The following is a 57671-nucleotide window of genomic DNA, read 5'->3' on the forward strand; positions in this document are numbered from 1 at the left end:
TCCCCGGTGCGCAGCCAGCCGTCCTCTGTGAAAACTTCGGCGGTCAACTCCGGCTCCTGGTAATACCCTTGCATGACATTGGGACCGCGGACCTGGATTTCTCCGACAACCTCGCCATCGGCCCGTCCTCGGGGCGGCGAATCGCTCTCCTGCTGCACGGCGATGCGGATCTCGACGCCGTTCAGAGCGCGACCCGAGGAACGCCGACGGACGCTCGCCGCGCCGGTCCCGGCCACCAGGGGCGATGCCTCGGTCAACCCGTAACCCATGGCATAGGGAAAACCGGCTTCGCGTAAAAAGGTCTCCGCTTCCACGGACAGGGGGGCTCCCCCGATACAGTAGCCGCGCAGGCTGCCGCCAAATGACTGGTACATCTTTTTCCCGGCGAGCTTGTGCAGCAGACCTCGGCTCAGGTTGAAGCGATACAGGGTCCGGCCCACGGCGCTGCCGGTGAGTTTGGGCTGAATGCGGCGCTTGAAGATCTTTTCAATCACCAGCGGGACGCTGAGCATGAACGTGGGGCGGATCTTGGCCATGGCGTCCATCAGCATTTGCGGCGAGGGGACCCCGCCGAGGTACCGGACCTGGGTCCCGTGCATCATGGGCAGCAGCAGACCCAGGGTGAACTCCATGGTGTGGGCCAGGGGCAGGATGGAGAGCATCCGGTCCCGCGGCCCCAGGTCCACCAACTCCCGGGTCATCCAGGCGTCGGAAACCACGTTGCGGTGGGTGAGCATCACCCCTTTGGCCCGCCCCGTGGTCCCGGAGGTGTAGACGATGGAGGCCAGGTCGTCCTCCTTGGGGGTCGCCGGAGTGCCGTGGCCGGTCACGTGCCGGGCCAGGGATTGCAGGCGTTCCCGGTCCTTGAGGCTGGAGCGGATCACGTCCTTGACCCGACCGGCCCAGGATTCCGGAGGCAAAATCCGGAAGTCGTCCAGGACGATCACGGTCAGGTGCTGCTGGTTCAGGTCTTCCAGTTTCGCCAGGCAGCGTTGCGAGGCCATCAGCACCTTGGCCCCGCTGTGTCGGAGAATGTGCAGGACCGAGGACGGGTGAAAGTCCGGGAGAATCGGGACCAGCACGGCTCCCAGGGAGCTGGCGGCGAAATAGACCATGGGCCATTCCGGCCGGTTTTCACTGAAAATGGCTACCCTGTCCCCATGGCCCACTCCAAGGTGGGTCAGGGTTTCGGCATGTTCCCTGATCTTGGTTCGGAATTCGGCATAGGTGATGGGGTCTCCCTCCACCAGGCCGAGGAGCGGGCGGTCGCCGAACAACGAGACTCCGCGGTCCAGGGTTTCGGGTACGGTGCGGGGAGGGGCTTGGGGAGTGAAGCCGTCGTTTGTTTGCGTCGTGGTCATGGCGGCCCTCGAAATAAGTTGAGATGATGAATTGAAATGGAGCGGCGGAGTCGGACCGCGGAGCTCAAGCCAGGTAGGGATCTTCGGCCATCAGGTAGGTGCGCACGTAGTCGGCCACTCCGTCTTCCAGGGAGCTGAAAGCGGCGGGACAGCCCAGGGAGCGCAGCCGCTCCATCCCGGCCTTGGTGTAGTATTGATATTTCTCCCGGATGGCCTCCGGCATGTCGATGTATTCGATGTCCACGGGCCGATCCATGGCCGCGAAGACCGCCCGGGCCAGCTCGTTCCAGGACTTGGCCTCTCCGCGTCCCAGGTTGAAGATTCCGTTCACGGCTCGGTTTTCCAGCAGCCACCAGACCACGTCGACGCAGTCCTTGATGTAGACGAAGTCCCGGCGCTGCTCGCCGTCGGCGTAATCCGGACGGTGAGATCTGAACAGGCGCAGCAGCCCGGACTCTCCGATCTGGTGAAAGGCCTTGCAGACCACGCTCATCATGTCGGCTTTGTGGTACTCGTTGGGTCCGAAAACATTGAAGAACTTCAGGCCGACCATCCGGTCGGCAACGCCCGTGCGCAGCGCCCAGAGATCAAAAAGCTGCTTGGAATAGCCGTACATGTTCAGAGGCTTCAGCCCTTCCATGGCCGCGGGATCGTCGTCGAAGCCCCGGGAACCGTCCCCGTAGGTCGCGGCGCTGCTGGCATAGATGAAGCGGATGTCGTGTCGCAGGCAAAACCGGGCCAGGATTTGCGTGTACCGGTAATTGTTCTCCATCAGGTACTCGGCGTCCGTCTCCGTGGTGGACGAGCAGGCGCCCATGTGCAGGATCGCCTTGACCTCCGGTCCGAGCTTGCCTTGTTCCAGGAGCTGGAGAAACGCGGCCTTGTGCAGATAGTCGGCGTACCGCAGGTTGACCAGGTTTTTCCATTTTTCGCCCCGGCCCAGATCGTCCACGATCAGCACGTCCGTGACGCCCTGTTGATTCAGTTTCCAAACCAGGGCGCTGCCGATGAATCCCGCGCCTCCCGTAACCACGTACATGCTCTCCTCCTCAGTGCGCTGTCATAAAAGTTTCCCGCGCTCCGGCCACGCGCTCTTGTCGGCTGTACCTCGGAGTCTTGTTCGCTGGCAAGCATCGCGGGGAGATCGCGAGGAGAAAATGCTTTCATCGCTTCCCGTCGAACTGCCCGCTGTTTTGGGAGTCATCCAATGTCCTTCGGAAGCGAAGCGAGATCCGGCACGATGATGGCGTATTCCCATATCATCCATGCCGTGGGATGTGTTCTCACTAAAAAAACAGCCCTGCTGGAGTTGATTGAAGTGACCATGTTCCGTGGAGTTCTCATTTGATTGAAATGAAGAAGCGGGTCGGAGAATTGGAGATGAAAAGCGTGGTTTATTGGAAAACACAATTGTCAGGAAGGTTGTCGAGATGTTTTTTATGGATGTCGTCAATGCAATATGAATCTCAATGCTTGACTTAAGCGGCCTTTTTGTTATGAGTGCATTTGTTCGTTCGTCATTCATATTTTTTGAAAGGAGATTCACAATGGATGAATTCATCAAGCAAGCGTTGGAGATCGTAAAGGCTCAGGCTGGAGTTCGGCCCATGACCGAAGAAGAAATGATGTCCATGGTCACCAAAATCGCGACCAGTCTGCGAGCTGTTGCGGAAGGCGGAGTCGTGGGAGACGCGGGAGCGGAAGCCGCCCCTGAATTGAATATTGATCCGAAAAAGGCGATCAAGGAAAAGTCCGTCACCTGTCTGGAGTGCGGCAAGACCTTCAAGGTTTTGACGAAAAAGCACCTTGCTTCTCATGGCCTGACCACCGAGGAATATCGTGCAAAATACGGCTATAAGAAGGGCACCCCGTTGATCGCGAAAGCTCTTTCCAAGGCTCGACGCAAGAAAATGCAGGAAATGCAGCTTTGGACCAAGAAAGGGGTCAAGCCCGGTAAGGACTAAAGCCATTCTTGCGGCGTCATTAGAATCGGCCGAAAAAAGCCCTCCTTGCCTGGAGGGCTTTTTTTATGGCGATTTCTGGTGTTCTGTTGGAAACGTTCCAGCCCGGCGGGAACCACTGCATGAGGAAGCTTTTCGGTGTTGCGATCAGAGCCGGAAACATCTAAAAGGGCGACAAAAACGTCCCGGTTTTTTTGGGGTGCCGGGAACATCCCGGTGGAACGCTTTCGTGCATGACCGGGCGAAATATCAGCCGACCGGCAATGGAGCGGAGTCCAATGAGCACGTCAACGAATTCTCACGAACACACCGAGGCCGAACAGGCGGCCTTGCGTCTTCTTCAGGCCGACATCCCGGACACGGAGCGGCCCTACCTGGAAATCGCCGAACGGACCGGCCTGACCGAGGAGGCGGTTTTGGATCTGCTGCGCCGTCTGAAAGACCGGGGCGTGGTGCGTCGCTTCGGAGCGACCCTGCGCCACCAGCAGGCCGGATACGGGGCCAACGCCATGGTCGCCTGGTTCGTGGAACAGGAGCGGGACCTGAACGAGGTCGGAGCGATCATGGCCAATCGTCCGGAAATCTCCCACTGCTATCAGCGAGTGAACTGCTACGCCTGGCCTTACAACCTCTACACCATGGTCCATGCCCGCAGCCGCGAGGACTGCCTGGACGTGGTGGAGCAGTTGGCCCGGATCGCCCAGGTGCCCCAGTACGACATTCTTTTCAGCCGCAAGGAATTGAAAAAGACGTCCATGGCTTATTTCTAGCCGCCGCTCGGGGTGTGTTCTGAGTCGAAATCGAAATCGGTATCGAAATCGAAAAAATGCAAGTTCGCCATTGAATGACGGCGATTTCGATTTCGATACCGATTTCGATTCTGATCCAAGGCCAAGCCAATCCGACGGCATTTTCATGAAACAATGTCATTGCCGTCTTTTCCATTTAAATACGAACCTATAGCGTATCGCGAGGAGAATCATGTCTGATTCGAAAACCTTGTTCGCCAAGGCCCAGGAGCTGATTCCGGGCGGGGTGAACAGTCCGGTGCGGGCCTGTCTGAGCGTTCAGAGCGACCCTCTGTTCATCGCCAAGGCCCAAGGCTCGAAGATGTGGACCGTGGAAGGCCGCGAACTCATCGACTACGTCATGTCCTGGGGCCCGATGCTTCTCGGGCATTCCCATCCCGCCGTGGTGGAGGCCGTGCACAAGGCCGTGGATCAGGGCGCCAGCTTCGGCGCGCCCTGCCCGGCGGAGGTGGAACTGGCCGAGCTGCTCACGGCTGCCTTGCCCGGAGTGGACATGGTCCGGATGGTCAATTCCGGAACCGAGGCGACCATGAGCGCCCTGCGTCTGGCTCGCGGCTTCACCGGGCGCAACAAGGTGGTCAAGTTCGTGGGGTGCTATCACGGCCACAGCGACGCCTTCCTGGCCAGCGCCGGCTCCGGGGTGGCCACCCTGTCCATCCCCGGCACGCCCGGCGTTCCCGAGGCCGTGGTCGCGGACACCCTGCTGGCCCCATATAATGACCTGGACGCCGTGGAAGCGCTGTTCCGGGAACACGGGGACGAAATCGCCGCGGTGATCGTCGAACCCGTGGCCGGGAACATGGGCATGGTTTTGCCCCAGCCCGGATTCTTACCCACCTTGCGCGTGCTGACCGACCGGCACGGGGCGCTGCTGATTTTCGACGAGGTGATCACCGGCTTTCGTTTGGCCTACGGCGGGGCTCAGAACGTCTTCGGCGTGATTCCGGACCTGACCTGCCTGGGCAAGATCATCGGTGGCGGGTTTCCGGTGGGCGCGTACGGCGGACGGCGGGAGATCATGTCCCGCATCGCGCCGTGCGGTGACGTGTACCAGGCCGGGACCCTGTCCGGAAACCCGGTGGCCATGGCCGCCGGGGTGGCGACCCTCAAGGAATTGGCCAAGGCCGACTACATGGACTTGACCATCCGAACCAAGGCCCTGGCCTCGGAACTGAAAAGCGTCCTGGAAGAGCGCGGCGTAACCGTGCAGCTCAACTGCATGGCCTCGATGTTCACCTTGTTCTTCGCTACGGACCCGGTCACGGATTTTGCCACGGCGTCCAAGTCCGACTCCGCGACCTATGCCTCCTTTTTCCGCCAGATGCGCGACGCCGGAGTGGCCCTGGCGCCCTCGGGCTTCGAGTGCGCCTTCACCTCCTTCGCGCATACCGACGAGGACTTTGAGCGGACCCTGGATGCCTGCCGAACCGTCCATTTCTAACGGTTCCCTTTTCGCGGATGCCCAGGGCGTTGTTGATTCGTCTTCCACCGCGGTCTGGGCCCTGACCTCTCGCGGTTGCGACCTGGCCCGGCGGATCGCCGTCGGGCTGGACGCGATTCTGTTCGTTCCCGAAAAATACGCCACCGATTCCGGCGAACGGACGTTCCACCGCTTTACATCGGCCTTTTCCGAACACTTCTTCCGCTTTCGCCGCCACGTCTGCGTCGCGGCCTCCGGCATCGTGGTCCGGTGCGTCGGCCCGCTGTTACGGAACAAGACATCGGACCCGGGAGTGGTGGTCCTGGATCAGGACGGACGCCACGCCGTCAGCCTGGTGGGCGGACACCTGGGCGGGGCTAACGACTTGGCCCGGGAAGTGGCCCGAATCTCCGGGGGCCAAGCCGTGATCACCACGGCCACGGACACGGCCGGGCTGCCGGCTTTGGATATCCTGGCCCGGGAACTGGGGCTTGTCGCGGACCGTCCGGAGCGCTTCGCCGCTCTCGCCGCGGCCTTGCTGGACGGGGAGATCGTCCAGGTGCTGGATACGGAAGACTGCCTTTGGACGCGATTATGTGAGATGGGCCACGGGGCGCTGTTCGAGCGGGTCCCGGACGTCGAGGCGTGGCGGGACGACCGGCCCGGGATCTGGGTGTCCTGGAAGCGCCCGCCCGCTCGACATTTTGGTGAATCGATCGGCGAACCGCTTGGTGAACCGGCGGTTCTCGGTCTGCACCCGCGCTGCCTGATGGCCGGGCTGGGCTGCCACCGGGGCGTGAGTGAGGCGTCGATTACCGCCTTTGTCCGCGAGGTGTTCGACAAAAACGAACTGGCCCTGCCCAGCCTGGCCGCGCTGGGCACGGTCCAGGCCAGATCCGTGGAACCGGGGCTGCGTTCGGCCGCCGCGGCCCTGGGCGCGGACGTGACGTTTTTTTTCCCGGAACAACTCCAAGCCGTCCGGACGCCGAATCCATCCGAGACCGCGGCCCGGCTGGTCGGCACCAGGAGCGTCTGCGAGGCCGCGGCCTTGCTCCTGGCTCGCGCCGACACGCTGCTGGTGGCCAAGACCAAGGGCGTTGCGTTGACATTGGCCGTGGCCCTGCGCCGCGCCCCGACCGGTTTATGCGATTGAGCGCAAACGAACAGACCAACCGAGCACGATCATGACTCATTTGCCCAATGCCAACCATTCACCCTCCGCGCCGGTTCTCTCCCCTGGTCGTCTTTCCGTTGTCGGTCTGGGGCCGGGGAGTCCGGAGCTGCTGACGCCCCAGGCTCGGGACATTCTGGAGCGGTCTCAAGCCATCCTGGGCTACGGCGTGTATATTGATCTGATCCCCAGGGAACTCCTGGCCGGAAAACAGGTTCTGGCCTCGGGCATGCGCCGGGAGGTGGAGCGCTGTAACCAGGCCGTGGATATGGCGATGGAAGGGGTGGATACGGCTCTGGTCAGCAGCGGAGACGCCGGGATCTACGGCATGGCCGGGCCGTGCCTGGAAATCCTGGAGCAGCGCGGGGCATTGGATCATGTGGATTTCGAGATCGTCCCCGGCATTCCGGCCCTGGCCGCTGCCGCGGCTCTGCTGGGCGCGCCCCTGATGCACGATTTCGCGGTGATCAGCTTAAGCGACCTGCTCACCCCCTGGGAGCGCATTTTACGACGCATCGATCACGCCAGTCAGGCCGATTTCGTGTTGGTTCTGTACAATCCCCGCTCCAGGGGCCGGGACTGGCAACTGGCCAAGGCTCTGGAGGTCGCGGCTGAACATCTGGTCCCCGAAACCCCTGTTGGCTTGGTCCGCAACGCCTTCCGTCCGGGTCAGGAGGTTTCGGTGTGGACCCTGGCCACGCTCCCCGTGGACCGGGTGGACATGTTGAGCATCCTCTTCATCGGCAACAGCCAGACCCGCGCCCTGGGCGCGAGGCTGCTCACGCCCAGAGGGTATCCTCTGGACTGAACATCGCGGGAGCCGACCGAAGACAAAAAAACGTAACTACTCAGTACATTTTGTGTCCGATCTTGCACCGGCAATTGGTGTCGGGGTCGGCGCTACGCTATCGGAGTCGGAATCGAAACAGGAAGAATTTAGAACGCATCCCGGCGTTTTCGATCCCGATTTCGATTCCGATTCCGACCCCGGCAACAGAATTACTTTTGTGCTGAGTAGTTACAAAAAAAACCGCCCAGGCAGGGATACGGCCTGGGCGGTTTTTTTGATTGAAGAAAAAGGTCGGGTTCTACCAGTCGCGCTGCCTGCCGCCCCCACCACCGGAGCGTCGGCCTTTGCCGCCGCCACCACCGTCAAACCGGGGACGATCTTCCCGAGGGCGAGCCACGTTCACCGTCAGGGGGCGTCCTTGATAATCAGTGCCATGAAACAGATCAATGGCCTTCTGGGCGTCCTCGTCGGAACTCATTTCCACAAAGCCGAAGCCTTTGGAGCGTCCAGAGTCGCGGTCCTTGATGACGGCGACGGATTGTACCGAGCCTGCATCCGAGAACAGAGCGTGCAGATCGTCTTCGGTGGTCGAATAGGAAAGGTTGCCGACGTACAGTTTGTTGTCCATGCGAGAATCTCCAGTTTACGTTAGACCGCGTGCAAGCAAGCAAGACCGGTCGCCCGACAGCGGGCCGCTTTTCAATGTTGTCCTCTCCGCCAAGCCTCAAACCTCAGGAGCAGCCGTTTATTCGGCCCGGGTCCGGCTATTGATCGGAAACCTCGGACCGGGAAGATCAGGCGTGGCTCCCGATCTTCGCACTCCTGATCTCCGGCTACTTGAAAACAAGCAAAGGCACAAGGGGCAAAACCGCTCGGAGAGCGAAAAAATATGTTTCGGGGAATGAAAAGAGCGGATGAGGAGGCGCGCCAACAAAAAAGGCCGGGAGAAAACTCCCGGCCTTTAGCGCAAGCCCGTTCGGGCTTTGAATTCTGGCGGGGCCGACGGGACTTGAACCCGCGCCCTCCGACGTGACAGGCCGGCGTTATAACCAGCTTAACTACGGCCCCGCATATTGTGTGGTGGGCGGAACAGGGATCGAACCTGTGACCCTCGGCTTGTAAGGCCGATGCTCTCCCAGCTGAGCTATCCGCCCATCCCGCCCTGAAGGAAACGGTGTTTATGCAAGAAGCAAGAAAATGTCAATGGGCTTTGTGGATCTGGTTTGAAAAAATGAAGCCGCTCAACTTCGCGGGAGTGTGAAGAAAAAGATCGAGCCAAGGCCTGGAGCGCTTTTCGCCCAAATTCGACCGCCATGTCGCTCCACGAATTCCTTGCACAGGATCAGTCCCAGGCCGCTGCCGGTTTCTCCCTCCGTTCCCGGGCTGCTCGTTTTTCGGGCTAAAGCGAAGATGTTGTTCAAGGTTTCCTGATCCATGCCCACACCGGAATCTTGAACAACGACGGTGGACTCTTGATTCATTTCCTCCGCGACGACGTCCACCTTTCCCCCGCGCACCGTGAACTTGAGGGCGTTGGAGAGCAGGTTGCGGATCACCGTGTTGAGCATGGCCCGGTCCGCGAAAACGACCAATTCCGAGGCCACCATGTTATTCATGGCGACCTGCTTTTGGATGGCCGCCGGACGAAGAAGCCCCATGTTGTTGGCGATCACTTCGCGCACTACGCACGGGACCGGCTCGAATGCCGTCAACCCGCGCTGCATCCGCGACCAGTCCAGTAAATTCTCCAACAACGCGAAAAGATCGCCCACGGTCTTACCCATGATTTTCGCGATCTTCCACAGCTCTTTCGGGGACAGACCACCATCTTCCTCGACCACCATCCTGGCCAATCCCAAGAGCCCGGACATGGGGGAACGCAGGTCATGGGCGATGATGGAGAGAAATTTGTCCTTATCCGCCAGGAGCGTTTTCAATTCCTCACGGTTTTCTTCCAGAGCCTGCTCGGTCTGCTTGCGCTGGGTGACGTCCTCCCGGATCAACACGCCTCCCGCCACCTTGCCTTCCGTGATGATGGGCTCTCCGCGAATACTTGCCCAACCGGAATGTCCTCCCATGAATTCCGGAAAAAGAACTTCTTTGAGTTCGATGCTTTCTCCCCTGAGGATTCTGGCCACTTCTTCGCCGACTCCAGCCTTCACCAATCCCGGCAATTCATGGATGAGTTTCCCTATATAAAAGCTTTTCCCCAGTTTTTCCTGGGCAAACACCTTCATGTGCCAATCATTGACAAAGGTTATGCGGCCCTGGTGATCAAAACGGATGATGGAGATAGGGCATTTTTCAGCAAGCGTCTTGAATTCTTTGTGGCCTTCCCGCAAGACCTGCTCGGCCAGCTTGCGCTGGGTGACGTCGGTCATGGTTATGATGGAACAGCCGTCAGCGAGGCGATTTACTCGAAATTCGACATGTTTGGCTACGCCGTTCGCGCAGGTCACCGGATAGTCCCGGATTGTCTTGGCGGCTTCCAGTGGCGACTGTTTCCAGTATTCCAGGGCCTCTTTTCGCCGTTTTTCGTCCGGATAGGCCAGGTGAAACCAGTCCTCAAGCGTGCGAATGCTGCCGGGTGGGTACCCTGTCATTTCGTGAAATCCGTTGTTGCTCTTCAGGAGGTTGCCCGCCCGATCCCAGACGACGATTCCCAGGGGAATGTTCTCAAACAACCCCTCCAGCAGAGAATACTGACTGGCGATGGTCGCTTCAGATGCGTTGCGCATGATCGCCGCGCCGATGGCCGTGGCAATGATGCGCAGAGCGTTTTCTTCCGCGGGGACCCAGGTCCGGGGGCGGCGCACGGCGTCGAAGCCGAGAAATCCCCAGAAAAAGCCGTCAACGCGAATTGGGACCGCAAGCAGACTTTGGATTTCCTGGGACTCGAGAAGAGCTCGCTCCATTTCCGGGAAACTTCGGACCAACCCCTTGATACACCTTCCGGTTTTCATTTCCCTGAGCCAACGAGGAAAAACTTCGTCATATGAGGCGTTTTGGAGTTCCGGGTTGTCGATCTGAGGGGATATGCCGGGCTTGATCCATTCGAAGATCTGCTTGGTCCTCATCCGGCCGGTCCCTGCTTCTTCCTGGTTTCTGAAGATGTAGACCCGGTCCGAATCGGTGATCCGCCCCAGCCTTGCCAGAATGTCGGAGATCACCTGTTCCTGATCCGCCTCCCGCAGCAGGCTCACCGTGGCTTCGGCCCCCAGTTCCAAGAGTTCGTCACGTTTTTGAAGCGACTCGTTTGCGAGCTTCAATTCCGTAACGTCCATCATCATGATCAGGGTCCCGTTGAACTTCGTCTTGGAGTCGATGAGTGGAGAGGCGGAATGGAAGGTCCAAATTGCGCGTCCATTTTTATGGATCAAGCGGATGAGGTAACGAACAGCATTCCCGGCGCGGTTTTTGGTGGATTGGGCATGCGCAATATCCAAATCTTCCGGATGCACATATGCAAGTGCGAAGGTATCCAGCACCTCCTCGGAGGTGTAACCAAACAATGTCTCAATATTCTTGTTGGCGAAGGTGATCCGCTGCTCCGCGTCCACCATGACGATGCCTTCGTTGGCCGTTTCCAAGACCTGACGATGCAGACGCTCGCGCTGTTCGAGACGTTCATGGATCTCCATGAAAGAGCTCAGGTCGTGGATCGTGACCACCACGCCGGCGACGTCTCCGTTCCTCCGGCAAGGGGTGTAAATAACGTGAACGTATTTGCGGCTGCCGTCCCGGTAGGTTCGCCACTCGTGAAAGGAGCACTGCTCTTCACCGGTAAGCGCTTTTTCGACTCTGGGCCGCATAACCCTCTCAAAGTCCTCCCGGCCCCAATAGTCGATCAGGAACTCAGTCCATTGCCTGCCCTCGACTTCATCGGCCGACACCCCCATCAGGGCTTCATATTGCCTGTTGACCGCGACGATCACGCCGTCGGCGTCGACAAACGCCTGGGCGTCGTGGGAGCTGTCCACCATTTGCTCGAAGATGCGCAGGCCTTTTTCGGCTTGTTTGCGTTGCTCGGCTTCCAGCTTAAACTTGTGCGCTACTTCGGAGATATCTTTATTTTTTTTAGCTACATATGTTTCCAACTCGTCCTGGCGAAGCGTGAGTGCATGATTCAAGGCCATGCAATACGTGACGTCCTGAATGATCAGTTGCGTTGTCGAAGGGGCTTCCGGACTGGTCCGGAATATGTCCGGATTGAGCATCAACTTGTTCTCCCGGTCATGCTTGGTCACGATGTCGACCAAGATGCCGGAATCCGCTTCCCCTTGGAGCGCCTTTTCCAGAAAGCGGGCCGCGGCGTCTTGCTGGGAGGGACGGACATGCTTCAGGAATCGCTTGGCCGTTGGTCTGATGGAAAAAGGCGCGTCTCCAAGCAAGACGTACAAGGAGTCAGACCAGAACGGCTTCAGGTTCGGCCCGCCCAAAAACCAGGTCGCCAAACGGATAGGAGCACACATCCGGTTGCCGGACGGCATGCGGGGTTCATCTTTCGGTGAAAGGCCCGAAGATTCCTGATGTGTCGGAACGTGCTCGAAGTGCAGGAAGAAGTTTAGTGGCGGAGTGTCCAGGGCTAGGGCAAAATCCTGAATCAACGAAAAGGAAGGGGAAGCCTTACCCCGTTCGATCCGACCGACATGCTTCACGCTCAACCCGGCCCGGACCGCCAATTCGGCCTGGGTCATGCCTTTGAGCGTGCGCAAGTATTTGAGCCGGTCGCCAAACGACCGCGAATGCGTTTCGGCTTTGTTCATAATGTTTTTGGGTGCTGGTAATCCTTTTCAGAGTCTGGACGGTTTGTAACAAAAAGAGAACGTGCATGAAACAACCTGGGATGTCCTTTTTGGGATGATTTTGGCCGAAATCTCGCACCCGGCGTCAACATACCCCGCCGGATGGACCGAGGCGGGCGACAAAAAAAACGCCGGAAGATCGAAAAAACGATCTCCCGGCGCTGGATGCGGGTTGTTTTCTGTTGTTCAGCGAAAAGAACTCAACCAACACCCTCGAACAACACGGTGGACAGGTAGCGCTTCTCCGGCTTATCATCATCGGCTTCCTCTGCATCCAGTTTGGTTCGCCGTGTGTGACAGGCGACCGGATCAACTTTGAAAGTCATGGAAGAACCGCCCCTTTGCCCGTCGTCTATTTGAGGTCGTTGATGTCAATCTGCCTGCCGCAATTAGGACAGCGCATCAGCTTTATCATTTTGGCCCTGGGTTGATACAGGTGCCGGACGCCCTTGTTTGTGATCACATATGCCACGGTTATCGGATGACCGCATTCGCAATACCGCTGTTGCATGGTGCTTCTCCTGTATTTACTAATGTTAATGGTCAGGATAAAAAAAATATCAGGCGTAGTTCCGGCTGCTCCACAGCACCCGGCCAATGATCCGCAACGTCTCGATTTCGTCACCCTGGAGCGTCACAGGTTGGTAGCGTTGGTTGGCGCTGTACAGGGTGATCAGGCCGGGGCGGGCCTGGACTCTTTTGATTTGCAAAACATCCAGGTGGCCCAGAACGTAGAGGTTGTTGCTCAGAATCTCCGTCTGGCTCTGGTCGATCAGCACGCTGTCGCCGGGCTCCAACTCGGGAGACATGCTGTCGCCCACCACGTCCATGACCACCATGCTTTCGGGGCGACCTTTCTGTCTGATCCAGGAGCGGGCAAAGGGTATTTCGCCGACAATGTTGTCCTGGACTTCCAGAGATCCGGACCCGGCGCAGGCTTTGGCGGAAACCTTGGGGATGAGAGTGGTTTTGGCCCTGTCGGATTGATACACCGGCCCGGTTCCGGTTTTCAGCCATTCCAGATTCACGTTGAACATGTTGGCCAGGGTCAAGGCCCAGCTTTTGGGCACGCCTCGGGTTTTGGCCAGGGTGATGGCCGGAGGCTCGATGCCCAGCAGGTTGGCCAGGTCTTTCTGGCTGCCGATCTCGGCGACCTGGGATGCGCGCTTAAAGAAGTCGTCGAATTTCATGGGGTGACTATTAACCAAGGTTAATCAGTTGTCAAGCATGTTGAAATCATTCATGTTCACGCATTCAACATCTCAGATTTTCAGAAGACTCCCGCCATGTCCTCCCTGCTCGCCCAGATAGAACGTATCACCTACGCCAACGAAGAGACCGGCTATGCCGTGGCCAAGGTGCATGCCAAAGGGGCAGGGGCCTGGAAATTTGTGAACTCGTATTCACCATGATCCAGCGCAACCTGATCTACACGGGGTAGACACCTTGTAATTCTTGTGGGTACGAAGAAGGCCTTGGCCAGGGCCGTCAGGAACAACAAGACCGGGAAGCGGTATTCCAGTCTGGATGGGAGGTTGCGAGGGATGGGGGGAGCAAAGGATAATCTCTCACAGACAGATGAACATGAAAATTCAAATGCTCAATGACATCATCTAAAAATGCTACCTTTGGCCAACCATGATTCAGGTCATCACAGCGTTGACGCCTATTTTCCTGCTCATATTCCTGGGATGGGTATTCAAGAAACTGGACTTCCCCGGAGTATCCTTCTGGCCAGCGGCGGAGAAGATCACGTACTACGTCTTTTTTCCGGCATTGCTCTTCATCAACACCTATCGCGCACCCTTCGCCGATCTTGAAGTCCTGCCCATAGCCCTCATCATTGCACTGTGCATGGGCATTGTGACTGCGCTCATGCTTGTTTTACGGCCCTGGCTGCCCCTGTCGGGGCCTGCTTTTTCCTCTCTGTTCCAGGGCTCCCTGCGCCCGAACACCTACGTGGGCATTTCCGCCGCGTTTGTACTCCTCGGAGACCAAGGCCTCATCCTGTCAGCAATGGTTATTGCCGTGATGATCCCTTTGAGCAACCTGTTCAGTGTCTGCATCGTTTCCAGATACGGGTCAAACGGGTCCAGGGGGTGGTCCGGCCTGTCCAGCGCCCTGCTTCGCAACCCTCTGATACTGGCATGTCTGCTGGGCATTGCGGCCAATCTGCTCAATCTTCGCCTGGAATTTGGCCTGATGGAATTTATTGTCATCCTGAGCCAGGCCTCGCTTTGTCTCGGTCTTCTGTCCGTGGGAGCGGGCTTGGTTTTTCAAGGAATGCGGAGCAGTGTATGGACAGTCGGACTGGCCAGCACTGTCAAACTGGCTCTTCTTCCTCTCCTGGCAGCACTGGGCGGCTGGATGATGGGATTGGATGCGACAAGCAGGTATGTGATCGTGATTTTTGCCTCCCTTCCGTGCGGACCTGCGGCCTATGTCCTGGCCCGACAATTGGGCGGGGACCACGAATTTATGGCCGAAATCATCACTATCCAGACCATGGCAGCCTTCCTGACCATGCCCGTATTGTTGCGTTTAGTGCATCTTCAGAACGGATTGACTGACAAAAACAGGGAAAAAATGGGCGTTCGCCTGCAAGACCCTCAAGAGCACCAGCGCACCAGGATCTTGGCATTTATCGATAATCCGCGCCAGATTTTCCACAGTTACCGCTCGGGTGATGTCGCGGACGGCGGTTTTTTCTCCAGAGCCTTCCGTACTGCGGATTCCAGTTCCTTCAATTGGTACGGTTTACCGATAAGGCCCATGGCCCCTGATTTCAGTGTTTCTCTAGACTGGTCCTGGGGAGAATAGCCGCTTGCGACGACAACCTTGACCAGGGGATTGAGTTGTAAAAGTTTCTGAAGACATTTGTATCCGCCCATGCCGGGCATGATCAGGTCCAGCAGGACCAGATCGATGGCCTTGCCTCCAGCCTTGAATATCTCCAGGGCTTCCTCGCCGGTAGCGGCGCTGAGCACGGAGTACCCGAAGCCTTCCAGAGCTTCCTGAGTCAGCTCCCGGATTGCTTGGTCGTCGTCCACTACGAGTATGATGGCGTTCCCGATCCGGCACGAGGTTTCCGTCCGCGGTTCCACCATCGGGGTGTCTTCCATTTCCTTGGCAGGCAGGTATATCCTGAAGGTCGCGCCCTGATCCGGCTTACTGGCGCAGTGGATATATCCTCCGTGTGCCATGACGATGCCGTAGGCGGTGGCCAACCCCAGGCCGGTACCCTTGCCCACCTCCTTCGTGGTAAAGAAGGGCTCGAAGATGTGTTCGCATGTTTTTTCATCCATGCCGCACCCCGTGTCCGTGACGCTCAGGAGTACGTGACGTCCGGAGGTCGAACCGGGATGAGCCCTGACAAAGTCGTCATCCAACAGTACATTCCGGGTTTCAATTGTCAGCCTGCCGCCTTCCGGCATGGCGTCCGCGGCGTTTTTTGCCAGGTTGAGCAAGACCTGTTCAATCTGTACAGGGTCTGCAAAAAGAGGCCAAACCAAAGGATAAAGGCGCAGGTCAAGGACAATGTTTTGGGAAATGGTTTGCTCCAACATCCGAACAAGACATTCCACTTCCTGGTTCAAGTCCACGCGCATCCTGCGGGATTCAGCCTTGCGACTGAAAAGCAGAAGTTGCCGGACCAGTTGGCCGGCCCTGTCCAGGGACTTGCTCATGGCCCGGAGTCGGTGCGCATCAGGATGGTCCGCGGGCTTGTCCCGTAAAAGCAATTCCATGTTCCCGCTTATTGCATGGAGCAGGTTGTTGAACTCGTGAGCCACGCCCCCGGCCAGGATGCCCACGGACTCCATCCTGTGCGCCTGGAGCAACTGGGCTTGCAGTTCCTCACGCTCCTTTTCAGCCGCCTTACGTTCAGAAATATCACGCACCACGGCGATGACTCGGTCCTGATCGCCAATGGGTGAGTAGCGCGGGGCGACTTCCAGGGGAAACACGTTCCCGGCGCGCTGCTTTTTTTGTTTTGCCACCGGCTTATTCTTTGACGGCATTCTTGTCGCCCATGGTTCGCTCATTATCCGTCTCATTGCCGTGGGGGGAGAAGAACGTAATGACAAATCCGTCACGGATTGTTTACTTGATGGATGTCAATGTCTCGTGACGAGTGCCCTGCGCATGCCGACACGCTCAGGGCGCGGCTGTTGGACTGTTGTCCATGCGCTCCGCATGGACAACAAAAATGGGGCGAGGATTTTTTCCCCCGCCCCGCCAAGATATGCATCGCCTTCCCTCCCCCTCCCGCGCGGGGTCGTTTCGGCTCGCATGAGGTGGTTCCAAAGAGTTGGCGATGATGATCAGTTCAATGTTTTAAAATCTAACTCCCGGCGCGCTTTTCGCCAACAATCATCCGCAGATCCACGACTTTGATGTCGTTTGTTTCCGCCATGCTCAGGTAGACATGGTCGTCGCGAATACAGACGCCCAAAGCGATGCCGCCCAGGTCCATCCTGCCAAGTTCCTCGATCTGGGTCAGATTGCTGATGTCCTTGACCACCAAGCCGTTCTGGATGTCGGCAACCACCACCCTGTCACCGGAAAGCACGGCCACTGGTGAATTTCCGATCTCGACGGCGGCGGTCATACGCGGCGCGACGGGTTCGGAAATATCGAAGATGTTCATTTTCCGTTCCGAGGTGGTGATGTACACTTGGTTGTCGGCAACGCCCATGGTCCGCGGACGTCCGGGAACATCGACGAACGCGATCTGTCGGGGATCGGCCGGGTCTTGCAGGTCGAGCACGTGCAGACCGCCGTTCAGGTTGGAGAGATAGGCGTGCTCGCCCACGATGCGCAGCCCGTGGATTTGCGAGGGTTGATCCAGGGACGCGACTTCCTTGATGTCCGTCGGCGTGGAAATGTCGAAAATCTTCAACCCCTGATCCGTCACCGTGGCCAGGGCGTAGTGCCCGTGGACGGTGAAGGATCGAATCTCGCCTCCGTACTTTTGATAATTGCCCAGGGACACGCATCGCTCCGGATTGCGGACGTCGAGGATCAACAAGCCTTCCTGGTCGTCCACGATGTAGGCGTAGCCTTCGTGGAAATCCATGTCCAGAATACAGCCGCTCGTCGTCACGCAGCCGATTTCTTGAGGATTCGCGGGGTCTTCCACATTGTAGATCGCCACTCCCTGGACCGTATTGCCCAGGAAGGCGTTGGATCCCGCCATCCGAATGCACGATCTGCCCGTCACGCCGGCGCATTCGGCCAAGCCGACTCTGGGCACGGCCCAATCCGTCAGACACAGTCCCATGACCGCGGCAACCAAGACCATGAGTTTCCATTTCCGCATCATTTCCAACCCTCCTTGCGTTGAGGTGATAAGAAATCGTCGCCTTCCGAGGTCGCGTCGATTCCGGAAGGACGGCTGACGACGTTAACGGACGCGGATGCATAGGTGTAAGCGTTCCGTCACTCTTCCGTCAGGTTATGGAACTGTATCATGGAAAAGGTTTCTGAGAGGTAACAACACGGTTCAGCGCGACTTGATCGTTCGCCGTTCTCTTTCTCATGCTCCCCCGGCTTGTCGGGCCAAAGACGACAAGGCCGGGCCGGGTTGGACGCCGAAATCCTGTTCAAGGTGGAATCGGGCGTTTTCAAAAACTCGCAGGGCGTCGGCCGGATACCCCAGGTGCAGGTAAGCTTCCATGATCAGGGCGAAGATTTGTTCGCTGGCCGAGGAAACCTGTTCCACGCGCAACAGGTGCTCCAGGGCCGTCTCGGCCCGGTCCCTGCGCAGGCATTGCCGAGCCAGGCGGACAACCCCCCGCAGATATTCGTCCCGCAGGCGGCGGCGAAAACCTTCGATCCAGGGAGGGCCCGCCTTGTGCGGCAAAAAGTCTCCGCTATACATTTCGAGTATTTTAGCTAGGTCGTCGTCCGGGGCGTCCTTCTGGTCCGCGAGCCTGGAGCGCAGCGCGTCCGAAAAACGAAGAGCGTCGACGAAGCAGAGGGCCTTGACCACTGAGAGATGGCCTTCGGCGACCACCAACCATTGCAGCCGCTCTCCGGAAATGCCGTCCACGATCTTGCGCAAACGGGACGTGGTCATCTTCAGGTTGGAAGAGGCTTGATCTCCCTCGGCTTCCGGCCAGAGCAGGTCCAGCAGATACTCCTTGGAAACCCTGGTCCCGCCGTGGACGATCAGGGCCTTGAGCATCATTTTCGCTTTGGAATGAGGCCAGGTTCGATCGTATATACGCTTTCCATGGACATACAGGGCAAAGTCTCCCAGCGTAACGACGCGCAACGGAGCGCTCGCGGGGTTCCGCCAGAGGTCAAGCTCCTGAACGGAGGGAAAAAGTCGGCGGCGAAGATCGGCGACGAATCCGGCCGGCCTGCCGGCCAGCGCGAAGCTGTTTCCGTTCGCGCCCAGCTCCTTCCCCAGATCATAATAGTACAAAGCTCGATCTCGACGCCCGTCGTCGAAATGCAGACCGGCCAGTTCCAGTGCTCCGCATCCGGCCAAATAGTTCAAGTCGGAGACCTTCCAGACCAAGACCATTGCCTCCAATACACGCTTGGCCTCCCTCGCTCGTCCCAGATCGATCAGGCATTGAGCCTTGGGCAGAGAGGCAACAACCTCTGCCAAGGGAGTCTGGCACAACTCGCCGCGGGCCAGAGCAGCCTCGGCGTGCGCCAGCCCTTTGGCGGATCGGCCCAAGCGCGAACAGTATGCGCTGATAAAAGCGTGGAGAAAAAAACAAGCGTGCGGATTTCCCTTACCCCCTGTGGGTTGGGACGGATCATCCGAGCCGGGTGAGGATTCCTTGATTTGCGCCTCTTCCCAGGACGAGGGAAATCCCATGTTTCGACAACAGTCTCGTAATGTTACGGCCAGTGGACTCCTGGTCAATTCGTCAGCGGAAAGCGTGTCCTTGGCCGTCAACCCGCGAAGCCCTCGCAGAAGGTCCAGGTAACCACGAAGAAACGTATCGTCGCACTCGTCGTTGTTGATCGTTTTGGATTGCTTCAAAAGAGCGTCCAGTTCCTGGAACCGGCCCCGTAGGTAGAGAACCAAACCGCGTACCACGGAGTTTTGCAACACAACGGTATTCTGCTGGACGTCGGAGGAGGCCAGGGCGAAGTCGCTATCCATGGTCAAGGCCAAGGCTCCGTCGCAGTCGGCGCTGATCAACAGGGCCGTGAGGGCTCGGCAGGTGTACAGATAAGCGGCGTAGACCGGAAAAAGTGACGATTCCAGGGACAGCAACCGGGCTCGGTCGTCCCAGACCTGCATCCGTCGCAGCTTGTTTCCCGAGCGCCAGATGACGATTATGGCGCGACTGGCCACGGCCGCCATTGCCGCATGATCTTTTTCGCGGCTGAACAGTTGATAGGCTTGCTCCAACCTGTCCACGGACTCGCCGTGCTCCACTACCTGTCGGAGAAACGTAAGTCGCGTGGGTCTGGAGATGAGCGGCGGCAACACCAAGAGCGGCTGAATGTGCAGGGCCGCGTGAGACAAACGGCCTTGCGCGAACCAAAGGATTCCGTCCTTCTGGAGGGCGCGGGCGTACATGTCCCATCGCCCGTGTTGATAGTAGGCCCGATACGGAACGGACAGTTTGTTCAGGGGGATGCGGCGCATGTTTAATGGGGGGAGCGGGCGGCGACGGGCGGGACGTCTGTCAGCAAAGCCCCAACGACCTCGCCAGGGTGGACAGTTCGAAAGACGGCGAAACGTTGAACTCCGCTCGCAGGCGTTCCTGGCAGAGCCGCCAGAAAAGGCGTGCTTCGTCGGGACAGCCCGCGCCCGAAGCGCAGCGCATCAACCGCAAGTACACGTCCTCATTCAGGTCGTCCGCGTCCAGGACCCGGAGATAAAAGGTCCGGGCTTCTTTCCAGGCGCCTCTGTTTTCCAGGGCGTCGCCATGCTCGACCACCAGAGCGTGAAACATTCGTCGCAGTCGCTCTCGGGCCGGGATAGTCCAGGAGTAGGCCATGTCCTCGGGAAGCAAGTGGCCTTTATAGATTTCCAGGGCCAGATTGGCCGCTTCCGACGGGTCGGGATCGGATGAGATGGAGGCGCTTGCCGCGTCCGATATCTCCTCCGCCTTGCGGCTTTCGAGACAAAGGCGGGAAAACGCCCGAGTGTCCACCCAGCACAACGCCGGATTCAACATGAATTTGCCGTTGCTGTTTACGATGCTCTCCTTGCTGTCCAACATCTTGCGTAGCCGGGACAGGGTCGTCGCCAGGGCACCGCGGGCCTGCTCCAAGTCGGATTCCGGCCACAACAGGCCACAAAGCTCCTCCTCGCCCATGCCCTGATCGCCCAACACGGCCAGCATCTTCAGCAGGGCCAGGGGGCGATATTGAACCTTGCCTTCCAAGAGAACCGGGCGACCATCGCGGATCAGTTCGAAGCGCCCAAGGGTATGAATGCGGAGAAACCAGGGCCAGTGCACGATTTCCAGAGGCCCTGGTTCGGGAAGCAGGTTATGCCGACGAATCAGAAACGAGGCGTACTCCTTGGCCACGGAGTGCTTCAGAGCCGCCGAACAGAGCACCGACATCATCTTGGGCCGCCAGAGCCAAAAGACGTTCACGTAGCCTTCCCTCCGCCCCAGGGTGAAGGCTTTGGCCAGAAAGCTCAGCCCCGGCTCGCGCCGTTCGCGGACCAGATTGAAATAGGCCGAGCAAAGCAACCACATGAATTGGTGCATGGAACTTCGGGATTTGGCGATGAATGCTTCCAGCTCAGCCATGATCCGCTCGCACTCCGCATCCTCGCCGACCTCGAAACAGGCCAGAGCCAGGGCCAGGGCGAAAAACGGCCATGCGCACTTGGCACCGCTTTCCTCGGCAATGGCCAAGGCTCTACGTGCATGGTGCTCCGCCGGCGCGAACTCTTCGTGATACAGGCAGACCGCCGCGGCGGCGAAGTGATAATATCCCCTGGCGAACCGCCTGCCCCTGGGGACGTTTCTTTCCAGTCTGCTCAGATACCGTTTGGCCTCGGCCCCGTCTCCTTGAGTCAGGGCTCCCAGAACGCCTTGGGCGAGAAGCCTGTCGCGCCAGAACTTCTCGCCGTACGTTCTTCCCTGTTCCAACCCTTCCCGAACCAGATCCAAGGCCGAGTCCCCTCGGCCATTACACACGCTTTGGACAAAAGCCGCGAGACTTTTGGCCTTCAACTGGTGGGCCAACGGCGCATCGGATTGATGCAGTATTCGCTGAATGCTCTCCGAAATCACCCGCAACCGGCAGAGATCTCCCTCCCACATGGCATGGTAGGCGGCGTGAAACCCGGCATGGACGTGCACCTGTCGCGCTCCCAGGGTGGAGACATGGAAGAAGGCCCGGTCCAGCCACGCGGTGATCTGGTCCGATTGCTCCGGCCGTCGATAAACCAGTGCGCCGATCATGCTGGAAGCCGTCCGGATACCCAGAACGGTTGCCGGAAGCGCCAGACCGTCGGCGACCACCTCCTCGAGATCCTCGATCCAGGCATCCAGTCCATGGAACTCGCTCCAGTCGTACAGGAAGGTGTCCACGGCTCCGCACCACGCTCGGAGCATGCCCGTCACGTCCTGATTCCGCCGGAAAGCGTCGAAGGAACAGCGAAACAACGCCCGGCCTTGGGCCTGATCCTTGAGGTACAGACAGTTCCCCAGCCAGTACCGTATCCATGGATCTTCCTCTACAACGGGCTGGGGCAAAAGCGCGATCCATTGTTCCAGAACGGACAATCGACCGTCAGCGGCCAGACGGTCGGCATGGCGGAGGATCAGTTCTTTGAGCCGGGGAAAGTCGCCCGCTTCGGCCAACAGCCTCGCGGCCTCTTCTCTTTTGCCGATGCCGTCCAACTGCTCGGCGCTGCGAACGCGCAACAGCTTCAAATCGTCCACGGAATGCCGCTTCCGGGCCGCCGAACGCAAGAACAAGGCCCACAAGGGGTGCATGCGATATTCAGGACCAGCCGTCGGAGAACGGATGACCAGACAGTTGTCGGCGCGCAGCCGTTCCAGCAAGTCTTCGGCGTTTTCCGTCCCGCTGACGGCCGCGGCCATGGCCGGGGTCATTCGCGACAAAAAAGCGATCCGCAATAAAAAATTGCGGAGGTCGGCGGGGAGCTTTCGGAACAGCTCCACGTCCAGATAATTGAAGACATCCTCCAGCAGCTCCCAAGATGGAGCGCGAGAAAGTGCATCCGAAAGATTGCCCGAACGACGCTCCGAATGATTATTGGACATGCCGGTTTCGCGCCGTAAACCGTCGGCCAGCAAAATCAACCCGGCTACCCAGCCGTCGGCCTTACGGATCAACGCATCCAAGGCCTCATCTGATACGGGGACCCTGCTGAGCAGATCCCTGCTTTCTTGGTCCGTAAAACGCAGATCCTCCCAAGTCAGCAAGGACATGGCCCGATCAACGGCCAACCGTGTAAAATCCTTCGGCGGTGCGCTCCGGCTGGTCACGAACGTCCGAACATCTCCCGGTAGGAAGGCGAATCGTGAAAGGACTGGAAACAGGGCGTTCTCGGTTGCTCGGTCAACCTGGACGCCGTCCAGGACGATCAAGGCGTCTCGCGGCAATTGTGATAAAAGTTTCTGAAAAAGCGGTCTGAGCGGGTCGGGCAGTTCGTCATCCGGCATGGAAGACGGGATGGAGGAGGCTTTTGAAGGGCGGTTCAAAAAGGGAGCGGCGGCTTGCAGAAATCGCGCGGCGAACGTCGCCGGGTCGTGGTCTGAATCGGTTGCATGATACCAGATCAACGGCCTGCCGAGGTCCTGGACGTGCTCGGCGATCAGCGAGGTCTTGCCGGCGCCCGGCGGTCCGGTGACCCAGGTTATGCTTCGGGACGAGGACGCCAGCAAATCATGCAGCCGGCGGCGGGGGATCAAACCGTTGACGTCCGGTGGAGCAAGGCGTGGGTGGGGCATATAAATATTCTCAATGGTTTGCCGTGGACTGAAGAGAGGCGACCTATACGAACAGATAAACGAAATACTCCCCCTTGTGTCAATTACTGAATATATACCGGGATAAAATACTGATCGAGTCAGTATTTATTGTATAGCATCCTGAATTCAATCGGCAAAATTTCAATAACGGCCTGCATTCCTTCCCACCAGTCAACTGAGCAGCGTTTTCTGAAGATACGTTTTCAGCCGAACCTCCCGAGCCAGGTTCAGCTTTCTGCGGATGCTGTAGCAATGGGATTGAACACATCGCAATGTGATGCGCAAAAGGCGGGCGACCTCCTTGGAGGTGCGGCCGTCGGCGATGAGCAAGGCGACTTCGTGTTCCCGCTCGGACAGGCAGGAACAGATCGAGTTCGAGGCTTGATGACAACCGCTGGAATGCAGCAATAACTGGCTGATGGTCGTATCCACCAGGATTCTTTGCTCATCGTTGGATGAGAGCATCCGCAGCCGCTCCAGCAGGGGCATGATCTCTCCACGCCAATGATTGATGACATTTTGCGCGAGGACCTTGCGGTCGCGTTCATGTTTCTGGACCAGTACGTCCAGGGCGGTGTTGGCTTGCTCCAATTTTCGGGCATGCTCCATTAAACTGGCATGCTTCTGCTCCAGTTCCTTGGTGCGTTTGCGCACCTCCTGTTCCAGCTTTTTCTTGGCCCTTGCCAGCCGTTGCCCCATTTTTCGCAACCTGACGTTTTGGCTTTGGATTTTAGCCATGGCCTCTTCCAGCTCATGCTGGGCGGTGTTGTACAGACAGATTCTTGTTTCGGCCAAACGCTCCTGCTTGGCCAATTGCTGATTGAGCATCACGAAGCGTCGTTCAAGATATACGACCTTCGTGTCCTGATCCCAGGTCGGATATGCCGGGTCAACATCATCCCGCAGCTCGTCGATAAAGGACGGTGGGTTTTTCATGTTCGCTCTCCAAGCAGTAAAAGGGCATATGACGCGTCATGAAAAAGAATCTCCTTGCCCGCCTTGAGCGGCCCGATCTCTCCATAGGCGTACATTCCAAAGATGCGCATTTCCGGGTTTTCGGTTCTGAACCGGAGCAGTTCCGCGTGTTCCTCTTTGGCTTGGGTGCCTAAAAGATGCCGTCTGGAGGTGCACGGACAAAGCAACGCCAAGTCCGGACATTTCTCTTGGTAACGGAGCAAGACCTCCGACGTCGTTCGAGCGGCCGCGGCGATCAATCCGGAGTTGGTGAAATCGGTTAACCGAATGCGCGGCTTCCTGGGAAAGGTGCCGCAAAAGGCCAAGCTTTTTTCTTCGTGATTAACGAACAGCAGGTCTCGGAGGATAAAGTCGTCCGTGTCGTCGTCCACCAGGACGGCCAATGGAATCTGATGATACTCCTGGGTGTTTCTGCCCAGATATTTTTCAAAAAAATCAAGGGCCGGCAGGCCTTCCACCTCGTAGAGGATGTTGCCCTTGCAACCGGTGACGGAAAAAGTGCGGCCCAACATCGTGTGTCCGAAGCCGAAGCCGCAGGAGAAGCTGACCGGCCCTGAAACCAGAGCCACCACCAGAGCGTCGGACGTCGCCTTGTCTCCGCAAAACTGAAAGGTTTTGAGCAGGCGAAAATTATCTCCAGCCGTGCCGCCAAACAAAGGGAAGTCGAGATCAACGACGTTGTTCAACAGTTCCTGGAAATCAACTCCGGTGCTTCCTAAGCCGTCGCTGAAGACGATCCCGAGCCCAGGTTTTCCGTTGGTTCCCTGGGCTGCCTGGTCCAACGCCTGGCGAACGGCACGCTCGGGTTCGCTGGAAACGCCTTCGCCCAGTCCGATGGAAAACCGAAGATGCTCAGAGTGGATCACCAACAAATTCAAAGAATCCACCGTGCAGGGCAAACAGTCGGAAATCTCGCCGTCCGTGGTGCAGCCGACGAGCTGCATGTCGGGCCATTCGTCCAGAATGCGGGATAAGGCCGAGGGAAAGTTCATCTCCATCCGGGAGGTGAAAAATATCCCGAATGACGGCGTGCATCCGCCAAGCTCCAGGCGACACTGGGCAATGATTTCTTCCAGGGCCTGGGGAGCGTGGGGATTTTCGCTATGGCCTATCGCGGTTTGCATGGTCGATCTCCGTTACGTTGAAAACATTCCTCCGGTACACAATCAAACTGAATCTGCTGGTGAACAGGCTTGGGGAAATGGGAAGAATTACACAAAACGTCCGGCAACGATCACTCCCTGACTAGATTACCTTGGAGAGGTTGCACCTAATAGCCGTGCCGATGGCCGTGGCAATGATGCGCAAAGCGCTCTCTTCCGCGGAGGTCCAGGTCCTGGGCTGGCGCACGGCGTCGAAGCCGAGAAAGCCCCAAAAAAAGCCGTCAACGCGAATTGGGACCGCAAGCAGACTTTGGATTTCCTGGGACTCGAGAAAAGCTCGCTCCGCTTGCGGAAAATCCCGGACGAACCCCTTGATGCACCTTCCGGTTTTCATTTCCCTGAACCAATGCGGAAAAACTTCGTCAATCGGGGCGTTCTGGAGTTTCGGGTTGTCGATCTGAGGGGAAATGCCGGGCATGACCCATTCGAAGATCTGCTTGGTCGTTATCCGTCCGGTACCTGCTTCTTCCTGGTTTCTGAAGATGTAGACCCGATCCGAATCGGTAATCCGCCCCAACCTCGTCAGAATGTCCGAGATCACCTGTTCCTGATCCCTCTCCCGCAGCAGGCTTACTGTGGCTTCGGCCATCAGTTCCACAAGTTCATCGCGTTTCTGAAGCGACTCGTTTAAGAGCTTCAACTCGGTGACGTCCATCATCATGATCAGGGTGCCGTTGAACTTCTTCTGGGAGTCGATGAGTGGTGAAGCGGAATGCAAGGTCCAAATTGCGTGACCATTTTTATGGACCAAGCGGATGAGGTGACGAACATTATTTCCGGCACGGTTTTTGATGGTTTGGGCATGCACAATATCCAAATCTTCCGGATAAACATATGCAAGTGCGAAAGTATCCAGCATTTCCTCGGAAGTGTACCCCAACAATGTCTCAATATTCGGGTTGACGAAGGTTATTCGCTGCTCCGCGTCCACCATGACGATTCCTTCATTGGCCGTTTCCAAAACCTGACGATGCAGACGCTCGCGCTGTTCGAGACGTTCATGGATCTCCATGAAAGAGCTCAGGTCATGGATCGTGACCACCACACCGGCGACGTCTCCGTTCCTCCGGCAAGGGGTGTAAATAACGTGAACGTATTTGCGGCTGCCGTCCCTGTAGATTCGCCACTCGTGAAAAGAGCACTGCTCTTCACCGGTAAGCGCTTTTTCGACTCTGGGCCGCATAACCCTCTCAAAGTCCTCCCGGCCCCAATAGTCGATCAGGAACTCAGTCCATTGCCTGCCCTCGACTTCATCGGCCGACACCCCCATCAGGGCTTCATATTGCCTGTTGACCGCGACGATCACGCCGTCGGCGTCGACAAACGCCTGGGCGTCGTGGGAACTGTCCACCATTTGTTCAAAAACGCGCAGCCCTTTTTCGGCTTTTTTGCGATGCTCGGCTTCCAGTTTGTACTTGCCCGCCGCTTCGTTGATATCCTGATTTTTTTTGACGACATATGCTTCCAGCTCATCCTGGCGAAGCGTGACCGCCCGGTTCAAGGCCACGCAGTCGGTGACGTCCTGAATGATCAGTTGCGTTGCCGGTGGGGCTTTCGGGGTGGTCAGGAACGTTTCCGGATTGAGCATCAACTTCCGCTCCTGGTCATGCTTGGTCACGATGTCGACCAACATGCTGGAATCCGCTTGTCCTTTGAGCGCCGTTTCCAGAAAGCGGGCCGCGGCTTCTTGCTGGGACGAACGGACATGCTTCAGGAACCGCTTGACCGTGGGCCTGATGGAAAAAGGCGCGTATCCAAGCATGGCGTACAAGGAGTCGGACCAGAACGGCTTCAGGCTCGGCCCGCCTGTAGCCCAGGTCGCCAAACGGATCGAAACGCAAAGTTGCTTGCCGGACGGCGTGCGGGATTCATCTTTCGATGCAAGGTCCGACGTTTCCTGGTCCGATGGTACGTGCTCAAAGTGCAGAAAGAAGTTCAGCGGCGGGGTATCCAGGGCTTGGGCAAATTCCTGGATCAGCGCAAAGGAAGGGGAAGCCGCACCCCGTTCGATCTGTCCGACATGTTTGACGCTCAATCCGGCACGGGCAGCCAATTCTCCCTGAGTCATGCCCTTGAGCATGCGCAAGTATTTAAGTCGGCTGCCAAAGGATCGCGAAAGAGTTCCGGCTTTATCCATACTGATCTTTTATGGTGGTCGTATTTCTTTTCAGAGTTTTGAGGATTTCTAGCAAAAAGGGAAGGTGGTTGAAACTACCTGAGATCTCCTTTTTAAGGGCAATTTTGCTCGATTCGCATCTGATTTGAAAAGCGACATTGTCGAAGCACAAGAAACATGAATACTTCTTATGAAGTCTAACATATTTAAAAAACGTGCACTTAGTTGCTAAGGCAAGGAATAAAAAAGCGCCGGGAGGTCGAGAAGAATCGACCCCCCGGCGCGGCGCAGGGTGAAAAAGTTGGTGGTGTTCAGCGAAAAGAACTCAACCGATGCCCTCGAACAACACGGTGGACAGGTAGCGCTCTCCGGCATCGGGCAGGATGACCACCATGGTTTTGCCTTCGAATTCCGGCTGGGTGGATAGGCGGGCCGCGGCGGCCGCGGCGGCGCCGCAGGAGATGCCGCAGAGCAGACCCTCTTCCAGGGCCAGGCGGCGGGCGAACTCCACGGCCTCCATGCTTTCCACCGCTTCGACCCTGTCCACCACGGACAGGTCCAGGATCTTGGGGATGAAGCCCGCGCCGATGCCCTGGATCTTGTGCGGGCCGGGTTTGAGTTCCTCTCCGGCCAGGGTCTGGGAGATCACCTGGCTTTCCCTGGGTTCCACGGCCACGGACAGAATCTGCCTGCCCTTCTGGTGCTTGATGAACCGGGAGATGCCGCTGATGGTCCCGCCGGTGCCCACGCCGGAGATCAACACGTCGATCTCCCCGTCGGTGTCGTTCCAGATCTCCGGGCCGGTGGTGACCTCGTGAATGGCCGGATTGGCCGGGTTCATGAACTGCTGCGGCAGAAACCAACGCTTGGGGTCTTCCGCGGCCAGGGCTTCGGCCCGGGCCACGGCCCCTTTCATGCCTTCCGGCCCCGGGGTCAGGATCAGCTTCGCACCGAACGCGGCCAGGACCCGCCGCCGCTCCACGCTCATGGTCTCGGGCATGGTCAGGGTCAGCTTGTAGCCTTTGGCCGCGCACACGTAGGCCAGGGCGATGCCGGTGTTGCCGCTGGTGGGTTCGATGATCTCCGTGTCCGGTCCCAGCAGACCACGCTTTTCCGCGTCCCAGATCATGGACGCGCCGATGCGGCATTTCACCGAATAGGCCGGGTTGCGGCCCTCGACTTTGGCCAGAACCTTGACCTTCTTGTTGGGGATGATCCGTTGCAGCCGGACCAGAGGCGTATTGCCGATGGACAGGGAATTGTCGTCATAGATGCGGGCCATGATGTTCCTCCGGAGGGAGAGTTTTTAGCAAGGCAATTTCGCTCCCAACTCTCACACGTTATATGATCGGTATCGGTATCGAAATCGAAATCGTGATCGTGATCGTGATCGAAATCGAAATCAAAGGTCAAGTCCAAGAAACCGACGTCATTGTGGAGTCGTGTGTTTTGTTTTCGATTTCGATTTCGATACCGACTTGGATTGTTGAGGACAGAGTTGCCCCGGATGATTCAATTGACGGCCTTGCGCAGGGCCTGGTCCATGTCCGCCTTCAGGTCGTCCACGTGCTCCAGGCCCACGGCCAGGCGGATGTAGTCTTGGGTCACGCCGGTGGCGGCCTGCTCCTCGGCGGTCAATTGCTGGTGCGTGGTGGAGGCCGGATGGATGACCAGGGTCTTGGCGTCGCCGATGTTGGCCAGGTGCGAGAGCAACTGGACCGAATCGATGAATCGCGTCGCGGCCTGTGTGCCGCCCTTGATTCCGAAGCCGAGAATGCCGCCGAAGCCCTTCTTGAGATATCTGCCGGCCATGGCGTGGTTCGGGCTGTCCGGCAGGCCGGGGTAATTGACCCAGGCCACGGAGGGATGGGCGGCGAGCCAGCGGGCCATTTCCAGGGCGTTTTGAGAGTGACGCGCCTGGCGCAGGGTCAGGGTTTCCAGGCCGATCAGGAATTGGTGGGCGTTGAAAGGGCTCAGCGCCGCCCCGGTGTCCCGCAGCCAACTGACCCGGGCCTTGAGGATGAAGGCCACGTTGCCCATGCCCGGGACGTCGCCCAGGGCGTCCCAGTAGACCAGCCCGTGATAGCCCGGATCCGGCTCGGTGAATTCCGGAAACTTGCCGTTGTTCCAGGCGAACTTGCCGGAATCCACGATCACCCCGCCGATGGAGGTCCCGTGGCCACCGATGTACTTGGTGGCCGAGGACACGACGATGTCCGCGCCGTGGTCAAAAGGCCGGAACAGGCCGACGCCCACGGTGTTGTCCACGATCAGCGGGATTTCGGCGTCGTGAGCCACCTGGGCCAGGGCCTCGAAATCCGGTACGTTCAGCTTGGGATTGCCGATGGTCTCGATGTACAGGGCCCGGGTTTTGTCGGTGATGGCCGCGCGAAACGCCTCCACGTCGTCGGCGTCCACGAAGCGCACGGTCCGGCCCAGTTTGGGCATGGTGTGGTGAAAGAGCTGGTACGTGCCGCCGTAGAGGTTGTCGCCGGCCACGATCTCGTCGCCGACCTGGGTGATGGTCAGCAGGGCGTAGGTGATGGCCGCCATGCCCGAGGCCGTGGCCAGGGCTCCGGTGCCGCCCTCGATGGCAGCGATGCGCTTCTCGAAGACGTCCGTGGTGGGGTTCATGATCCGGGTGTAGATGTTGCCGAACTCCTTGAGCGCGAAAAGATTCGCGGCATGGGCGCTGTCCCGGAACACATAGGAAGTGGTTTGGTAGATGGGCACGGCCCGAGCCCCGGTGGTTGGGTCCGGTACTTGCCCGGCGTGCAGGGCGATGGTTTCCAGTCCGTTCATGACGATGCTCCCGTAAGGTTGATGGTGACGCGGCCTCCTTCCTCTTTTTGGCGGGCTCAGATGCTGTAATCCGGTCCCTGGGCGGTTCGCCGCTTCCTTTCCCGCTCCAGAATTATCTTCAGGGTGATTCCGTGCATCAGATCCCCCAGTCCTTGGCTGATTTCATCCCAGACATCGCGGACTTCGCAGTGCTCGTGGCGCGGACACGTTTCGGGCCGGGTCAGGCATCCCACCAAAGCGCAGTCTCCCTCAATGGCCGTGTACACGTCCCGGATCGTCACATCGCCGGGCTCGCGGGCCAGCCGGAACCCGCCGTCCTTGCCCCGTTCCGCGGTGATCAGCCCGGCGGCCTTCAAGGGCGCCACCACCTGCCAGAGATACTTCTGGGAAATGCCCTGCCGCCGCGACGCCTCGCGCAGGGTGACCACGCCCTGGTCGCCGTGCTCGGCCACGTCCAGCAGAAAGCGCAGCCCGTACCGAATTTTCGTGGGTATCTTCATGGAGTCGGCTTAATGTCTATGAATGCGCTAGACATAGTTGGCAAAGGAAACAGCGTCAAGCCCTGGTTCCCTCCAAACCAGGACAAGGTCAGCCACGGGAACAAATCAAATTCACTGCGGAGACACCCCCGGTTCGATTAGAGGCCGAGTTCAGAATGAGAGCCGAGGCGCACCAGGCGCAGCGTGTCACTGTCGGGCTTTTGGTAGATCAGCACGAGATCGGGCTTGATATGGCAGTCCCGATGATCGCTCCAATCACCGGCCAAGGCGTGGTCGCGGTGCTGCGCTTCCAGCGAATGGTCGCTTAGCAGTAGAGACAAGACGACGTGAAGGTCGGCATCAAGCGTGATTCGATGCCGACCTTTTTTTTCGCGTTTATAGTCGCGTTTGAACTGGCGGGTATAGTCAAGGGCCCGCATTGAGATCATGAAAAAGAGATTCGAGGTTCGCGGCTTTCGTAACGCGACCAGCGCGAGCATCTTTCATCGCCTGAATCGTCGTCGTGTTCGGAATCAAAGGCTCGAAAGGCAACGCCTTGTCTTGTGCAACTTTTGTGAGCAGCAGCCGCACCGCGTCGGACACGGTAAGTCCCATCGCGGCCAAAACCGACGCGGCTTCTTCCTTGATCGCGCCGTCGATACGCGCTTGTACCAGCTGGTTTGCAGCCATGATCAGGCCTCCTTTTTCTTTGTGAATTACATTGTCATGCATGGAGAAAGAAAAAGCAAGATGATTTAAAAAAAGAAGGCCAACGGTACCCTGCGGGCTCTCATGAAAAACGGACATGGCCAATGATGTCATGAAGCATTCTCCACCTCTTCCCACGCAAACCCGGCAATGTTCCGCTCCTCGGGCTCGAATTCCACGCCGATCAGGTAGACCGTCGTCCCCAGGGCCGCGTACTTGTCCGCGTAGCCCTTGCGCTTGATCTGATCCAGGGCCGATCCCGGGGCGGCGTTCTTGCCCAGCACCTTGAATTCGAAGATGAAGACCCGGTTGTCCAGCTTGACCGTGAGGTCGATCCGTCCGTGGCTGGAAGTGTCTTCCGGGATGACCTCCAGGCCCAGGGCCGCGAAATAGCAATAGAAGATGGAGGAGTAATAGCCTTCGTATCCGGCGAGTTGGTTCTTGCGGTACCAGTCCGCGGGGATGGAGGCGAAAAAGGCGTGGAAGATGGAGCGCAGCCCGTCGAGGTTCACGGCGGCCAAGGCGTCGTAGGCGTCGAACTTGGCTGCTTCCGACGCGGCAAGCACCCCGGTCAGGCGAGGCAGGAGGGCGTCGGTCAGGCTCTGCTTGACTTCCAGGTTGGGGTAGCCCAGGCGAAACCGCCGGGTTCCGGCCAGTTGCTGGACGGATTTGATGGTCAGATAGCCGGTCTGGAAAAGCAGGGTCTCCACCTCCACCGCCTCGACATCGAAGCTGCCCAGGAGCTTTTCGCTGGTCGTCAGATCCTCCAGGGCCGGAATATGGTATTTTCCCTGCTGGAGCAGCTTGACCAGAAACGTCGGCGTGCCGGTTTCAAACCAGTAGGGCCGGAGTTCCTGGGAATCGAGGTAGAGCAGGATATCGAAAGGGTTATAAACCTCCCGGCCCAGCCAGTTGTAGCCGTTGTACCACAGCCGGATCTGCTCCAGGTCCACGCCGTGAAGCCGGTCGGCGAAAACGGTCTCCAGATCCTCCTGGGTATACCCGCAAAGAGCGGAATAGCGTTTGTCCAGGGTGATGTCATTGAGGTTGTTCAGACCGCTGAATAAGGACACCTTGCTGAACTTGGACACCCCGGTGATGAACACGAAACGGATGTATGGGTCCGAATCCTTGATAACCGAATAGTAGTTCTTCAGCTCTTCGCGCACTTCTCGGGCCAAGTCCGGGTTTTCAATGTTGTCCAGGATCGGCTTGTCGTACTCGTCCACCAGGACGACAACTTGCCGACCGAACGTGTCGTGCAGGGTCTTGATCAAGTCGGCAAACCGGGTTCGCAGGTCCGTGTAAACGGAGGTGATCGCGTAGGCCTTGGCATGCTCATCCAGGATATAGGAAAACGCCCCTTGGAGCTCATCCAGACTGCGCGTCACCCCGGAGCCGAAGCTGACATGAACCACCGGATGGACGGTCTCCCAGTCCCAATTGTGTTCCAGATACAGCCCCTGGAACAGCTCCTTCTTGCCCTGAAACGCGGCCTTGATGGTGCTGAGCAAGAGGCTTTTTCCGAAACGTCGGGGCCGGGAGAGGAAGTAGTATTTCCCCTCATCGCGAAGTCCGGCGACAAACGAAGTTTTATCGACATACGCGAAGTTCTCTCGAATCATATTCTCGAACGTCTGGATGCCGATGGGCAGTTTTTTCATGGGAGTCGCCTCCTGAATGGTGATGATGTCACATTCGAATCGCGGTCCAGTGACCCGTTCGACGCGGTCGCGGAGGCCGTGCCGGACAGTTCGGGAAGTGGATCGCCGGACGACTCTGCAAGGCGCTTGACCGCGTCCAGGGCGGTGTTCAGTTCGGCCTCCATCCGGCTCAACAACTGGTCCAGGTCGACGGTTTGGTCGGCCCGCAGGGCCATTTCCACGGCCTTGGACGCTTCCGACAGGTCGCGGGCCTCCAGCGTCGCGGCCACGCCTTTCAGGGAATGGGCCAATATCCGGGCATCGGCGGTGTCTCCTTCCTTGATCAGCCCACGCAATCGGGCCATGGCGCCCTCGTACTCCTTCCCGAAAGAGAGCAGCAGTTTGCGCAGCAGGGCCGTTTTGCCGTTGCAGCGCGCCAAAGCTCTGGGAATATCGAAGGGCGGCAGGGAGAGGGGAAGGGAGGGCTGGGGGGGGAAGGCTGAGGGTTGAAGGGGAGGATTCGCGATCATTCCGCCATTCATTTCCTGACTGTCGACCTCTGACTCCTGACTCCTGGCCTCTAACCCCCGACTTCCACCTTTCGCGGGTATCCAGTGCAACAAGGCCTGCCTGAGCACTTCCGGCTCCACAGGCTTGGTCAGGTGGTCGTCCATGCCGGCGTCCAGGCTTTTTCGGCGGTCGTCGACCATGGCATGGGCGGTCATGGCGATGATCGGCGTTCGCCGATCATGGTTCACGGTTCCGGGTTCACGGTTCACGGTTGGGGCCCGGGTAGCGCCGGAATATGTTGCATTTGGCGCGACTCCGTCGGGCGCACCGCGGTGCGCCCCTACACCAATACCGTCAACCGCTGAACCGTTGAACCGTGAACCGTGAACCTCTTCATGAACCTCGAATGCGCGAATGCGCTTCGTCGCTTCCAGCCCGTCCACCAACGGCATTTGAATGTCCATCAGGATCAGGTCGTACTGTTCCGATGTCGCCCGGCGCAAGCCTTCTTGGCCGTTGACCGCGATGTCCACGGACAGGCCCAGGTCGGTCAACAGTTCCACGAGCAAGTCCCGGTTCAGCGCATTGTCCTCCACCACCAGCACGCGCCGACCGGATAGGCGGGAGGCGTCGGCGATTTCATGCGCTGAGCGGGTTTCGGAGGGTGGCGTGTGATTTTGCTTGATGGCGGCGGGGTCGGCGAGATCGAGGCGGACCGTGAAGGAGAAGGTGCTGCCCTTGCCTGGTTCGCTTTCCGCCCGGATGGTCCCGCCCATCATTTCCACGAACTGCTTGCTGATGGGCAAGCCCAGGCCGGTGCCGCCGAACTTGCGCGTCGTGGAGGTGTCCGCCTGCCAGAAAGGCTGGAAAAGACTGGGCAGTTTCTCCGGTTCGATGCCGACGCCCGTGTCCTGGATGGTGAAAAGCAGCTCAACGCTTTCGGGCTTGCCGTTTCGTCGTGAACCGTGAACGTCGTCCTTACGAATCTGTTCCACGTGCACCCGCACCCCGCCTCGCAGCGTGAACTTGACGGCATTGATGGTCAAGTTGGTCAGCACCTGGCCGAGGCGCAGGGGGTCGCCGACAAAGAGGTCCGGTGTGTTCGGGTCAACGGTGACGTCCAGGGTGATCTGCTTTTCCCGAGACGCGAATCCGACCATGGACACCATGTTGTTCAAAACGTCCCGTAAGCGAAAGGGCGTGTGCTCCAGTGTTATTTTGCCGGCCTCGATCTTGGAAAAGTCCAGGATATCGTTGATAATGCCCAGCAAGGATTTGGCCGCGAAATCGATCTTGGCCATGTAGTCCTTTTGCTTGGGCGTCAGTTCCGTGAGGAGGGCCAGATGGGACATGCCGATGATCGCGTTCATGGGCGTGCGGATTTCGTGGCTCATATTGGCCAGGAAGTCGCTTTTTGCCCGGCTGGCCGCCTCGGCCTGGCGGGCCAGCAGTTCGGCGTTCCCGGCCGCCAGGCGGAGATCGTCGTTCAATTGTCTGAGCTGTTCTTCGGCCAAACGGCGATCCGTAACGTCCATGATGAAGCCTTCCAGAAACAGCAGTTCGCCATCGTTGGAAAAGACGCCCCGGCCCCGTTCCCAGATCCAGCGCTTGCCTCCATCCGCGCGGATGATGGGGAACTCTTCCTCAAAGACATCCCGGTTGGTGAGAATCGGTTGCCATTTGTGCCAGATTTGCTCGCGCAGCTCCGGCACGATCAGCTGGTTGAACACGACGCGACCGGAGAGAAAGTCCTCGGGGTGGTGCCCGGTGATCTGAAAGCATCCGGCGCTGACGTGGAGCATGGCCCAGTTCGGGTCGTTGCGACACCGGTAGACGAATCCGGGTAGGTTGTCGGTCATGCTTTGCAGGGAACGTTCCTTTTCCCGCAGGGCCTCCATGGCCTCGGTCAGTTCACAGGTATAACGTTCGTTTTTTGCGGTCCCTTCGGCGATTTGATCCAGGAGTCGAAGCAGGGCCCGAGCGATCCGACCCGCTCCGTGATCGGGGTCCCGTCCCAAGACTCGCAGATTGGTCCGGAACGCTCCGGCGTCTTCGGGGCGTTCGGCATGGCCGAGCATGGCATCCACGACCAGGGAATAGGGGCGCATGTAGCGGCGTAGAAAGAAGATCAGGCCCAGCAGGAGAATCGTACCGGTCAACAGCGGTCCGATGAACATCTGCCGTTTGAGCTGAGCCAGGCTTAGATCCGCCGTGTCTTCGCTCAGGTACATGGTCATCCGGGACGGACTGCGGGGATCGCCGAGCTGGTCTCGCCAGATATAGCGCTGATGGCGGATGTCCCCCGGCTGCGGAGCGGACGCGATGAGTTGGTCGCCTTCCCGGAATTCCAGGGTGATGTTTGGGTGATCCGTAAACGTCCGGAGCAGTTCCGGGGTGATGTGGATGACCATCAGGACCGCGCCCAGGGAGATGTCGTCGTACTTGTCGATTCTTTGCCCGGAAACCCAGCTCAGCTTCCCGTCCACGATGTCGGTATTGCGGTATTCGCCCTCTTGCAGGGTCCGCCGGATCGCTTTCAGTTCGGAGCGGTCGTCCCCGAAACGAAACTCGTCCGGGGCCCTTGCCAGGACCGTTCCGAAGGTATCCGTGACCACGACCATGTCGCTTCGCCCTCGAAGCTGGTTGCTCCATTCGAAAAGCATGTGGTTGTCCGACGTCTCCACGGCATGGGCGACGTCGGTGGAAGAGGCCAGCACCGTGGCCGAAAAGTCGGCTTCCTGAATCAGGCTGTTTACGGAGTGTTGGACGGCCAGGGCCTGCAGATCGGCCCGGTCCTCCAGAGCTTGGTCGTGGAGCAGCGCGGACTGGCGAATGAACAGCGTATTCACCCCCAGCAAGAGGCTGAAGGGGACCAGTACCAACAGCATGATCTTCACGCTCAGGGCCATGCGCCGCTTCTCCTGGTCAGCTCGAGGGCAGGGGCTAACGGAGGGCTTCGCGGAAGCCGTCGTACAGGGAATCGTCCAGCACGGAAAAACCGGCCGCGGGCCAGCCGAGCATCTCTTTCATGGCCGTATTGAAGGGATGGTCCAGTGGCATGGCGTCCAGGGCTTCTTGGTACATGGCCGCCCGCTCCGGGGTGATGTGGCCCGGTGAAACGATGGCGTCCAGAGGGATGGGGTCGGATTTGAGCAGGACCCGGAAGATGTCTCCGTGGGTCTGAACCGCGCTGTGGTAGGTTCCGTCGGAAACCGCGCCCAGGTCGATGGAGCCGGCCACCAGGGCCTCGATGATCCGGTCGTGGCGTTTGAGGAAAAAGACGTTGCGGAAGTACGTCTCCGGCTCAATGCCCAGGTTGCGGAGCATCATGGCCGGGTAGGCGTAGCCGGAGGTGGACCCCGTGTCCGTGAAACCCATTCTTTTGTCCTGGGCCTGGGATAATTCCGTGATCGCGCTCTCTTTCAAGGTGATAATGTAGGAGTGGTAGTAGGGGATGACCTCCCCGGCGTCCTGGTTGAATTCCATGTAGGTGGCGATATATTGCAGGGCGGGCAGCCGCTCTTTGAGTTTGAGGTAGTTGACCGGGTTGAGCCAGGCGATATCCACGGAGCGGTCTTCCAGGCGCAGGACCATTTCATTGTAGTCACGGGTGATGGTCGGGGTGATGGTTTCCCCGGTCCGATCGCTGAGGTACTCGGCCAGGATGCGCATGGGCGGAAGCAGTTTCTGGGGGTCGGTCATGGGGTAGACGGCGAGGCGCAACTCCCCGGCCGCCGTGGAGACGGTGAACGGGAAAACCATGATGGCCAGGCAAATCAGAAAAATGCGTCGCATGCTCGATGTCCTCCATGTCCCTCAGCACGTTGATTTCGCGAAATCATCCATCCCCAGGGCAAGGCAGACCCGGTTTCGACCCTGGGATTTCTCCCGGTAAAGCTGTTCGTCGGCCCGGGCCACGAACTTATCCGGCGTGGTGGTCTGGTCGCAGCGAGTCATGATCATCCCCAGGCTGATGGTGACGTATCCGATCAAGCATGATCGAGGTCTCCTTGACTCGCCTCGGACGAGGCGACGTATTCCCGCGGATTCATTCCCAGCATGCAGAAGACTTCATACGGAATTGTCTCCCACCAGGAGGACAGTTCTTCCGGCGTAATCGCGTCACCTTCGTCCGGCCCCAGCAGCACGGCCATGTCTCCGGGCACGACGCCGGGAACGTGGGACACGTCCACGGCGGTCATCTGCATGCACACCCGGCCGAGGACTTTGACCCGTTGACCGCGCAGCAGCATCCAGCCCTTGTTCGACAAACCCCGTGAATAGGCGTCCGCGTACCCGGCGGCGACCACGGCCACGGTCTTGTCCCGGTCCGCGACAAAGGTCCGTCCGTAGGAAATGGACGCCCCCTTGGCCAGGGGATGCACGGCCAGCACCGGAGCCTGGACGCGCATGGCCGGGCGCAGATCTCGGCCCAGATATTCCAATTCAGTGCCGTGGAATGGGTTGGCCCCGTAAAGGGCGATGCCCGGTCGCTGCCGGTCCCAGGCCAGTTCAGGATAGGCCAGGAGCCCCGCGGAATTGGTCAGGGAGCAGCGTGGGAGTATTCCAGCGGTCGTGAGGCCGGACTGGAGACGGGCCTGGACGATCAGGTACCGGGTCGCCTGTTCCCGGACGAATTCCGCCTGGTCGGGGTCGTCCGCGGTGGCGAGGTGGCTGAACAGCCACCGAGGTTCCACATCGCGGCAGTGGGCCAGGGTCTCCAGGACCATGTCCACCTCCGCATGGTTAAAGCCCAGCCTGGCCATACCCGTGTCGAACTTCAGGGCCACCGCGGCCCGGCGCTTTGTCGCGTCGGCGGCGGTCTGGAGCCACGTCAACTGGTCGTGTCGCGCGGCTACCGGCACGATATCGCGTTGCACCGCCTCGCGGGCCTCTTCGGAGGACTGGGGACCCAGCAGGGCGAACACGGTCCCCCGGACCTCCGGGCGCAATCGGGTCGCCTCGGCCACCGTACCCACGGCGAAACAGTCCGCCCCGCTCTCCGCCAAGGCTTTGGCAACGGGGATCAATCCGTGACCGTAGGCATCGGATTTGATCACGGCGATCAGCCCGGTCCCCCGGGAGCGCAACAGCCGAAAATTATCCTGGATTGCGCCAAGGTCCACGGTGACCCGGAGCAGGTTGGAGTCAATGGGCATGATGCGAGCGTCCTGTTCGGTCAATTGCCGTTCGATTTCGCGGTAATGATTTCAAACTACAGCACGTCTTCAATGGCCAGTTCCGCCACGTCCACGTCCACGGCCAGCCAGACCAGTTCGAGGTCCCTGGCGAAGAAATAGTGAGCCTGCCCCTGGCCCAGGGCCATGTAGAAAACGACGTCGTTTTTGACGCGGGGCATCAGGTGAGAAAAGCCGTGGCCTTCCTTGGCCATGATCTCGGCCATCTCTTCCATGTCCGTCACGACCCGTCGAGGATCGTCGTACAGGGAAACGTAATACGTGGCCGAACCCGGAGGCCCTTTGTATTCGGCAATGTAGTTGGCTTGGGTGGCCACGTCCCCGTGATGCATCCGGTTGATGATCGCGGCGGCGCGCCGGCCGTCGATCAGCTCGACCAACTCCATTCCGGCGATGGTTCGAGGGATGAATTCAGGGATGGAAGAAGACGCTTGGTCCGCTGTTTGATCCGCCGCCGCCGGGATCGGCATGTAGACGGTGATCAGGGCGAGCAGGATGATAACGGCGGGGGTCGGGTGCAGGGTAATCTTCGGAGAAGAAGATGCATGGAGCCGCATAACGACGTTCCTTGATAGCTGGTGGGTTGATCGAACGTAACGCGGGGAGACCCGTGCGATCCGGGCCTCTCCGCGTTGATTTCAATTTTTGACCGTCACGTCCACGACGTTTTGGCGGGCGATGCTGATTTCTTGGCCTCCTTCCTGCTTCACGAAGACGTGCATGAAGCCCATGACTTCATACTCTCCATCCTCCAGGGCGGAGGTGTCCCATCGGACCGGAAAATACGTGTCCTGGTCCTCGGACTCTCCGATCTTCACCCAGGTGCTTTCGCCTTTCTTCCGGTAATACCAGGGGTTGGTAATCCTGTTAACCGGGCCCTTGATGTTCAGTTTCGCCAATTGCTTGGCCAGTAATTCCCTGTCCAGATCCTCACGCAGCAGAATCGTGCCGGAGTAGACCTGAGACACCTCGGTGGGCACGATGAAGAGTGGTCCCCAGTTGTACGACATGACGCGCCTCCTTTTTTCGATGCTGATTTCTCGGTGCTCTCTCGACGTTTTGAATTGATCGATCACGGATCGGTCGGTTACCTGGAAAACCGTGTATACACTTTCCCGTTATCCAACTCCATCAAGCAAAGCAACCGACTACAGCCGAACATGGGAGATTTGTTCTCGATTCTCACACGCTATTAGGATCGGTATCGAAATCCTGATCGAAATCGAAATCGAAATCGAAATGAACGTCATATCCTACGAGGTGCTGTAATTACGATTCCGATTCCGACCCCGGCAACAGAATTTCTCTGTGCTGAGTAGTTACCAGTATTTTTCGACTTCGATACCGATTTCGATAAGAACGGGTTTGCCCGACTACAGCCGAATCTATGCCGGAAAGAAAACCGGCAGCAGCCAGACGCAGACCAGCATGGAGATGATGGTCAGGGGAACGCCCAGTTTCAGGTAGTCCACGAAGCGGTAGCCGCCGGGACTCATTACCAGCAGGTGGGCCGGATGGGACAGCGGGCTGGCGTAGCTGGAGGAGGCGGACATGGCTACGGTCATCATCAGCAATTGGGGCGAGATGGCCAGGGTTTCGGCGGTGGTCAGGGCCACCGGGGCCATCAGGACCACCAGGGCAGCGGTGGGGATGACCTGGGTGCCGAGCACCGTGACCAGGAACAGGGCCGCGACCACCCAGCGGGGGCCGAGGTCTCCGACCACGGCGAGCAGAGCCTCGGCACCCATCTGGGCCGCGCCGGTGTTCTCCACGGCCACGCCCAGGGGGAGCATGCAGGCTATCAAAAAGACGACCTTCCACTCAATGGCTCGGTAGGCCTCGTCCATGCTGATGCATTTGAGGAGGACCATCAGGGTCGAGCCCACCAGGGCGGCGATGGCAATGGGCAACAGGCCGAAGATGGCGCTGAGCACCACGCTGAGCATGATCGTCGCGGCGATGGGAGCCTTTTCCAGACGCGGGGCCTGGGCCGCGGACTGGTCGAGCACGAGAAAGTCGGGATTGCGGGCAATGGCTTCCAGGCTGCGCCGGGGGCCGTGGACCAGCAGGGCGTCCCCGAACTGAAGGGGCAGGTCCTGCAGTCCGGTCCGATGGGCCCGCCCCTTGCGCCAGACGGCCAGGACGCTGACCCCGTACTGATCCCGAAACATCAAATCGGCCAGGGTCTTTCCGGCCAGGGAGGTCCGCGGTGAAAGCAGGACTTCGGTCACGGCCACCTGTTGAGATTCCAGCTCGGCCAGCAGCTCGCTGTCCTGCTCGGCGATGGTCAGTTCCTGCAAGCCTTGCAGCAGCTCCAGGTCCCGTTCCGTGCCCTGTAACACGAGCAGGTCGCCGGGGCGGACGATTTCACTGGCCGCGGGCATGCAGACCATGGCGTCGTCCCGCAGGATGCTGACCACGGTCAGGCCGAAGGCGTTGCCCAACCGGCTGTCCATCAGATCCCGTCCGGCCAGTACCGAGCCCTCCGGCACCCGCACGGCCAGAAAGTGGACCTCGCCGCCCGGAAGCACGCTCCGAAGTTCGCCCGAACTTTCATTGGGAGCTTCCCTCAAATTTCGCAAGGGGCCGGTCTGAATCGGGATCGGGTCCGTGATAATCCCGTTTTGAACCAGCTTGTCCAGAGGCTCCCGCTCCCCTTGGAGCAGGAGGCGGTCTCCCGGAGTGAAGCGGTGATACTGCGGATGCCTGAGGGTCCGACCCTCGACCGTGCGGACGCGCAGCACCTGGACCAGATGCTCCCGCCGCAGGCCGCTTTGGGCCAGGGTTGTTCCGACCAGAGGGGACTGCTCGCCGACATGGCCTTCGACAATGGCCGTGCGCTCGCAAAACAGAGCGTCCAGATGCCCAAGCGGTTCCACCCGCAGGTGCTGGTCGCCGTGGAAGCGTTGGAGCTGTTCCGGTTGCCCATGTACGATGACGGTGTCTCCGGCCTCGAGCACGTCCGTGGCCCTGGGGGCCAGCATCAACACGCCCTTGCGTTGCAGGGCCACCACGGTCAGGTACAGGGCCGAGCCGATCCGGCTTTCGGCCAAGGTGCGGCCGTCCAGGGGGGAGTCGGCCGGGATGGTGATGGAGAAAACATGGGAGTCCATCTCGTAGGAAGCCCCGGAAGACCGTCCCCGCTGTCCCGTCGCGGACGGTCCGGGCTTGTGGGTCGGCAGCATCCGGCGGCCGATGAGCACCACGAAGATGATCCCGGCCGCGACGATGGCCGCGGTGATGGGCGTGAAGTCCAGCAGGGCGAAGGGCGCGTAACCGGCGTTGCGCAGGGCGTCCGTGGCCAGGATGTTGGGCGGGGTGGAAATCCCGGTGAACGGCCCGCCCAGCAGGCAGCCCAGGGCCAGGGGCATTAACAGCCTTGACGGAGGGCGACCGCTGCGCCGGGCCAGTTCCATGGTCGCGGGCAACAAAATCGCGGCCACGGTGACCGTGTTGATCAGGGCGGAAAGCAGGCTTGCGGCCACCATCAGGGCGATGATCAAAACGGCCTCGCTGCCTTTGGCGAAGTGTTGCAGCGGCTTGCCCAGTTGATGGGCCACTCCGGTGCGGGTCAGCCCGGCGGACAGAATGAACATGGCCCAAACCGTGACCACGGCCGGACTGCTGAAGCCGGCCAGAGCGTCTTGCGGGGAGACGAGACCGGTCAGGGCCAGGGCGGACAGCACCAGCAGTCCCACCAGGTCCACCCGCAGCCATCCAGCGATGAACACCACCAGGGCCGCCGCGATGATCGTCGTCAGAAGAAAGATATCCATGGCGTACCGTGATCCTTGAAGAGTATTTCAGAGAGCGGAAATGTCGTTGTTCGGGCGGTTTTCAGCCAAGTCGCGGGTCGCCTCGGACAGCGCCTCCACGGAGAGTTCGGACGGCAACGCCCAAGGGGGAGGCCAGTTCGGGAGCAGATGAAATTCCTGACCGGGCCAGACGATATGCCAGGCATGGAGCAGCATGCCGCCGGGGCGGGCCGGGCCGCCGTATTTGACGTCTCCGATCAGAGGATGACCGCGGGTGGCCAGTTGCACCCGGATCTGGTGGGTGCGCCCGGTCAGCGGCGCGACCAGGACCAGGGCGGCGTCCTGAGACTGGAAGAGGGTTCGGACCAGGGTCCGGGAAGGTTTGCCCGCGCCGACGCGCATTTTTTCACCAAGGCCCGTGCGGACCTTGGCCGTCTCGTCCCGCAACAGCGCGGGCTCGCGCCAAGAGGGGCGTCCCTGGACCCAGGCCAGGTAGGTTTTGCGAACCTTTTCGGAACGCCATAGGTCTTGCAGGGCTTGGAGCCGGGCGTAGGTCTTGGCCACGACCAGCAGGCCGGAAGTGTCCCGGTCCAGGCGGTGAGCCAGGGCGGGCTTCCAGGGGTGATCCGCGAAACGAGCGGCTAGGCGGCCCGCGACGCCGTCCTGGTGGCCGGTCCCGGCGTGGACCGGGAGACCTTTGGGTTTGGCCAGGACGAGCAGGTCGTGGTCTTCATGCACCACGTCGAGAAGGTGGTTTTCGGAGCTGTCGAGAACCGGAGCGGGGGACGGTCCTGGTTCCGGCAGGTCGTGGGGCGGAACGCGGACGCGGTGGTTTGCTTCAAGACGGGTCCCGGGCTTGGCCCGGGACCCGTTCACTCGAACCTGGCCGGTACGGATCCAACGCTGCAAGGCCGAAGCCGGGACCGCGCCAGCCAGGCGGCGCTGGAGGAACTGAAGCAGCTTCTGCCCGGCTTCGGGTTCGCTCACTGTCCAGACTTGGACCCCCGGCACGGCTATCCGGTACTATTCCAGGCCGATGTCCAGCGTGGTCCCGGTATCCGGCACGGTGTCCAGGTCCAGGGCGTAGGTCAGCAACACGGTGCGGCGTTGGGTGAACCCGGTCACTCCGGGGTGGGTGTTCACCAGGACGAAAAGTTCGGTGCGTCCGTCGTTCATCACGTCCGCCAGGCCGTAATCCACCACCGTGCCGCGAATGCGCCGGGTCTTCCAGTTGATGTTCAGGTTGATGCCGTCCCAGAACAGGGAGTGGATTTCTCCCTGGGGGAAATACCGGTAGCGGGCGAAGAACTGGGCCGAAAGAGAGATGTTTCTGTTGACCAGCAGGTTCCAGGGCGAGTTTCGGTCCAAACGAAACGGGACCAAGCGCGAGGGAATGTAGTAGTAGTCCCGCATCTCCTCGTCCTTGAGCTGGCCGAGGCCCGGCATGGAGTCGTCCGTCACCAGACCGAGGGCCGAGCCTGCATAGGACTCTTCGGTGACCGACTGGAAGCTGTTGGTGGCCGAAAAGATGCGCAGTTTGTCGCGATGGTCGGCGATGACGATCTTGAAGTCGTTGTCCTGGGGCAGAAAGGTGAAATTAAAGACGTTGGCCTCCTTTGGCAGGTTCAGAGGCGTGCCCGGTTCCAGACGCCCGTCCATACGCAACACCTCGTGCACGCTGGAGTCGAAGAGCCGATTGCGACCCTGGCGCTGTCCGATCAGGACGTGACGGTAGTCCGGGGGATGGCGCACCACGTTCATGTACAGGGGGATGCGGTCTTCAAGGAGCGTGAAGCGACCGTCGACGAAGCTGAGGATGAACGAGCGCGGAGCTTCTTCGAGAATCGCCGAGACGATGATTTCCTGAGAACCGTCCCGGTTGATGTCCAACAGGTTGATGTTCAGGCACTGAATCCGGGTTGGGGCGGCGTATTCAGCCAGGGGCATCAGCCTGTTGTCCACCACGTGGTAGGCCAGGACTTTGTTGTCCGTGAGGAGGAATATCTCGTTTTTGCCGTTGCCGTCGGCGTCGCCGACCGCCATGCCCAGGGAGGCGAAGGGCAGGGCCTGGCTGCGCCAGCGGCCGGGCGCATCCGCTGAGCCGGCGTACAGGATTTCCGGATTCAGGTGGTAGGGATTCCGTTCCGGGCCGTATTCGTTGTAGATCAGGTCCGGATGGCTCGGCCCGGCGGCCTGGATTGGTTGGCCCGCCTGGGGCTGGGCGGCCTGCTCCTGGCGTCTGCCGAAGACCTGGGCGTTGATCTCCCGGGCCACGCCTTCCAGCGCGGGAATCAGGTCGTTGAGAGGAACCTGGGCGGAGTAGGGAAAGTCATTGCCCTGGACGTCCAGGACATGAGCGTCCAGACTGGCTTGGTCGCCGAGAATCGTCACGCTGCCGAAGATCAGATAGTCCGTGCCCAAGGCGTCAAGCGCCGTTTGGGCTTCTTCCTGGGAAGCCGGGGTCGTGGGAACGACCTGGGTGATGACGGGCCTGTCCACGTCTTCAAAGCGTTCGGCCCACTTGAGCCGTGAGGTGAGCATGGTCTGCACGCCCTGCCCCAGGTAGGCATACTGGTCCGGGCCGTGCACGGTGAAGGGCAGCACGGCGAAGCGCTTCAGGGCTTCCTCGGCCAGGACCGCCTTGGGCGGCGTCGCGCAGGTGAACAAAACAACGGCCATCAGCAAAAAACGAAAGAAATGACGCATGGAGGTCTCCTTGACATTGGCGGGGAGGGATATCATGTCGGGCTGGTCGCGTCGCGCAGGATCACGACGAGTTGTCCGGGACCGGGACGGCTCAGCGTGACCCGGGCGGAGTTGACGATGGTTTGGGCCAGGGTTTCCAGTTCCTCCGAAAGTCCGGGCCGGAAGGCGGAAGGTCGGCCTTCGGGAAGGTGCAGTCGGAGGTGATTTTCGACGTCGTCGCTGAACAAATCCGGTCCGATCCACATTTGCACGTCGCCGCGGGGTTGGGATACTAGCGAGAGATACAACAGCCACAACCCATGAATCCTATCCCGATCCGGTGTTCCGGGAGCCAGCAGCAATTCCAGCTTCGTGGACAGGTCGTCCACCACCGCGCCCAGTCTGGACTCCAGGGTGTCGAGTACAGCGGAACGTCGACTCGGCGGACAGTGCTCCAGGGCTTGGAACAGGGCTGCGAACAACGCGGCTGAAATATCCCGTGAACCATCTCCGGAAGCCGTTAGGTTCGAAAAGGTGAAAGGCGAGTCAAGAGACATGCCGGAAACGGGATCGGGCAAGGGCTCGGAGAATGGGGCGATCAACGGAAATGGTCCACTGTTGTTTGGAGAGTCGAAAAAATCATTTTAGACGCTTTCATTCACCAACGCAAATGATCATTTGCGTACATACGGGAGAGAACAGGCCGCATGCCGAGAAGTTTTCGCATCGTCTGCCGACCTGAGCACGTCGGGCTGGTGGAGGAACTGCTGCGGGCCGAAGGCCACGTCTTCGCCCAGGAGCCTTTTTCCCCTCTGGCACGCCGGCTGATGGAGGAACCGGCTCCGCTGGGAGCTTCCGCTGCCGCGGCTTTTGGTCTGATCTACATCCAGGACCGTTCCTCCATGCTCGCGCCGCTCTTGCTCCATCCGCCCCAAGGCGGCACTGCGCTGGACATGTGCGCCAGCCCGGGCAGCAAGACCGGTTTGTTGGCTCAACTTGTGGGCACCTCCGGCATGGTTCTGGCCAACGAGCCCAACCCGCGGCGGCTGGCGACGCTGCGCCAGAACTTGACGGCCCTGAACCTGATCCAGGTGGCCACCTGCGGCCGTCCCGGACAGGAATTGCCCTTGCCCGAAGCTTCGTTCACCCATATCCAGTTGGACCCTCCGTGCAGTGGATGGGGAACCGTGGAACGCAACCCCCGTGTTCTGGAAATGTGGCCGGAACACAAGCTCGGGCCGCTGGTCGCCCTGCAACGCGAGCTGTTGCGCAAGGCCGCCGCGCTGCTGGCTCCGGGCGGACGGCTGCTCTACTCCACCTGCACCACCAACCCGGGGGAGAACCGGGAGCAGGTCCGCTGGGCCGTGGAGCACCTCGGCCTGACGCCGGTCCCGCTGCATCCCCTGCCGGGCTTCGACCTGTCCCATGCCCTGTCCCATGCCCGGCCCGATGCCCCTTCAAGTGCTTTGGGCGAGGACGACGGCTGCCTGCACGTTCATACCGAGGCCGGCGAGGGACAGGGCTTTTTTTTCGCCGCCCTGACATGTTCCGAAGCCCGTTCCGCGGCTCCTCCGGCAAGCTTCGAAGGAGGGCGGCGGGAACGATCCGCTTCGCTGGAATCGGCCGGACGATCCCATGGTGGAAGGGGAAGGAAAAAGGACGACGCGTCCGGCACGGTGATCCGGCCCGGCGAGTTTCGCGGCTTGGAGGGCGTAGCCTGGGAGCATCTGCCTCCGGGAGAACTCCGGGACTTCAACGGTCGGGTGGTTTTTCTGCCGGAATGGACTTTGTCTCATGGCTTGGCCTTGCCGCCTTCCCTGGGGTGGCGGGGATTCGACCTGGGCCGACTGACGGGCGGCACCTTGCGGCTCAACCCCCGGTTGCGGCTGCTGCTGCCGGCGTACCGGCCCGGTCATGGGGTGAACCTGGACGACGCGCGGGACCTGAAAAAATTGTTGCAAGGCCAGAGTCTGGATTTGCCCTCAGGAGCCGCGACCGGACTTTCTGGGTGGGCCGGGGGCCGGGTTGGGCTGTACTGGCGCGGTTTGCCCCTGGGCTGGGCCACGGTTAAGGGCGGGCGCTGTCTGTGGTCACCGAAGTGAACATCCACGGCGTTTTTCCTCCGGAATGGCCTGGGTATAGGCCTGAAAGACGTCCTCGCGGTTGATCAGGCCCAGTACGTGATGTGCGTCGTCTCCTGATTCGTCCCGGACCACGGGAATCTGGTCCACATCCGCCTGCACGAAGGCCATCAGGGCCGTATACAGAGAGTCCTCGGGCCGGAGCAGCACGGGTTTGCGGGCCACGTCCTTGACCACCAGCAGATCGCACAGATCCTGCTCATAAAGGATCGTTCGCACGTCCTGGATGGACAGGATGCCGGTGATGCGGTCGTCGCGGCCGCGCACCGGAAAGTTGAACTGGCTGGTGTTGGCGATGACGTCCATCAAGACCCTCCAGGTCGTTCCCTCCTCCAGAATGATCACCCGGCCGGGCCGGAAATGGTCCTGAACGCGCAGCTCCTCCAGGACGTTGATGGTGGCGTCCTCCCGGTGCGCGGGGGAGTCGAACTTGTTCTCGGCTTGGTGCTCGTAGAGCGAGACGTTGCGGTTGATCACCAGACACAGGGCCGAGGCCAGCATCAGCGGGGCCAGCAGGCCGTAGCTCTGGGTGATCTCGCAAACCATGATCAGCGGGCCCACCGCGGCGTTGGCCACTCCGGCGAAAAACGCGGCCATGCCCACCAGCACGTACCCTCCGGGCTGGGTGACCACGCCCGGGAGCAACAAGTGCCCGACCTGCCCGACCACCCCGCCGCACATCCCACCCACGAACAGGGCCGGGGCGAACATCCCGCCGCTCATGCCCGAGCCCAGGGTGATGGACGTGGCCAGAGTCTTGCCGAGAAATACGGCCAGCATCACCACCAGGGACAGCTGGCCCAGCACGGCCATTTCCAGCCAGCCGTAGCCGTCGCTGAGCACGGGCGGAAAGGCGACCCCCAGCATGCCCACCAGCAGCCCGCCCAGCCCCATGGACCAGACCAGTCCGGCGCGTTGCCGGATATGCTCGAAGACAGTGCGCTTGATGAAGAAAAACGTCGAGAGGTAGGCCCGTCCGGCCAGGGCGCAGACCAGGGCCAGGACGATGTAAAAAGGCAGTTCCTGAGCGCTCTGGAAGCGGAAGTCCGGGGTTTCCAGCATGGGCACGGCGCCGAAGAACAGGGTGAACAGGGAGTAGGCGGTGACCGAGGAAATCAGGGCCGGCAGGATGGCCTCAGCCTCGAAGTCTTCCCGGTAGAGGACCTCCACAGCGGTGATCGCCCCGCCCAAGGGGGCCCGAAAAACCGCGCCCAGCCCGCCGGCGGCCCCGGAAAGCAGTAGAATCCGCCGTTCCTTGACGCTCAAGCCGAGGCGATCGGCCAGCAGGGAACCGAAACAGCCTCCGAGTTGGGCCATGGGGCCTTCCCGTCCGGCGCTGCCCCCGCTGGCGATGGTCAGCACCGCGGTGGCGCTTTTGATCAGGGTCGTGCGCACGGGCATGTGGCCGTCCTGGCGGTGGAACGCCTTGATCATGGCGTCCGTGCCGTCCGTGCCGCCGGACATGGGTTCGGAAATCCAGCGGCTGACCAGGATTCCGGTCAGTACGCCCACGGATGCGGTGAGAATGGGGACCAGCCAGGGGCGATACGTTCCCGGTTCGCCGTGAAAAAGGACCTCCCCCGAGGGCAAAGGCAGGTCCAGGCCTGCCAGGTACACCAAAAAAAAGTGGCGCAGCCCCTCCAGGCTGACGAAAAACACCACCGCCGCCAACCCGGAGAGCAGCCCGGCCAGCAGGCCCAGCAACACCCACCGGGCCGACCCGCCCCGACCCGCGGCATGGAGGAAGCGGGTCCATTTCCGGATGTGCGGTTCAGAAACAGACATGGACTGGCGAGTCAGCTAGTGAAGAGTCTTTGTTCGACAGTTCGTTCAAAAATCCCAAGTGCAAGGAGCAAGAAAAGCTCAAGGTCGAAGCGTATTTCTTCATACGTGAGAGTTTGAACTTTTTGTGGCGACGCGGCAATTGGAGGTTTTTCAACGGACTGCCAGACGCACTGTCAGACGCACTGCCTGGCTTCCACCAGATGCGCCTCCGGGGAGTCGAGAATGCGGCGGGCCAAGACAATGTCTTCGCGAATTCGGGCCATCAGCGCGTCAAGGTTCGGAAATTTTTGTTCGCTGCGCAGCCGCTGAACGAAGTGGACGCGAACGTCGCGGTCGTAGATGTCCTGGTCGAAATCCAGGATGTGCACCTCCACGGAGAGCACGTCGTTTCCAAAGGTGGGGTTGTAGCCGATGTTGGCCACGGCCGGATATGTCCGACACTCGGATTCGGCCCAGACCGCATAGACTCCGGTCTTGGGGAACAGTTCGTCGCGCAGTTGCAGGTTGGCCGTGGGAAAGCCCAGCAGACGACCACCCCGGTTGCGCCCGGAAACCACCTTGCCCTCCACCCGGTAGAACCGGCCGAGCAAAGGCCGGACCTCCCAGATCAGTCCGGCCTGAACCATGTCCCGAATTCGCGACGAACTGACCACCGCATCGTCGATCAGCACCGGCCCGATCTGCTCCACGGTAAACCCGTGCCGCGCCCCGAGTTCCCGGAGCATGGCGTAGTCGCCCTTGCGGTTGCGGCCAAAGGCGTAATCGTACCCGATGACCATCTCCCGCATGCCCAGACCCTCCAGAAGATAGGTCCGCACGAACTCCTCGGGTTCCAGTTTGGCCATGTCCTTAGTGAAGGCAATGCAAAAGGCGTAGTCGAGCCGTAGGGAGGCGATGGACTCCAGCTTTTGGTGCGGCAAGGTGATGAACGGGGGCGTCCGTGATCCGCTCAGAACCCGCAGTGGGTGCGGTTCAAAGGTGACCGCGACGCTGGGAAGACCGAGGGAAGCGGCTTTTTGGCGCGTCCGGCACAACAATTTCTGGTGGCCCATGTGGACCCCGTCGAAATTGCCGATGGTGACGCAGGATTGAGAAACGGTTTGGCGGGCTTCTTCCAGGGTGCGCAAGACCTGCATGAGGATGGGGTTCTCCTACCGGATAGGTATGTCGTTCGCCGTCTCCCGAAACCCGAAATCGGAAGACTTCGCGAAACGGCGAAACCTGTATCCGTACCGGAAACCCTCGCGTCCTTCAACCATGTGACGATGCCCGTCCCGGGCGGACCGGTCACGACCGACACGGCGGCACTGGAAAAAAATAAATTTTCTTGCACTGACCCCTTGCCAACCGAAGCCGATGCGAGTAGACACTTCTCCTTCGGGCCGAAGTGGTGGAATTGGTAGACACGCTAGGTTCAGGGTCTAGTGGGGGTTCCCCCGTGGGAGTTCGACTCTCCCCTTCGGCACCACAAATTTAAAGGGATTCAAGCTGTAATGGCTTGAATCCCTTTTTTTGTTTGAAGCTTCCTTTTTGTCGTACGTTTTGCTTCAAACCACATTCCTCTTTGAGTGGCCCACGCTCCTTGCCAACCATCCGCGCAGCCCGAGGATCACCTCGGATAAGGGGCGGCCCAGGAGGAAGGGGAGGTGTGTCGGCGGGAGTCCGGCTTTTTCCTGGAGCAGGTCGCGCAGCGCGGCGTCGTAGGCAGCGGCTTGGCGGAGGTGGTCGGGGGATTCCGGAGTGGGGGCTTGGAGGTGGCGGAGCAGGTCGGCGACGGAGCAGTGGGTTTCGTGGTCGCGGACCAGTTCGGCCAGGGCGTTGTCCGGACCCAGGATATCCAGCCTGGACAGGCGCGGCGTCGCGGCGGCCTTGGCCAGCCCGGCGGTGTCCCAGCATTTCAGGGCCGCGCACTCCTGGGGTTTGTTTTCGTGGATGGCGCAGCGGCCAGAAGCCCATTCGGACGCTTGGGCGGCGAGAGAGGGATCGGGCAGATAGAATCGACAGCCCGGCTCACTTTTTGCCGAGCTGTCCACCGCGGACTCTTTCGAGCGCACCTTGACGCATTCCGCGTCCAGCAGGACGACCTGGCCCTTGGCCTGGTCGTGAACCGGTTCGCCCACGCGCAGGGTGTAGAGAGCCTCCCGAAGGATGATCGTGTCGCGCAGCAGCGGAAGGTCCGCGTGATGCAGGGCCGGGCCGCCCTTGCGGCAGCAGGTTCCGCATCGTCGGCAGTGGTTTGGCGGGTCCGGGCGTTGCGACATGGTGGGGCGTTCCGTCCGCGCTGGTTCAGGAATCAGGGCAATGAAAGCGGTTGATTTCACTTTGCTTTCAACATGACCTTATCAGGTCAGCCTGGCGTTGGAACCAGGATCGAAATCGGTATCGAAATCGAGGCTTACAGTAACTTCACGGAATGTCGACGATTGCGATTGCGATTGCGATTTCGGCCTGAAGCATGCCCAGCTTATTGGGTCATTTTGAGCGCAATACACAGTAAAGAGCCGGGCTATGGCCGGACCTTGATCAGGTAGGCCTGGTCCCATTGCAGATACTCCCGGACCAGGGCGGCGAGGTCGTGGGGGGTTGTTTGTCTGGCTTGCTCGATCATGTCCTGGGAATGGTCCAGGGTGAATCCTCGGGACAGGTTCTCAGCCGCTTCGTGGGCCCTGGCGATCAGCCGTTGCCGACTGCGCTGGTAGTCCCCCCAGAGCAGGTTTTTGGCCCGGTCCAGATCCGTTTCCGGGAGGCCCCCGTCGATCAGATCGCGGACCACGTCCTGAAAGCCTTGAATCGCGGCCTCCTCGTTGTCCGGGGAGGTTCCGATGTAGAAGGCCAGAAAACCGGCCAGGGTCTCCTGCCAGAGCAGGGCGGTTACGGAATAGGCCAGGCCGCGGACGTCGCGCAGCTCGCGAAAGAGCATCCCGGATTGTCCGGCCAGGACTTCCCGCAGCAGATTCAAGCCCGGGGTCTGTTCGCTGCCCAGGCCCGGCAGGGGAAAGACCACCAGGATGTGGGTCTGGTTGCGGTCCTTGAGCTGAAGCGACAGCTTTCGCTCTTCGCTCCAGCGCGGATGCCGGGGCGTGGGGGCGGCCATGACGTCTCCACGGGCCAGGTTCCCGGCCATGGTCAGCAGGGCGTCCCGGTCCAGGTCCCCGCAGGCGGCCAGGACCCAAGGGCGATCTTTCTGGCGTTCCCAGAAGGAGAGGACGTGTTCCCGGGAAAATCCCGTCACCGCGTCCGTGCCGCCGGAGCGCTGGTAGCCGTAAGGGTGTTCGGAAAACAAAAACGGGAAGGTGTGGCGCAGGGCCAAACCCACCGGACTGTCCTCGGCCCGGACGATGGCCGCGCACTGCTCCTGCTTGGCCCGGGCCAATTCCTCGGGCACCCAGGCCGGTTCCTGGACCAGTTCTTCGAAAAAGGTCAGCATTTCCGGACGGAATCGGGCCGGGAAATGGACGTTCAGGTAGAGTTGTTCCAAACCGGCCCCGGCCGCCACCCGGGCCGCCCTGTCGGCCAGAAAGTCCTGGACCTGCACGGCGTTTTTGGAACGCGTCCCCTTGGTCCAGACTCGGGCGGTCAGCTCGGACAAGCCCTGGTCCGAGGGGGGCAGCAGCAGATCGCCGCCGTTCCAGCACATGGTCAGGGCCGTGTAAGGCAAGGATGTGTCGGGCAGCAGGACCACTGTCCGGCCGGGGGCCAGATGGATGATCTCCGGCTGGTGACGACCGACGAGGGGCGCGGTGGCGACCGCGGTGGTCCGGGAAGGCCATTTTCGGGTCAGCGTGTCGCGCAGATCCTCTTCCGCCGGGGTCTCGGGAGTCGGCGTGAAGATGGAGCAGACCAGCCTTTCAGGACGGACATGGACGCGGATCACGTCCCGCAACTGTTCCGCGTCCATGGTTTTAATCATGTGCAGGTAGACCTGTTCGGCCTCGAAGGAATGTTCGTGGAACTGGAAATAGCCAAGTTTGGAGGCCATGCCGGAAAAGGTTTCCTTGGCCTGAAACAAACCGTCTTCCATGTTCAGCTTGGCCCGGTTCAGGGCTTCCGGACTGAAAGCTTCCGGGGTCAGATCAGCCAGCATGTTCATCAGGCCGGTCCACAGGGCTTGGATATTGGCCGGGTCCAGTTGGGCCTGAATGGAAAGCATTCCGGCCTGGTCCAGGCTGGTGGCCGAAGCGGAGATGGTGTCCACCAGTCCCTGCTCGTACTTGAATTCGCGGTACAGCAGGGAGGTTCGGTCCCCGCCCAGCATGTGGGCCAGCACATCCAGCCCCACGCTGTGCACGTCCCGCAGACCGGGAATGGGCAGGGCCAGGAAAAAATGGGCTTTTTGCCAGGGGCCTTGGTGGATGGCGATATGCGGGGCCGGGCCGCCTGAAACGCAATCGCCTGAAACGCCTTTGGCAACATTTGGGGCAACGTTTTTTGCATCACCTTGGGCACCACCTTGGGCGCCATTTGGGGCGGAGAGGAGTGCAGCCGGACAGTGGACGGAATGCCGGTCACCGTGGTTGGTCAGCCGGCCGAAAAGCTCACGGGCCTGTTCCAGGACCTTTTCGGGCCGTACGTCGCCGCACAAGACCAGGACCATGTTTCCTGGCTGGTAGCGGGACCGGACATAGGCCGCGAGGTCGTCCCGGGTGATGGAGCGAACCGTTTCCGGAACGCCGATGATCGGTCGGGCATAGGGCGTCCCGGCCCAGATGCGCTCCTGCACGGACTTGAAGATCCGGCGGTGCGGATCGTCGTCGCCCTGATCCATCTCGGCCAAAATGACTTGGCGCTCGGACTCCAGTTCTTCGGGGTCGAAGGAGGCGTTGAAGATCATGTCCTGGATCACGTCCAGCCCCATGGCCCAGTGCTCCGCGGGCAGATCCACGATATACATGGTGGCGTCGAACCCCGTGGCCGCGTTCAGCTCGCCCCCCAGAGACTCGATGTCCGCAGCGGCCTGCCCCTGGACCCGGCGAGGCGTCCCCTTGAAGACCATGTGTTCAAGCAGATGGCTGATCCCGGCCTGCTCCGAGGCTTCATGGACCGAGCCGGCCCGGACGAACAGCCGGATCGAGACCAGGGGGAACCGGTTGTCTTCGTGAACGAGCACGATCAGACCGTTGGCCAGGACGTGGACCTGGGTTCCCGGTGAAGCCGGAAGCGGCGCAGCGACGGGGGCTTGGAGAGGAAACGTGGAGCGAGAAGAACGATCGATGGGAGAAGGGCTGTTCGCCATGGGCTGGACTCGATGCGTGGTAATGGTGAAAAAAGAGTGATGGCCGGTTGAATCAAAAAGAGGCACGGACGCGGATCGTCCGTGCCTCTTTTCGCGAAGACGTGCAGGCAGTTATCCTCGATAAGGGGATGACTGCTATTTATGTATCAGGCCTTGCAGGGTCCGCCCTCGCACTTGCAGGCTTCTCCGCCCTGGCAGTAGATGCGAATGAAATCCGCGACATGTACGCCCAGGTGGATGCATTCGACGCCCTGAAGACATTTTTCGGCGTCTTCTTGTTCGATGTGGGTCTTTTGTTCGGTGCCGTCTTTTTTCAGGGAGACCACCCAGGCCTTTTTGGCCTCGTCGAACGTCGTGGTCATGGTCACGCCGTATTTTTCCAACTCAGGGTAGAATCCTGAAATTTTGGCCAACAATTCCTTGGAATCAGCGTTCATAAGACCTCCTTGCGATGAGGGTTCGATGTTCGTGCATGATGCCTTTTGGTCGAGACTTCAAAAAATGAACAATCAATTATTACTTTTTTAGCATGGGGGATGGTTTCAGGCAAGATAAATTCCGGGCTGAAAAGCTTGTGTGCGTTACGGCTGAGCGCAGCCCATGGGTTCGGTGATAGGACGCGGCGATTGCTGGAGCGTGTTTTCGCTCAGAGCGGCAAAGGCCGGTTGGTTGATGATCATGTAGGTGTAGATCGGGCTGACTTCGGCGTAGGCCTCGGGAGAAAGGCGTTCTTCCAACAATTGCATCCAGGTGTCCAACTGGGCCGGCCAGTAGGTGAGCCGGAAGCCGTGGGAGCGGTAGGCCTGGAAGACCCAGAGCACGGTATCCACGAGGGTTCTGGGGTCGTAGAGCCAGAGCAGGGAGGTCATGAACCGGGCGTGGTTGCGGTGGTTGTCCTCCATCATGGCCATGTTGTTCGTGCCGATCAGGGTGGTGATGTCCGCACGGGCGGACATGCGTTGATTCAGTTCCGCGGCCAGGGCCGGGGCCTGGGTTTCGAACTCACGGGCCGTTTGCCGGCCGGGGGGCGTGATGCGCCCGGCGCGTTCGATCAGTTCTTCGCGGGTCATGGGTTTTCCTCCGTTGCTTCGTCGGCCAGACGCAGAATGGTCGTGAACTGGGACTCGGTCACGGGCTGGACCGAAAGGCGACTGCCCTTGCGCAGCAGTTCCATGCCGGCCAGGTCGGCCACGGTGCGCAGCAGGGGCAGGGGCAAGGGATGGGGGAATTTGCGGACCAGCCGGATGTCCACCATGTCCCAGACCGGCTTGTCCGAGGTGGATCTGGGATCGAAGTGGTTGCTTTGCGGATCCCAGGCCGTGTGGTCCGGATAGGCCTCGCGGACGATCTCGGCCAGGCCGACCACCGAGGGGTTGGTCTGGCTGTGGTAGTACAGGGCCTGGTCCCCGACGCGCATCTCGCGCATCAGGTTCCGGGCCTGGTAATTGCGCACTCCGTCCCAGAAGGTGGTCTGGTTCGGGGCCGCGGCCAGGTCGTTGATGGAAAAGCAGTTGGGTTCGCTTTTCAGGAGCCAGTGTCTGGGTTTGGTGTCGGGCATGGGCGTCTCGCTGGCGGATCAGGTCCGGGTTTCCACGGTATAGGTCAGCAAAAGCTGATCCTGCTCGCTGGAGGGCGGGACGTCCAGGGTGAAGCGGACGCGGCGGGCGTCCAGGCGTTCGTGGTCGTGGCTGGAGGAGGTGATCCGCCAGTCGCCGAACAGGGTGTCCTCCAGCAGGAGCTGCTGCGGCTCGTCCTTGCTGTTCCGGACCCGGATTTCCCAGGTGTAGCGGACCACGTTGCGGCCAAGCTGCTCATGGGCGGTCATGGTCCGCTCCACGTTCACGTCAAAGGCCTGGCCCATGCGCAGTTCCACGTCCGCGTCCCGGGGGGTGTGGTCGATGCGGTCCTCGCCGATGAACAGGGTGCTGCCGTCCCGGCTTTCCTGATAGGCCCGGACGATCCCCTTGGGCAAAGGCAGACCCAGCCCGTTGGCCTCGGCGTTCTTGAAGGTCAACAACACGTCCACGCCCTGCTTGATGGTCCCCTGGCCCGGATTGGGATAACCGCCGAACCGGGCGACCAGCTTTTTGTCCAGACTCATTTCCGGAGCCTGCAGCAGGCTGACCTGCTTGGTCTGGCGGTTGGCGATGTCCACCGGACGGGGCAGGCTGTAGAGATGGTACTCGAAGAATTCCTCCTGCTGCATCTGTTCCGCGGCCATGGGAGCGGCCATGACCATGTCCCGGCGCAGCGCCCTGGGCTCCGGGCGGACCACGTTCACTTCTCCGGCCACCAGCTTTAGGGCGGCCTGATCAAAAGCCATGCCCGACTGGTTGTCCAGGGTCACCCAGCCGGACAGCGCGGCCCGTTGGTTGTCGCGGTCCACCTTGAGCACGTAGTCGGCCCGCCAGTTCATGCCTCCGGCCAAATAGGAAACGTCGAGACGCTGCCGGGGCGGTCCGTCGTTGCGCACCAGCCAGACCAGGGTCGGTCGCGGACGCAGCCCGGCGGGCATTTCGGCCAGATACACGGCATCATGGTTGCCGACGAAGATCTGGTCGTCCACCTGGAAGATGGGCCGGTCGTTGTTGGCCAGGAGCACGGCCTCCCGGAGCACCGTGGCCTCGCGGTCATGCGGGTCGGGCAACACGACCTTCAGGCTTTTGCCCACGTAGCGGTCCAGCAGGCTCTGCACGCTGATCAGGTCGTACTCGTAGTTCATGTCCAGGACGACGAAGGCTTCGGGCGCGGTCAGGGAACGGACTTGCAAGGTGGGGGCCTCGATGGTCTCGGCCACCCCGCTGAACTCCACCAACCCGGAGCCCGAGGGCAGCTCCACCTCCCGAACCTCGTTGATCAGGGCTTGCCCGTGGTTGTAGATCGTGACGGTCAGGGCCGCGGTCTCCTCGGCCCAGGACGTCCGGCCGAGGAGGATGCAGCACAAGAAGAGGGAAATGGTGATCAGGGTTTTCATGGGTGGCCTCGTTGTTTGAATTTGCCTTCGCGTCTTCATCTAGTTCCACTTTGCTTCAGTAGTGGCATCATCACCATCAATTTGGCGTTGGAATCATGATCGAAATCGAAATCGAGATCGAGATCGAGATCGAGAAAAGAGGAAGCCGCTAGAATGACAACGATACCGATTTCGATTTCGACTCCAAGCCAAGCCCGGCTATTCAAATTATAAACCTTTCTCAGCCATATACGTCACCAAATCCCCAACC

General features: G+C 60.0%; 46 protein-coding genes, 3 tRNA genes and 1 pseudogene (2 of these 50 cut by a window edge). 10 read left to right on the forward strand and 40 right to left on the reverse strand.

Annotation, left to right across the window (positions count from 1 at the left end; genetic code table 11):
- A protein-coding gene (locus AC559A_RS01060; RefSeq protein WP_498815672.1) for an AMP-binding protein crosses the window boundary here: on the reverse strand, window positions 1-1361 show its 5' portion. Its footprint begins 409 nt before the window's first position; 1361 of the gene's 1770 nt are visible here — the first part of the coding sequence; the start codon lies at window positions 1359-1361; the stop codon falls past the left edge of the window.
- A gap of 64 nt (window positions 1362-1425) precedes the next feature.
- Window positions 1426-2400 carry an ADP-glyceromanno-heptose 6-epimerase gene (gene rfaD, locus AC559A_RS01065; RefSeq protein WP_028573031.1) on the reverse strand — a complete coding sequence of 325 codons (975 nt, stop codon included), beginning with the start codon at window positions 2398-2400 and terminating at the stop codon, window positions 1426-1428.
- 168 nt (window positions 2401-2568) lie between these two features.
- Here rfaD and AC559A_RS01070 point away from each other — a divergent pair, with 168 nt between their 5' ends.
- The 6 genes from AC559A_RS01070 (at window position 2569) to cobJ (ending at window position 7530) form a co-directional block, all read left to right on the forward strand.
- Entirely contained in the window at window positions 2569-2709 is a 141-nt protein-coding gene (locus tag AC559A_RS01070; RefSeq protein WP_156932982.1) for a hypothetical protein, read from the forward strand.
- A gap of 199 nt (window positions 2710-2908) precedes the next feature.
- Window positions 2909-3325, forward strand: coding sequence for a Ros/MucR family transcriptional regulator (locus AC559A_RS01075; RefSeq protein WP_028573032.1), 417 nt, complete (start codon window positions 2909-2911; stop codon window positions 3323-3325).
- A gap of 275 nt (window positions 3326-3600) precedes the next feature.
- A complete protein-coding gene (ahbB, locus tag AC559A_RS01080) occupies window positions 3601-4092 on the forward strand; it encodes a siroheme decarboxylase subunit beta (RefSeq protein WP_028573033.1) in 492 nt (163 codons plus the stop codon).
- A gap of 211 nt (window positions 4093-4303) precedes the next feature.
- The gene (gene hemL, locus AC559A_RS01085; protein WP_498815674.1) at window positions 4304-5572 is read left to right on the forward strand and encodes a glutamate-1-semialdehyde 2,1-aminomutase; all 1269 of its coding nucleotides are present in this window, start codon (window positions 4304-4306) and stop codon (window positions 5570-5572) included.
- Window positions 5547-6704 (forward strand): cobalt-precorrin 5A hydrolase, encoded by a 1158-nt coding sequence (locus AC559A_RS01090; protein ID WP_498815676.1) that lies wholly within the window; start codon window positions 5547-5549, stop codon window positions 6702-6704. Before hemL ends, AC559A_RS01090 begins: the two co-directional genes overlap by 26 nt.
- Window positions 6705-6735: 31 nt before the next feature.
- Entirely contained in the window at window positions 6736-7530 is a 795-nt protein-coding gene (gene cobJ / locus AC559A_RS01095; RefSeq protein WP_498815678.1) for a precorrin-3B C(17)-methyltransferase, read from the forward strand.
- Between the two features lie 280 nt (window positions 7531-7810).
- Here cobJ and rbp read toward each other — a convergent pair whose 3' ends face one another.
- The 6 genes from rbp to AC559A_RS01125 form a co-directional block, all read right to left on the reverse strand.
- The gene (rbp, locus tag AC559A_RS01100; protein WP_028573037.1) at window positions 7811-8140 is read right to left on the reverse strand and encodes an RNA-binding regulator; all 330 of its coding nucleotides are present in this window, start codon (window positions 8138-8140) and stop codon (window positions 7811-7813) included.
- A 363-nt stretch (window positions 8141-8503) separates the two neighbouring features.
- Window positions 8504-8580 (reverse strand) — tRNA-Asp (locus tag AC559A_RS01105).
- A gap of 10 nt (window positions 8581-8590) precedes the next feature.
- A tRNA-Val gene (locus AC559A_RS01110) sits at window positions 8591-8666 on the reverse strand.
- Window positions 8667-8753: 87 nt separating this feature from the next.
- Complete coding sequence (locus AC559A_RS01115) at window positions 8754-12278, reverse strand: PAS domain S-box protein (RefSeq protein ID WP_498815680.1); 3525 nt, start codon at window positions 12276-12278, stop codon at window positions 8754-8756.
- Between the two features lie 239 nt (window positions 12279-12517).
- Window positions 12518-12643, reverse strand: coding sequence for a hypothetical protein (locus AC559A_RS01120; protein WP_498815682.1), 126 nt, complete (start codon window positions 12641-12643; stop codon window positions 12518-12520).
- Window positions 12644-12877: 234 nt separating this feature from the next.
- Entirely contained in the window at window positions 12878-13507 is a 630-nt protein-coding gene (locus AC559A_RS01125; protein ID WP_498815683.1) for a LexA family transcriptional regulator, read from the reverse strand.
- Between the two features lie 96 nt (window positions 13508-13603).
- On the opposite strand from AC559A_RS01125, the gene AC559A_RS01130 reads away from it, so the two are divergent.
- Complete coding sequence (locus AC559A_RS01130; protein WP_498815684.1) at window positions 13604-13729, forward strand: YrrC family ATP-dependent DNA helicase; 126 nt, start codon at window positions 13604-13606, stop codon at window positions 13727-13729.
- A gap of 619 nt (window positions 13730-14348) precedes the next feature.
- Window positions 14349-14852: pseudogene (locus AC559A_RS01135) on the forward strand (AEC family transporter); the annotation flags it as partial.
- Between the two features lie 137 nt (window positions 14853-14989).
- On the opposite strand, the gene AC559A_RS01140 reads toward AC559A_RS01135, so the two are convergent.
- The 23 genes from AC559A_RS01140 to AC559A_RS01250 all read right to left on the reverse strand — a co-directional run bounded on the left by AC559A_RS01140 (window position 14990) and on the right by AC559A_RS01250 (window position 45845).
- Window positions 14990-16315 carry an ATP-binding protein gene (locus AC559A_RS01140; protein WP_498815686.1) on the reverse strand — a complete coding sequence of 442 codons (1326 nt, stop codon included), beginning with the start codon at window positions 16313-16315 and terminating at the stop codon, window positions 14990-14992.
- A 344-nt stretch (window positions 16316-16659) separates the two neighbouring features.
- The gene (locus tag AC559A_RS01145) at window positions 16660-17640 is read right to left on the reverse strand and encodes an LVIVD repeat-containing protein (protein ID WP_498815687.1); all 981 of its coding nucleotides are present in this window, start codon (window positions 17638-17640) and stop codon (window positions 16660-16662) included.
- A gap of 213 nt (window positions 17641-17853) precedes the next feature.
- Window positions 17854-19935: an AfsR/SARP family transcriptional regulator gene (locus AC559A_RS01150; protein WP_498815689.1), complete on the reverse strand. Its 2082-nt coding sequence runs from the start codon at window positions 19933-19935 to the stop codon at window positions 17854-17856.
- Between the two features lie 40 nt (window positions 19936-19975).
- On the reverse strand, window positions 19976-23233 hold the full coding sequence (locus AC559A_RS01155) for an AfsR/SARP family transcriptional regulator (RefSeq protein ID WP_498815691.1): 3258 nt from the start codon (window positions 23231-23233) through the stop codon (window positions 19976-19978).
- 192 nt (window positions 23234-23425) lie between these two features.
- Entirely contained in the window at window positions 23426-24190 is a 765-nt protein-coding gene (locus tag AC559A_RS01160; protein WP_498815693.1) for a helix-turn-helix transcriptional regulator, read from the reverse strand.
- Window positions 24187-25353, reverse strand: a complete 1167-nt coding sequence (locus tag AC559A_RS01165; RefSeq protein WP_498815695.1) for an FIST signal transduction protein — start codon at window positions 25351-25353, stop codon at window positions 24187-24189. Before AC559A_RS01165 ends, AC559A_RS01160 begins: the two co-directional genes overlap by 4 nt.
- Before the next feature lie 121 nt (window positions 25354-25474).
- Window positions 25475-27529 (reverse strand): PAS domain S-box protein, encoded by a 2055-nt coding sequence (locus AC559A_RS01170; RefSeq protein WP_498815697.1) that lies wholly within the window; start codon window positions 27527-27529, stop codon window positions 25475-25477.
- Window positions 27530-27833: 304 nt separating this feature from the next.
- The gene (gene cysK, locus AC559A_RS01175; protein ID WP_498815699.1) at window positions 27834-28790 is read right to left on the reverse strand and encodes a cysteine synthase A; all 957 of its coding nucleotides are present in this window, start codon (window positions 28788-28790) and stop codon (window positions 27834-27836) included.
- A 230-nt stretch (window positions 28791-29020) separates the two neighbouring features.
- The gene (locus tag AC559A_RS01180) at window positions 29021-30310 is read right to left on the reverse strand and encodes an O-acetylhomoserine aminocarboxypropyltransferase/cysteine synthase family protein (protein WP_498815701.1); all 1290 of its coding nucleotides are present in this window, start codon (window positions 30308-30310) and stop codon (window positions 29021-29023) included.
- Window positions 30311-30366: 56 nt separating this feature from the next.
- A complete protein-coding gene (locus AC559A_RS01185) occupies window positions 30367-30810 on the reverse strand; it encodes an RrF2 family transcriptional regulator (protein ID WP_498815703.1) in 444 nt (147 codons plus the stop codon).
- Between the two features lie 137 nt (window positions 30811-30947).
- Complete coding sequence (locus AC559A_RS01190) at window positions 30948-31229, reverse strand: type II toxin-antitoxin system YafQ family toxin (protein WP_498815705.1); 282 nt, start codon at window positions 31227-31229, stop codon at window positions 30948-30950.
- Window positions 31216-31611: a type II toxin-antitoxin system RelB/DinJ family antitoxin gene (locus AC559A_RS01195; RefSeq protein WP_498815706.1), complete on the reverse strand. Its 396-nt coding sequence runs from the start codon at window positions 31609-31611 to the stop codon at window positions 31216-31218. Before AC559A_RS01195 ends, AC559A_RS01190 begins: the two co-directional genes overlap by 14 nt.
- Complete coding sequence (locus tag AC559A_RS01200) at window positions 31608-33161, reverse strand: ATP-binding protein (RefSeq protein ID WP_498815708.1); 1554 nt, start codon at window positions 33159-33161, stop codon at window positions 31608-31610. Before AC559A_RS01200 ends, AC559A_RS01195 begins: the two co-directional genes overlap by 4 nt.
- Entirely contained in the window at window positions 33158-36559 is a 3402-nt protein-coding gene (locus AC559A_RS01205; RefSeq protein ID WP_498815710.1) for a hybrid sensor histidine kinase/response regulator, read from the reverse strand. Before AC559A_RS01205 ends, AC559A_RS01200 begins: the two co-directional genes overlap by 4 nt.
- A gap of 34 nt (window positions 36560-36593) precedes the next feature.
- Window positions 36594-37445, reverse strand: a complete 852-nt coding sequence (locus AC559A_RS01210) for a phosphate/phosphite/phosphonate ABC transporter substrate-binding protein (RefSeq protein ID WP_498815712.1) — start codon at window positions 37443-37445, stop codon at window positions 36594-36596.
- A 21-nt stretch (window positions 37446-37466) separates the two neighbouring features.
- Window positions 37467-37643 carry a diguanylate cyclase domain-containing protein gene (locus tag AC559A_RS01215; protein WP_498815714.1) on the reverse strand — a complete coding sequence of 59 codons (177 nt, stop codon included), beginning with the start codon at window positions 37641-37643 and terminating at the stop codon, window positions 37467-37469.
- Complete coding sequence (gene alr, locus AC559A_RS01220; RefSeq protein ID WP_498815716.1) at window positions 37640-38809, reverse strand: alanine racemase; 1170 nt, start codon at window positions 38807-38809, stop codon at window positions 37640-37642. Before alr ends, AC559A_RS01215 begins: the two co-directional genes overlap by 4 nt.
- A gap of 56 nt (window positions 38810-38865) precedes the next feature.
- Window positions 38866-39405: a LysR family transcriptional regulator gene (locus tag AC559A_RS01225; protein ID WP_028573042.1), complete on the reverse strand. Its 540-nt coding sequence runs from the start codon at window positions 39403-39405 to the stop codon at window positions 38866-38868.
- A gap of 81 nt (window positions 39406-39486) precedes the next feature.
- Window positions 39487-39858, reverse strand: coding sequence for a hypothetical protein (locus AC559A_RS01230; protein ID WP_498815718.1), 372 nt, complete (start codon window positions 39856-39858; stop codon window positions 39487-39489).
- Window positions 39859-40233: 375 nt separating this feature from the next.
- Window positions 40234-42624, reverse strand: a complete 2391-nt coding sequence (locus tag AC559A_RS01235) for an SLC13 family permease (RefSeq protein ID WP_498815720.1) — start codon at window positions 42622-42624, stop codon at window positions 40234-40236.
- Window positions 42625-42651: 27 nt separating this feature from the next.
- Window positions 42652-43590: a pseudouridine synthase gene (locus AC559A_RS01240; RefSeq protein WP_498815721.1), complete on the reverse strand. Its 939-nt coding sequence runs from the start codon at window positions 43588-43590 to the stop codon at window positions 42652-42654.
- A 36-nt stretch (window positions 43591-43626) separates the two neighbouring features.
- The gene (locus AC559A_RS01245) at window positions 43627-45309 is read right to left on the reverse strand and encodes a hypothetical protein (RefSeq protein WP_498815723.1); all 1683 of its coding nucleotides are present in this window, start codon (window positions 45307-45309) and stop codon (window positions 43627-43629) included.
- Between the two features lie 32 nt (window positions 45310-45341).
- The gene (locus AC559A_RS01250; protein ID WP_156932984.1) at window positions 45342-45845 is read right to left on the reverse strand and encodes a hypothetical protein; all 504 of its coding nucleotides are present in this window, start codon (window positions 45843-45845) and stop codon (window positions 45342-45344) included.
- A gap of 150 nt (window positions 45846-45995) precedes the next feature.
- Between AC559A_RS01250 and AC559A_RS01255 the strand changes: the two genes are divergently transcribed.
- Window positions 45996-47390, forward strand: a complete 1395-nt coding sequence (locus AC559A_RS01255; RefSeq protein WP_498815725.1) for an RsmB/NOP family class I SAM-dependent RNA methyltransferase — start codon at window positions 45996-45998, stop codon at window positions 47388-47390.
- Here the strand turns inward: AC559A_RS01255 and AC559A_RS01260 are convergent.
- Both AC559A_RS01260 and AC559A_RS01265 read right to left on the reverse strand, forming a co-directional pair.
- Window positions 47379-49214, reverse strand: a complete 1836-nt coding sequence (locus tag AC559A_RS01260) for a chloride channel protein (RefSeq protein ID WP_498815727.1) — start codon at window positions 49212-49214, stop codon at window positions 47379-47381. The two genes, AC559A_RS01255 and AC559A_RS01260, sit on opposite strands and share 12 nt — an antisense overlap.
- A 173-nt stretch (window positions 49215-49387) precedes the next feature.
- Window positions 49388-50350 carry a bifunctional riboflavin kinase/FAD synthetase gene (locus AC559A_RS01265; protein WP_498815729.1) on the reverse strand — a complete coding sequence of 321 codons (963 nt, stop codon included), beginning with the start codon at window positions 50348-50350 and terminating at the stop codon, window positions 49388-49390.
- Window positions 50351-50595: 245 nt separating this feature from the next.
- On the opposite strand from AC559A_RS01265, the gene AC559A_RS01270 reads away from it, so the two are divergent.
- Window positions 50596-50682 (forward strand) — tRNA-Leu (locus AC559A_RS01270).
- Between the two features lie 79 nt (window positions 50683-50761).
- On the opposite strand, the gene AC559A_RS01275 is transcribed toward AC559A_RS01270, so the two are convergent.
- From AC559A_RS01275 to gap, 7 genes are all read right to left on the reverse strand, one after another.
- Complete coding sequence (locus AC559A_RS01275; RefSeq protein WP_498815731.1) at window positions 50762-51535, reverse strand: YkgJ family cysteine cluster protein; 774 nt, start codon at window positions 51533-51535, stop codon at window positions 50762-50764.
- A gap of 185 nt (window positions 51536-51720) precedes the next feature.
- A complete protein-coding gene (locus AC559A_RS01280) occupies window positions 51721-54447 on the reverse strand; it encodes a M16 family metallopeptidase (protein WP_498815733.1) in 2727 nt (908 codons plus the stop codon).
- A 146-nt stretch (window positions 54448-54593) separates the two neighbouring features.
- The gene (locus AC559A_RS01285) at window positions 54594-54884 is read right to left on the reverse strand and encodes a hypothetical protein (protein WP_498815735.1); all 291 of its coding nucleotides are present in this window, start codon (window positions 54882-54884) and stop codon (window positions 54594-54596) included.
- 144 nt (window positions 54885-55028) lie between these two features.
- Entirely contained in the window at window positions 55029-55517 is a 489-nt protein-coding gene (locus AC559A_RS01290; protein ID WP_028573050.1) for a hypothetical protein, read from the reverse strand.
- Window positions 55514-56005 carry an EVE domain-containing protein gene (locus AC559A_RS01295; protein ID WP_498815737.1) on the reverse strand — a complete coding sequence of 164 codons (492 nt, stop codon included), beginning with the start codon at window positions 56003-56005 and terminating at the stop codon, window positions 55514-55516. The genes AC559A_RS01290 and AC559A_RS01295 overlap by 4 nt, the downstream gene beginning before the upstream one ends.
- An 18-nt stretch (window positions 56006-56023) precedes the next feature.
- The gene (locus tag AC559A_RS01300; protein WP_498815739.1) at window positions 56024-57421 is read right to left on the reverse strand and encodes a DUF4139 domain-containing protein; all 1398 of its coding nucleotides are present in this window, start codon (window positions 57419-57421) and stop codon (window positions 56024-56026) included.
- Between the two features lie 207 nt (window positions 57422-57628).
- Window positions 57629-57671, reverse strand: the 3' portion of a protein-coding gene (gene gap, locus AC559A_RS01305) for a type I glyceraldehyde-3-phosphate dehydrogenase (protein WP_498815741.1). Its footprint extends 977 nt past the window's final position; the window shows 43 of its 1020 coding nt (coding positions 978-1020); its start codon lies off the right edge, out of view; its stop codon occupies window positions 57629-57631.

This window comes from Desulfonatronum zhilinae, assembly GCF_900182865.1.
GTDB classification, from domain to species: domain Bacteria; phylum Desulfobacterota; class Desulfovibrionia; order Desulfovibrionales; family Desulfonatronaceae; genus Desulfonatronum; species Desulfonatronum lacustre.

Bases quoted from the DNA above. Each gene is read 5' to 3' on its own strand.
- rfaD (WP_028573031.1), bottom strand. From the start codon at position 2,400: ATGTACGTGGTTACGGGAGGCGCGGGATTCATCGGCAGCGCCCTGGTT.
- AC559A_RS01070 (WP_156932982.1), top strand. From the start codon at position 2,569: ATGTCCTTCGGAAGCGAAGCGAGATCCGGCACGATGATGGCGTATTCC.
- AC559A_RS01075 (WP_028573032.1), top strand. From the start codon at position 2,909: ATGGATGAATTCATCAAGCAAGCGTTGGAGATCGTAAAGGCTCAGGCT.
- ahbB (WP_028573033.1), top strand. From the start codon at position 3,601: ATGAGCACGTCAACGAATTCTCACGAACACACCGAGGCCGAACAGGCG.
- hemL (WP_498815674.1), top strand. From the start codon at position 4,304: ATGTCTGATTCGAAAACCTTGTTCGCCAAGGCCCAGGAGCTGATTCCG.
- AC559A_RS01090 (WP_498815676.1), top strand. From the start codon at position 5,547: ATGCCTGCCGAACCGTCCATTTCTAACGGTTCCCTTTTCGCGGATGCC.
- cobJ (WP_498815678.1), top strand. From the start codon at position 6,736: ATGACTCATTTGCCCAATGCCAACCATTCACCCTCCGCGCCGGTTCTC.
- rbp (WP_028573037.1), bottom strand. From the start codon at position 8,140: ATGGACAACAAACTGTACGTCGGCAACCTTTCCTATTCGACCACCGAA.
- AC559A_RS01115 (WP_498815680.1), bottom strand. From the start codon at position 12,278: ATGAACAAAGCCGAAACGCATTCGCGGTCGTTTGGCGACCGGCTCAAA.
- AC559A_RS01120 (WP_498815682.1), bottom strand. From the start codon at position 12,643: ATGACTTTCAAAGTTGATCCGGTCGCCTGTCACACACGGCGAACCAAA.
- AC559A_RS01125 (WP_498815683.1), bottom strand. From the start codon at position 13,507: ATGAAATTCGACGACTTCTTTAAGCGCGCATCCCAGGTCGCCGAGATC.
- AC559A_RS01130 (WP_498815684.1), top strand. From the start codon at position 13,604: ATGTCCTCCCTGCTCGCCCAGATAGAACGTATCACCTACGCCAACGAA.
- AC559A_RS01145 (WP_498815687.1), bottom strand. From the start codon at position 17,640: ATGATGCGGAAATGGAAACTCATGGTCTTGGTTGCCGCGGTCATGGGA.
- AC559A_RS01150 (WP_498815689.1), bottom strand. From the start codon at position 19,935: ATGCGCCGCATCCCCCTGAACAAACTGTCCGTTCCGTATCGGGCCTAC.
- AC559A_RS01155 (WP_498815691.1), bottom strand. From the start codon at position 23,233: ATGCCCCACCCACGCCTTGCTCCACCGGACGTCAACGGTTTGATCCCC.
- AC559A_RS01160 (WP_498815693.1), bottom strand. From the start codon at position 24,190: ATGAAAAACCCACCGTCCTTTATCGACGAGCTGCGGGATGATGTTGAC.
- AC559A_RS01165 (WP_498815695.1), bottom strand. From the start codon at position 25,353: ATGCAAACCGCGATAGGCCATAGCGAAAATCCCCACGCTCCCCAGGCC.
- AC559A_RS01170 (WP_498815697.1), bottom strand. From the start codon at position 27,529: ATGGATAAAGCCGGAACTCTTTCGCGATCCTTTGGCAGCCGACTTAAA.
- cysK (WP_498815699.1), bottom strand. From the start codon at position 28,790: ATGGCCCGCATCTATGACGACAATTCCCTGTCCATCGGCAATACGCCT.
- AC559A_RS01180 (WP_498815701.1), bottom strand. From the start codon at position 30,310: ATGAACGGACTGGAAACCATCGCCCTGCACGCCGGGCAAGTACCGGAC.
- AC559A_RS01185 (WP_498815703.1), bottom strand. From the start codon at position 30,810: ATGAAGATACCCACGAAAATTCGGTACGGGCTGCGCTTTCTGCTGGAC.
- AC559A_RS01190 (WP_498815705.1), bottom strand. From the start codon at position 31,229: ATGCGGGCCCTTGACTATACCCGCCAGTTCAAACGCGACTATAAACGC.
- AC559A_RS01195 (WP_498815706.1), bottom strand. From the start codon at position 31,611: ATGACATCATTGGCCATGTCCGTTTTTCATGAGAGCCCGCAGGGTACC.
- AC559A_RS01200 (WP_498815708.1), bottom strand. From the start codon at position 33,161: ATGAAAAAACTGCCCATCGGCATCCAGACGTTCGAGAATATGATTCGA.
- AC559A_RS01205 (WP_498815710.1), bottom strand. From the start codon at position 36,559: ATGGCCCTGAGCGTGAAGATCATGCTGTTGGTACTGGTCCCCTTCAGC.
- AC559A_RS01210 (WP_498815712.1), bottom strand. From the start codon at position 37,445: ATGCGACGCATTTTTCTGATTTGCCTGGCCATCATGGTTTTCCCGTTC.
- alr (WP_498815716.1), bottom strand. From the start codon at position 38,809: ATGCCCATTGACTCCAACCTGCTCCGGGTCACCGTGGACCTTGGCGCA.
- AC559A_RS01225 (WP_028573042.1), bottom strand. From the start codon at position 39,405: ATGCGGCTCCATGCATCTTCTTCTCCGAAGATTACCCTGCACCCGACC.
- AC559A_RS01230 (WP_498815718.1), bottom strand. From the start codon at position 39,858: ATGTCGTACAACTGGGGACCACTCTTCATCGTGCCCACCGAGGTGTCT.
- AC559A_RS01235 (WP_498815720.1), bottom strand. From the start codon at position 42,624: ATGGATATCTTTCTTCTGACGACGATCATCGCGGCGGCCCTGGTGGTG.
- AC559A_RS01245 (WP_498815723.1), bottom strand. From the start codon at position 45,309: ATGCGTCATTTCTTTCGTTTTTTGCTGATGGCCGTTGTTTTGTTCACC.
- AC559A_RS01250 (WP_156932984.1), bottom strand. From the start codon at position 45,845: ATGTCTCTTGACTCGCCTTTCACCTTTTCGAACCTAACGGCTTCCGGA.
- AC559A_RS01255 (WP_498815725.1), top strand. From the start codon at position 45,996: ATGCCGAGAAGTTTTCGCATCGTCTGCCGACCTGAGCACGTCGGGCTG.
- AC559A_RS01260 (WP_498815727.1), bottom strand. From the start codon at position 49,214: ATGTCTGTTTCTGAACCGCACATCCGGAAATGGACCCGCTTCCTCCAT.
- AC559A_RS01265 (WP_498815729.1), bottom strand. From the start codon at position 50,350: ATGCAGGTCTTGCGCACCCTGGAAGAAGCCCGCCAAACCGTTTCTCAA.
- AC559A_RS01280 (WP_498815733.1), bottom strand. From the start codon at position 54,447: ATGGCGAACAGCCCTTCTCCCATCGATCGTTCTTCTCGCTCCACGTTT.
- AC559A_RS01285 (WP_498815735.1), bottom strand. From the start codon at position 54,884: ATGAACGCTGATTCCAAGGAATTGTTGGCCAAAATTTCAGGATTCTAC.
- AC559A_RS01290 (WP_028573050.1), bottom strand. From the start codon at position 55,517: ATGACCCGCGAAGAACTGATCGAACGCGCCGGGCGCATCACGCCCCCC.
- AC559A_RS01295 (WP_498815737.1), bottom strand. From the start codon at position 56,005: ATGCCCGACACCAAACCCAGACACTGGCTCCTGAAAAGCGAACCCAAC.
- AC559A_RS01300 (WP_498815739.1), bottom strand. From the start codon at position 57,421: ATGAAAACCCTGATCACCATTTCCCTCTTCTTGTGCTGCATCCTCCTC.